Below are 45,784 nucleotides of genomic sequence, written 5' to 3'. Positions count from 1 at the left end.
CCCTTCCGTCTGAATCTCATACTTCGATTCATCCACCTTCGCTCAGAGCGGGAAGGAGCTTTTGTTTTCGTTTTTAAAGCAAGAGTAAGAGTTCCCCCTTCGGGGGTTAGGGGGCTGGGCTCCCTTCCGTCTGAATCTCATACTTCGATTCATCCACCTTCCCTCAGAGCGGGAAGGAGCTTTTGTTTTCGTTTTTAAAGCAAGAGTAAGAGTTCCCCCTTCGGGGGTTAGGGGGCTGGGCTCCCTTCCGTCTGAATCTCATACTTCGATTCATCCACCTTCGCTCAGAGAGGGAAGGAGCCTTTTGTTCTTAGTTTCAAAGTGTGTTAAGACTTCACAAAGGGAAATGGTTGTTTTTTATGTCACTTAGATATTAAAGTTAAAAATAGAGTAATACTCTATTTTTTAAAGTTTTTAGTCTTTTTATATTATTGTGTATGTTTTCGCGAAAGCGTGTAAAAGAATAAAGCATATGAGTTTCCCCTCTAAGAAGAGGGGACTAAGGGGAGTGTTTTTAAAGTCTATATTCTATCAGCGAAGCGGTCTATATTCTCTTCTCTTTTTTCCAAAAACGATTACACAATCGCTCCCAAAATCGTATCCAAACCACAGCGTTCTATGAATTTATTAGTGAATACCTTGGCAACATCATTTGATAATAGGGTATTACGCGCATCAATCCAAGCATTTACGTTGGCGGTACCATACATATTTTTGATGCGGGTTTTGTTGAGGTTAAAGTTGATTTTCCCCCAGTGTAATGTGTACGGGATGTTTTTGTCTTCCAATCGATTCCAAACGGCTTCATAAAAATCACGGGCTGCTTTGCTGTCAACACCATCCATTTCTAGGACACAGGTATGGGTAAATTTGGTAAAACCTAACGTGGCTTTGGTGCCTTTTACATATCGTAAGGAAAGTCCGCCAGGAAAAGGCTTATTTTCGTTTACATTTATAATTTCTTCTACAACGCGAGCGGCATCGGCAATGTCAATACCTATGGCAGCACTGGCGACTTTCCCTCTAAATTTAGTATAGTTAAAGAGTTCGCGAATGGTTCCTGTTTGTGGGGGTTGCGGTGCAAAAGCGAGACCAAACATGGTGTTCACCATCGGTGGAATCAATAGGTCTGATACCACGCCTAGTCGGTCTAAGGTTGAAGACATAATACCGAGTAAGTCATCTCCATATGTAAAGTTATTGTCGCGTACCACTGGGGTATAAGGCAATTGGTAGGGTTTCTTATACATGTATTTCAAAAAAGCTCCTTTGTCAGGATTGTTTTTCTCAAATTTGTGTAGGTTAAAAAGAACTTCAAAGTGATATAACTCTTTGTTAGGGCCTGCGCCAGGCAAGTTAAGACCTGAAAAGTCTAGTTGTGTCATGGCTTTTCTCAAAACATCATTATAGGGAATATCTCCTTTACGATGTTCTTCGAGAAGGAAAACAGGTTCGGTTTCGATCATGACGCCATGTATGAATCCAAAACTCCCAAAACTGACCAAAGCTGCTTCAAAGAGGGCGTCGTCTTTTATGATTTTGGCATCTAACCAATCCACAAATGCGGGTGCAGCCACTGGGTAGGAGGCTCGCTCCAGCCAAACATGTTCGTTAGGTCCTGTGATAATATGTAAACCCACTACAAAATCTTGAATGGCGCCGACTTCAAAAGCGGCACCGTGGGTGCCTGTCGATAAGGCGCCTGCAATGGTTTGTCCGTTACTGGCGCCAGAGGCTTTGATGGATCGTGCAGGTGTTTTATTGGCGAGCCGGTTGTTGATTTCGTAAATAATGCTTCCGCATTGTAAGAAGTAAAGGTCTTCTACTTGTTTCGGGTAGTTAGTGGCTACATACTTTCGCGTAAGCGGAAAAGAAAAATTTAATGAAGCTGTGTCTATGAGTCCGCCTTCGGTAACGCCTACTTTGGTAAAGGACCATCCGCTTCCCATCGCGCGCAGTCGGATATTATGATCAATACCGTGTTTAATAAGCCACTGGAAGTTTTTGGTGGTTTTATGATAGCGCTCTCGTCTCTTGCCACCAGAGGGATTATACACTTTAAAGGAGGTGTCGGGCACAAGGTCATGGGTGAAGTTTTCGTGCTTATTGGTCCATTGCTGGATGGGTAGTTTTTCTAATCCTTCTGGTATCATACTCAGTTGTATTAATGTATTTTTTAGCTCTTTTAGTTCTTAACCGTTGGCTGTTAGATCGTTAAAAAAGATGTTTTTAAGTCATTTTTATCGTTGTTCTAGAAGAAGCTCTCAATGATTGATTGTTTAATCGTCCAATCCTCCGTCGCCATCGTGTGGTCTTGCACACCCGTAGGTAACGGTTCTGTGATTTACAGCACCTAGAGTGACGAGGCTTAGTACAAAGTCTCCCAAAGAAGTTTTGGTTTCTACCCAAGTCATGGCTTTTTCGCGACATGGGCAAACAGCATTTTCAACTTCAGGGTTGGCATTGACCCGTTTTTGTTTTAATCCCCACCAGTAGCTCCAGCTGCTTTTTTTCTGGCATTCTATATTGACAGCACTGTCTTGATACGGATTGGCTTCTACGCGGGTACTTACGCAAGAAGCGGTGATACTAAGTGTCAATAAGATGACCAAAATGTGTGCGTACAGCTGTATATGTCTTTGTGGTTTCATAAAAAATGACTTTACCTATAAAGGTATAAAAATCAAGATATTGAATCAAGGGGTGAATGCCCCTATTTGAGTCTTGATTTTCTGGGTTAATTCTATGTGAAACCTATGATTATGGCTTTTAACTTTGTTAGCTTTCTCGTACCTTAGCGAGCATGAATAGAGACTTACATGCTTTTAGGCAAACATATGCAAAAGGAGAATTGCTCATTGAAAATGTGAGTGATCATCCTATGGCACAATTTACGACTTGGTTTAAAGAAATCGAGGAAGATGGTGGCGTAAAAGAACCCAATGCGATGACGCTTGCGACGCTAGGAGAAGATGGTTTTCCAAAATCGAGAATTGTTTTACTCAAAGAATATGATCAGAAGGGATTTGTGTTTTACACGAATTATGAGAGTGAAAAAGGAATGAGTATCGCCAACTATCCACAGGTGGGGATTTCTTTTTTTTGGCCGAGTATGGAGCGTCAGGTAATTATTAAGGGGACTGTGAGCAAAGTAGCTGCTGAGCGATCTGATCGCTATTTTAATGCACGCCCCAAGGATAGTCAACTAGGAGCATTGGTTTCTGATCAAAGTCGTGTGATTAAAGGACGTGAGGTATTGGAGGAAAAAATGAGTGCGCTTAAAGCGAAATATGATTCTGAGGTAATTAAAAGACCGTCTCATTGGGGAGGTTATTTGGTAAAACCCGTTTCTGTCGAATTTTGGCAAGGAAGACCTAGTAGATTACATGATCGAATCCGATATAGATTGGAAGATTCCTCATGGATAAAAGAACGTTTAGCACCTTGATATGAAAACACTATACCTAGTACGACATGCAAAATCCAGTTGGAAGTTTGATGTCATTGATCATGCACGCCCCCTTAATGATAGAGGATTGCGAGATGCACCTTTAGTGGCTGCTCACGTAGCCGATGCCATGCCAAAACCAGACCTGATCATGAGTAGTGATGCGATGCGTGCGAAGACGACTGCGTTTTTTTTCGCGAAAGCGTATAACATTTCAGAAAAAGACATTGTATTAGACTACAAATTATATGATTTTGATGGAAGGGATCTCGTAGAAGTGATACGGAGTTGTGATGACAGCATAGATTGTTTAATGGTGTTTGGGCATAATAACGCGATGACCAATGTGGTAAATACGTACGGGGATAAACGAATTGATAACGTCCCTACCTGCGGATTTACAGCGATTGAATTTTCTGTAAATCATTGGAGGGATATAAGTCAAGGAAAGACTATTTTTACGAGCATACCTAAAGAATTATAAAGCATGAACGAACAACAAAGTAGCAGATATATAAATAGAGAATTAAGTTGGTTACAGTTTAATGGTCGTGTGTTACAAGAAGCTGCTGATGAGACAGTACCTCTTATAGAACGATTACGTTTTTTAGGTATTTTTTCTAATAATCTAGATGAGTTTTTTAAGGTGCGTTATGCCACAGTTCGTCGTATTGTACGTGCAGGGCGTAAGGGTAGAAAAGCATTAGGGGTGTACACAGCAGAAGAATTACTGCCTATGATTACCGATATTGTGATAGAACAGCAGGCAGAGAGTTTAAATATCTTGGATGATATTTATAAAAAACTTGAAGATGAAGGGATTCATATTCTTGATGAAACTCAGATTACACACGAAAAACATCAGAAATTTATCAAGGATTTCTTTACTGAAGAGGTAAGTCCGGCGATAGAGACCATCATTTTAAGAGAAGATGTAGAGTTGCCTCGCATACAGGATTTAGATGCATACCTAACTATAAAAATGGTTATGAAAGGAGAAAAGCCTCCTATTTATGCATTGCTTGAAATACCAAGCAGTATCGATCGTTTTATTGTACTGCCTAAAATAGATGATCATGATTGTATCATGATGATTGATGATTTGATACGTTACAATTTAGATAGCTTCTTTAGTATTTTTGATTATGAGTCTATCTCTGCACACATGATTAAAATTACACGAGATGCAGAGCTTGACATAGAGTCTGATCTAGGTAAGAGTTTTATTGAGAAACTTTCCCAGTCTGTACAAGGGAGAGAAGATGGGGCTCCTGTACGTTTTGTATTTGACAAAACTATAGAGGAAGAGACTTTAGCTTTTTTACTTAAGAAGCTGGATATAGAAAATGATGATAGTATCATTCCTGGAGGGAGATATCATAATCGTAAAGATTATATGGGCTTCCCGAGTTTGGGTCGTAAGGATTTGTTGTATCCAAAGCAAAAACCGCTTCCTATTAAAGGTATTACATTGGATTGTAGCATGTTTGAAAAAATAGCTAAAAAAGACTATTTGCAATATGCACCTTATCACACCTTTGCATACACGATTAAGTTTTTAAGAGAGGCAGCACTCGATCCAAAGGTGAAGTCAGTAAAAATTACCATATACAGACTTGCTAAAATGTCACATATTGCAAGTGCATTGATTAATGCAGCTCAAAATGGGAAAGAGGTTACAGTGCAGATAGAACTTCGTGCTCGTTTTGATGAGGAGTCCAATATGATGTATGCTAAGCAGATGGAAAATCAAGGGGTCAAACTTATTTTTGGGGTACCTGGATTAAAAGTGCATAGTAAAGTGTGTGTGATAGAGCGAGAGGAAAATGATAAAATAAAGAGGTATGGTTTTATAAGTACAGGAAACTTTAATCATAAAACGGCTGCGATATACACAGATTATACACTCTTTACAGCAGATCAAAATATACTAAAGGACTTGTCAAAACTCTTTGTGTTTTTTGATACGAATTATATTGTTAATAAGTACAAGCATTTAATAGTGTCTCCTCATTACAGTAGGAATACATTTTATAAGCTTATAGATGAGCAGATAGCAATCTCAGAAGAGGGAGGGCAAGGCTATATACTACTTAAACTTAATAGTATTTCTAACTATGCAATTATTGACAAGCTCTATGAGGCTAGTCAGGCGGGTGTTCAAGTAGATTTAATGATAAGAGGGATTTGTTGTTTGATTCCTGGAGTTCCAGGATTAAGTGAAAATATTCGTGCTATTAGTATCATAGATAAATTCTTAGAACATCCAAGAGTATATGTTTTTGGAAAAGGAGATACGTCTAAGGTGTATATATCTTCTTCAGACTGGATGTCACGTAATCTTGATAACAGAGTGGAGGTAAGTTGTCCTATATATGACAAAGATATAAAGAGGGAAATTCTAGAAACATTAGATATTTGTTGGAATGATAATGTAAAAGCACGACTACTCAATTCAAAACAGGATAACGCTTATGTTAAAAATGACAAGCCAAAAGTACGATCCCAATTTGCTACCTATGATTATTATCTAAATGCTTTGAAAGAATAATGCTAACCATTGAGAAATATGCGGCGATTGACATAGGGTCTAATGCTATTAGACTTCTAGTGGCCAATGTTATTGAGCAAGAGAATAGTCCGACGCTTTTTAGAAAGAATGAATTAATAAGAGTCCCAATTCGATTAGGGGAGGATGTTTTTACCAAAGGAGCAATTTCAGAAAAAAATACGCAGCGAATGCTAGACGCTATGCAGGCGTTTCGATTACTCATGAATGCGCATCAAGTAAAGTATTATAGAGCTTGTGCTACGTCTGCGATGCGAGAGGCGATAAATGGGGATGCAGTTGTGAAAATGGTAAAAGAAAAAACGAGTATAGAAATCGAAATCATCGATGGGAAAGAAGAAGCAGCTATTATTGCGGCTACAGATTTACATAGTATTATTCAAAAAAGTAGAGTATATCTCTACGTAGATGTAGGGGGAGGTAGTACAGAATGTACGCTGTATGACCAAGGAAAAGTAAAGACGTCAAGATCTTTTAAAATAGGAACTGTTCGTATTTTGAATCATCTAGTAACTGAATCTGCTTGGAAGCGTATGTTGCGGTGGATTACTGACGAAACAAGCTCTTATTCAAAAATAACAGTGATTGGTTCAGGAGGAAATATTAATAAGATTATGAAGATGAGTGGACGAAAATCCAGCAAATCACTTTCATACATTCATCTTTTAAATTTTCATGAAAAGTTAAACAACCTAAGTTATGATGATCGTGTGATTAAATTAGGTCTAAATCCTGATAGGGCAGACGTCATAATTCCTGCGCTTCAAATCTATTTACGTACCATGAAATGGTCAGGTGCAGAGCAGATTATTGTGCCTAGCATAGGATTATCTGACGGTATTATTAAATCCCTATATAAATCAAAATAGAAGCTTTTATCTTAAGCTTCGCATGAATTATGGTCATTAGTCGATGTTTTTTTAACATTCAAAGATTAATAGGGTTCCTTCTTTTATTTTTTTTTATAATACCCGTAAAAGAGTGTATCTTTCACTCGGAAGATTAATACTTTAGTTGTAAATACGTGTGAATTATATCTAAAATTAGCGCTGTATACGACAATTACAATACTTGAAAATTATGAAGAAAATTACATTATTATTTAGCATTTGTGTGATGCTTTGTTGTTCATTATCACAGGCACAGGGTATAGGCTATGGTTTTAAATTAGGAGCCAATATAAGCCAGATTAATAGCTTTTCTTTTGATATTGTCAATACCGCAGGTGATACACCTAGAGAAGGTTTTGATACACTAGAGAGCAGTAATCTTGGATTTGCTATTACTTTTTTTGCTGAAATTCCGCTTAGTGAGCGTCTTGCTTTTCAGCCAGAATTTATGTTTTCTTCTCAAGGAAATAAATTTGAAGGATTGCGATATGAATACCTTCAATTGCCATTAGCTCTTAAAATTAATTTAAATAAACTATTTATTAATCTAGGGCCTCAGGCGGGATTAAAGGTTTCTGCTTTTGAGCAATCTGAAGATTTTTCAAGTTTTGAATTTTCTGGATTTGGAGGGCTTGGATATCAATTTACAGACAATTTCTTTGCAGAAGTCCGTTATACCATAGGATTTTCAGAAGTGTTTGAAGATGATGCTGCTATTGAATTACCTACCTTTATAGCGGGTAGTAATGAGACCAATGTAGATAATGTTCTTACAAATGCTTCAGGAAAGAACAGTTATTTTACGATAAGCATTGGATACCGATTATAAGAAATATACACAGTATAAAATAAAAGCCTCATCGTTATGATGAGGCTTTTGTTATTTTTATCATTGTTTGTTCTACCCGTGAATAGTCTCTGTGGTACTAAGGTCTTTCATGACTTGCGCTTCAAATTCAAGTAATTCTTGCCATTTTGCATCTACTACTTTACGATCTCCATATTGACGTGCAAATCGTAAAAACATGGCATAATGCCCTGCTTCACTGATCATTAATTTTTTGTAAAAGCGTGCTAGTTTTTTGTCTTCCAACTCTTCAGAGAGTAAGCGGAAGCGTTCGCAACTTCTTGCTTCAATCAGACCTGCAACCAGTAATCTATTGACAAGACTTTCTACACGATTTCCCCCTTTCGGGAAATAAAAACGCAGTTTATGTACGTAAGGATCTTTACGCTCACGTCCTAGTGAAAGACCACGTTCTCTCATGATATCATGAACCATTTTGAAATGGCTCATTTCTTCTTGCGCAAGATCACTCATTTCTGATACTAACTCTGAATATTCTGGAAAACCAATAATAAAAGAAATTGCAGAAGACGCTGCTTTTTGTTCGCAATACGCATGGTCTGTAAGTATTTCTTCAATATTTTTTTCTACAATATTTACCCATCTTGGATCTGTGGGTAATTTGAGATGTAGCATTTGTATGGGTTCTTTTTCTTCCATAGATTATAATTCTAAATCAAAAACTCGTTTGAGAATTTCTAAATCAGGGTTTTGCTCTTTTAGCTTGTCATATTTTTCTTGAGGCGTATAGGCATACTTACGTTGCACCTCTTCATTTACAATAATCTCTAAAGTGATATCATAATTCTTAAGCTTGCGTTTAAGAAATTCCAATAAAGGTCCTTGTGCTCGCTCAACTTCCACCTTCATCGTGGCATTTGGATATTCTAATGTAATAACCGTTCCATTTAGTTTGGGAGTATCTGCTTCTAGATTGGAAGCAATGATTTTTTCTCCTCGATGGGATAATCTAGCTACATATTCTTTCCAGACAGCTTGCATTGCTATTTCTGTAAAAGGCTCTTTAGGTAAATTAGTGACATCTACTTTTTGATGTTTCCGTTTTTCTTCTAACTCCTTTTTACGCTGCAATCCTTTTAGAGATAATCCAGAAATTCGCTCTTTAGAAATCGAGATGTTGGGTTGTGGAGTCGTAACTGTGTTCTCTAGTTTTGGAGTTTGAGTAATTGGTTGAGTGGCTATCTGAGTGGGTTGTTCCTGAGTTATAGGTTGTGACTGAGCAGATTGTTTTACCGTTTCGGTTGTGGGTGCTGTATTTTTGTCTTGAGTTTGGTTTTGTACAACTGTAGGAGATTCTTTCTCGATAGTCGCCGTAGCTTTTAATGTTCTATCTACTTTTTGAGCGCTTTCTGAGGATAATTTATAAAATGACGGAGGGATTATGAAAGGTGTGTCATTTTTTTTTTCTCCATCATACGTGATAGAGGCAAGCTGCATAAGGCAAAGTTCGACAAGTAATCGTTGGTTACGGCTTGTTTTATAGGTGAGGTCACAGCTATTTGCCATTTCAATGGCTTTTAGCAAGAAAGGCATTTCTGTTTTTTGTGATTGCTCGTAGTATTTCTTTTTGGTTTCGTTTCCAACTTCTAGAAGATGAATGGTAGGTGGGTTTTTACAAACCATTAAGTCTCTAAAGTGCGAGGCAAGTCCTGCGATAAAATGATGTCCATCAAACCCTCTAGAGAGAATATCATTGAATTGTAATAATAATTGTGGGATATCATTTTTTAAAATAAAACTGGTGGCTGTAAAGTAGGTTTCGTAATCTAAAACATTTAAGTTTTCTGTGACCGCTTTTCGCGAAAGCGTTTTACCACTAAAACTCACGACTCTATCAAAGATAGACAGCGCATCTCGCATGGCTCCATCAGCCTTTTGGGCAATAATATGCAATGCCTCCTCATCTGCTTCGATGCCCTCTTCTTGTGCAATTTGTACCAAGTGCTTTCTCGCATCGGTGACGGTGATTCTTTTAAAATCAAAAATCTGACAGCGAGATAAGATAGTGGGTATGATTTTATGCTTTTCTGTCGTGGCGAGTATAAAAATTGCATGCTTAGGAGGCTCTTCTAATGTCTTTAAGAACGCATTAAAAGCTGCTTGTGATAGCATGTGTACCTCATCTATGATATATACTTTATAGGTACCTACTTGTGGCGGGATTCTAACTTGATCGATTAGATTTCTAATATCATCTACCGAGTTATTGGAGGCTGCATCTAATTCAAAAATATTAAAGGCAAAATCTTCATCGAGACGCGTGTTTTCGTCTTGATTAATTCGTTTTGCAAGAATTCGAGCGCAGCTTGTTTTACCAACTCCACGCGGACCACAAAAAAGGAGTGCTTGTGCGAGGTGATCATTAGCAATGGCGTTTTCAAGCGTATTGGTAATAGCCTGCTGACCCACAACGTCTTTAAACGTTTGAGGGCGGTATTTTCTAGCAGATACGATGAAATGTTCCATAGTGGCAAATATAAAATAGGGATTTCAAAAACAGCCTACTACTGAAAAGATTTCTTATTTATTTATTAACAGAAAGTGCCGCGATCTCTTTTTCTAGTTCGGCAGCCTTTGCGTACAAAGCATCGCTTTCGGAGCGATTTGTTTTTGAGAGCTTGAAAGCGTCTTCTAACACTTTTTTGTGTTGTTTTTGTAATTTTTCTAAGGGTGATTTTTTTCCAAAAAGTCCAAACATAATTTTTTATTTAAAAATACATCATAGATGTGTATTATCCTATAAAACTTCTACCTTATATAGAGATACTTTTGTATTTTGCAGAGATGTTAAAATTCGTTTATAAAATCAGGCATTATTTTGAGAAGCATGGATTTTATGTTTCTTCTCGACTAGCAGATAGGTTAGGGATGCGAGCAAAGAATGTGCGGTTATTCTTTATATACATATCTTTTGCAACACTAGGTGCTGGTTTTGCATTATATCTCACCTCTGCTTTTTTGTTAAAACTTAAGGATTTGGTATATACAAAACGAACTTCTGTCTTTGATTTATGAAAGGTATATTTGATTTTTTCAGAAGTAAAATATACGCTGCAGTCACGCTTGTAGTATGCACACTTCTTGTAGGTGTGCTCGGCTATAAATTCATTGCCGGATATGGATGGGTAGATGCTTTGTACATGACGGTGATTACGGTCACAACTGTGGGCTTTGGAGAAGTAAACCCTCTTACACCTGAAGCCAAGTTATTTACGGTGATTCTTATATTGTGTAGTGTTGTTATCGTGGGTTTTGCTATTTCGGTCATTACAGAATACATTATAAGTAGAAATACATATGATACTTTAAAACTTAAAAAAGTGCAAAAACAAATAGATGAATTATCAAATCATATTATTGTCTGTGGCTATGGACGTAATGGTCAACAGGCGGTTGAAAAGCTGAGAGCGTACAATAAAGCTTTTATTGTGATAGATATGGATGATGAGGTGATAGAGCGTTACGCAGATTCTCAGACGCTATTTATTAAGGGGAACGCTAATGAAGATGAGATACTCATCAATGCGGGAGTAGAGCGCGCAAGCACCCTTATTTCTGCATTACCAGATGATGCAGATAATCTCTTTGTGGTTTTGAGTGCAAGACAACTTAATAAAAATCTTAAAATTATAAGTCGGGCGGAGTATGAAACCTCTCAGAAAAAATTAAAACTAGCAGGAGCAGATAATGTGATTATGCCTAATCGAATAGGAGGCGATCACATGGCGTCCTTGGTTGTCGTGCCTGATTTGATAGAATTTCTAGACAATCTTTCTGTAGTAGGCGAAGAAGATTCAATTAATGTAGAAGAAATTGGTTTTGAGAAAGTATGTCCAAACGGGCAAGAAGTGAGTATTAAAGAAATAGATTTTCGTTATAAAACAGGATGTACCATTATAGGGTACAAATCGCCAGAGGGTAAGTATATCGTAAATCCAGGTGCTGATTTAATTTTAAGAAAAGATTCAAAACTTATTGTGATTGGACGTCCAGAACAAATCATAAACCTACATCAGGTTTTTGGAATTTCATAATCACTATCGATTTTTAAGAATCATTTCTTTGATTAAGGTGCTTTTTTTCGCATATTGCTACTCGATTTAATAATAACCTAACATATATTAAATGATGAAGAAATATCTTCTTTCACTTGCAACTATTTTAATGCCTTTCTTATCTTTTGCTCAAGAAGTAACAGAAAAAGGAATAGATCAAAAAATAGACGAAGCTTTTGGCGACGCTACAGGTTGGTTTGTTAACTTTATTTTCTATCAAATTCCATTTAGTGAAGATGTCAGAATATTTTGGGTTTTATTCCCCCTAATATTGGGAGCATTGTTTTTTACAATTTATTTTAAGTTTATAAATTTTACAGGATTTTGGACCTCGATTAATATTGTAAGGGGAAAGTATGATGATTTAGATCATCATGAATCCATGGTGATGGCAGGAGACTCTACACCAGGAGGTGATGCTATAGAGACTATTGCAGTCGAAGGGCATGAAGGAGAGGTAAGTCACTTTCAGGCACTTACTGCTGCATTATCTGCGACCGTAGGTTTGGGTAATATTGCTGGAGTTGCCATCGCAGTATCTATTGGAGGTGCAGGAGCGACTTTTTGGATGATTATAGCAGGGTTACTTGGTATGGCTTCTAAGTTTGTAGAATGTACGCTAGGTGTTAAGTATAGAGATATTGAGGCAGACGGTACTGTGTATGGAGGGCCGATGTATTACTTAACTAAAGGATTGAAATTAAAAGGATTGGGAGGGTTAGGTAAAGTCTTAGCAGCCCTTTTTGCTATTTTTGTTATTGGAGGTTCTTTTGGGGGTGGAAATATGTTCCAGGTAAATCAAGCTTTCCAACTGGTAGAAAACATTACAGGCGGAAGCGAGTCTTTTATTCATGGAAAAGGATGGTTATTTGGTCTTGTGATGGCTATACTTGTAGGGATCGTTATTATAGGGGGTATCAAAAAGATTGCTAAGGTAACAGATAAGATTGTTCCTTTTATGGTGGTAATATATGTTGCCGCTTCTCTCTTTGTTATTTTTGTAAACTTTAATATGGTAGGTGATGCGTTTATGCAAATTTTTAATGGTGCTTTTAGTCCAGTAGGAATTGCAGGTGGAGCGGTTGGAGTTCTTGTACAAGGTTTCAGAAGAGCAGCTTTCTCAAATGAGGCAGGTGTTGGTTCTGCTTCTATTGCGCATTCTGCGGTAAAAACAAAGTATGCTGCTAGTGAAGGATTAGTTGCCTTGTTAGAGCCATTTATTGATACAGTTGTTGTATGTACAATGACTGCTTTAGTATTAATCATTACGGGTAATGTAGCGGCTGAGAATTCTACTTTAAATGATGCACAAGCAATTTTACTAACTTCAGGAGCCTTTGAATCTGCTATTTCTTGGTTCCCTTATGTTCTTACTGTAGCCGTAGTATTATTTGCATTCTCTACGATGATCTCTTGGTCTTATTATGGATTCCAAGGATGGGCATACCTTTTTGGACGTTCAAAAAAGATGGAATACTTATATAAATTTATCTTCTGTATTTTTGTTATCATTGGAGCAGCAGCAAGTTTAGGATCAGTTATTGGGTTCTCAGACGCTATGATTTTTGCGATGATGGTTCCAAATATGGTCGGTATCGTGATTTTAGCTCCGAAAGTAAAAGAAGAATTTAATAAATACATGGCTGCAATAAAAGCACGTAAAGCCGCATAGTAATTTTATATATGAAAAATTTAAAATCCCACTTCTTTTATGACAGACAAAAAAGAAGTGGGATTTTGGTATTTATAGGTCTCATTATTTTTCTGATCAGTATCTCCGTTTGGTATGAGCCGCCATATGATGTAGCCATCTCCAAAGAAGAGCAGCACGAAGTTAAGATGTTTCAAAAGCAGATAGACTCTTTAAAACGTGTTGCCACAGAAAACAGGAAACCCAAACGATATCCATTCAACCCCAATTACATTACAGATCATAAAGGATATACCTTAGGAATGAGTGTTGAAGAGGTGGATCGCTTGCACCGCTTTCGCGAAAGCGGACAATGGATTAACTCCACGTCAGATTTTAAGAAAGTGACTCACGTCTCTGACTCTTTACTAGCAATCATTTCTCCTTATTTTAAATTCCCAGATTGGGTGACCAATCCCAAGCCTAAGAAAAAATATTCGTCTAAGCCAACTTGGAAAACTTACGATCAAAAACGAGACCTCAATAAAATTACAGTAAACGCTTTGCTTGCTGTCGAAGGAATCGATGAAGTGGCTGCAGATAAGATCATGCGGCATCTTAAAAAAGTAGGCGGGTATCAGGTAGATAATCAATTGTATGATGTGTATGGGGTGACTACAAAACAAAAACGTGCGGTTCTTAATGACTATACCGTAAAAGAAAAGCCAGTAATTACTTTTATAAATGTAAATAAAGCATCTGCTTCCGATTTATCCACAATACCTCTTCTAAATTTTGATCTTGCCAAAGAGATTGTAGATTATAGAATCCTTCATGAGGGGATACAATCGCTTGATGAATTGTCCCAACTAGATGGGATGACCGACTATAAATTAGCTAGAATTAAGTTATATTTGTCTGTTGATTAGAACAGGCAACAATCTGTTTAACAAATCAGCAATTTTAGGTCTAAATTTACGTATAAAGATGAACGAATTATATTTTACAGAAGAGCATAATCTATTTAGAGAAAGTTTGCAGGATTTTCTTCAAAAAGAAGTAGTGCCTCACGTAGAAACATGGGAAGAAACAGGAAAGATTGATCGATTTATCTGGAAGAAATTCGGAGATATGGGATTTTTTGGAATCGCGTATCCTGAAGAATATGGAGGGATGGGATTGGACTTTTTTTACACGGTTATCCTTCTTGAAGAACTTCAAAAAATAAACTCAGGCGGATTTGCAGCGGCGATTTGGGCACATGCCTATTTAGCAATGACACATCTTAATGCCGAAGGAGATACGCGCATTAAATCAGAATATCTAGCACCAAGTATTGCTGGCGATAAAATAGGATGTCTTTGTATTACAGAACCTTTTGGAGGGAGTGATGTTGCGGGGATGAGAACTACGGCTGTAAAAGAGGGTGATCATTATATCATAAACGGATCTAAAACATTTATCACAAACGGGGTTTACTCAGATTATCTAGTGGTGGCAGCAAAGACGGCACCCGAGTTAGGAGGAAAAGGAATGAGTATTTTTGTGATAGATCGTGACACCCCTGGTGTATCGGCTACAAAACTGGATAAGTTAGGTTGGCGAGCTTCAGATACTGGAGAGATTGCTTTTGATAACGTAAAAATTCCTGTGGCAAATCTCATGGGAGAAGAAAATAAAGGTTTTGGATACATCATGCAGCACTTTGCGTCAGAGCGATTAATTATGGGAATCAATGCCCATGCACGCGCAGAGTTTGCTATTGAGTATGCACTAGGGTATATGAAAGAACGTACGGCTTTTGGACAATCAATAGATCGTTTTCAAGCGTTACGACATAAAATTGCGGAGCGAAAAGCAGAGGTAGAGATGTCAAAAGCGTTTAACTATGCGATTGCCTATCGCCTTAATAAAGGAGAATATGTAGTAAAAGAAGCGACCATGTCAAAACTTACAGCTACAAAAATAGCCGATGAGGTCATTTATGACTGTCTTCAGATGCTAGGAGGATATGGTTATATGGAAGAATATCCAATGGCAAGACTCTTAAGAGATAGCAGATTAGGTCCTATTGGAGGTGGTACTTCAGAGATTTTAAGAGAGATTATTGCAAAAATGATCATCGATAAAAAAGAGTACAAGCCACAAACAGAAACAAAAGCTTAAAATAATTGAATAGGAAGTTGCAGAAATAACTAATAGTAGTATATTTGCACCCTGAAAACCGAATAAGAATTTAAAGAAAGGAGGTCCCACTATGTTAATTATACCAGTAAAAGACGGAGAAAATATAGATAGAGCGCTAAAACGTTTCAAGCGTAAATTTGATCGTACTAAGACTATGCGTAACCTAAGGGAGCGTAAGCAGTTCACAAAGCCTTCTGTAAACAGAAGACGTGAAATCCAAAAGGCTGCCTACATTCAAGGTCTTAGAGATAAAGAAAATATCTAGCAATACAGTATCCGTCACTCATACGTGTATGAGATGTCTGGATTAACAGAAAGAGAACTTCTCTTTCCAGATACATAACCGTTACTTTATAAAGTATATCTTTGTGAAGTAACGGTTTTTTAGTGAAACGCTGTTTTGAAAAGTCCAAAGGGCGAATTCAAAATAGCTAGTTATACCAGTTATTAATTGAATTTACCGGAAAAGAAAACGATGATTTTTTTCTTTATATGAGAGAGAAAACTAAAGCATAGCCTAAGCTACGGTTTCTTTTTTCTTGTGAAATAGAAAGGAAAAAAGGGTGTTTTATTACAGTAAATTCAATTGGTAAATGGTATTAATCTAATCCCGCTTTTTCAGCGGGATCTGTGATTTAATACCTCCCTGTTGGATCAATTTTTTGATTCTAAAGTCAGTTTTGGGGTGTATTATTTTTTAGTTAACTAATGTTTTTCGGTAAATTATGTATCTCAATGCTTTCACAGAATATCTTGCGCTAGAAAAGAACTACAGTTCTCATACGGTTCTTGCATATAAAAGAGATATTGAGGCTTTTTCCGCTTTCGCGAAAGCGAACTATGATCAAACAAATTTAGAGGCCATTCACTATGCTCAGATCAGGAGTTGGATTGTGACGCTTGTAGATTCGGGAATTTCTAATAGAACTGTGAATAGGAAAGTGTCTTCACTTAAGGCGTTTTATAAATTCTTAGTAAAAATAGAAGTGATAGATGTGACGCCTTTGGTAAAGCACAAAGCGCTTAAAACTGCTAAAAAACTCCAAATCCCTTTTTCAGAAAATGAAGTTTCAGAGACGTTTGATCTGATTTCTTTTTCTGATGATTTTGAATCCCTCAGGGATCTTTTGATTTTGGAATTATTATATGGAACTGGAATGCGGCGTGCAGAGCTTATTAATCTTACGATAGGAAGTGTGGATCTGTCTCAAAAAACAATACGGGTCATAGGGAAGCGTAATAAAGAGCGTATCATGCCTTTGTTGCCAAATATTTGTGAAACGATAAGTAAATATTTGGTTAAGAGAGATGAGGTTGCGCTACGATCTGCGGGATCTCCTTTATTGATTACCAAGAAAGGGATTAAATTATATGATACGCTTGTTTATAGAATAATAAATCAGTATTTTAGTAAGACGTCAAACAAAATCAAAAAGAGTCCACATATTATTAGACATTCTTTTGCAACACATTTGCTTAATCAAGGAGCAGATTTGAATACCGTAAAAGATTTATTAGGTCATGCAAGTCTTGCTTCTACGCAAGTCTATACACATAATAGTATTAAAACATTACGTAATGTCTATACCAGTGCACATCCTCGTAATAAAAAATGATGATTGTTTGCCGAAATAATGGTGGTAATTCCATCAGAGTTCTAACCCTTAAAATATAGTGGCATATGAAAGTAATTATTGAAGCCCCACAATTTGATCCAGATGTAAAGTTGATTGAGTTTATCCAAAAGAAGTTAAATAAGTTAGAGCAGTTTTATGATAAAATAATACATGCTGATGTGTTTTTAAAGTTGGAGCCTAATAATAAACCTCAAAATAAAATTGTAGAAATACTAATAAGTGTACCAGGAGATGAGTTTATTATAAAAAAGAACTCAAAATCATTTGAAGAAGGAGTTGACCTCTGTGTGCAATCCCTAGAAAGAGTGCTTTTGAAAAGAAAAGAAAAAATAAGAGCACATACAGCGTAAAAAAAATAAATAAAAAGTTTTGTTAGATATTAAAATTGTCTACATTTGCAGTCCGTTAGAAATAACGGACTTTTTTTATGTCTTTCGAAAGGCGTCAATGAAGTAAAAAGCCGATGTAGCTCAGCTGGCTAGAGCAGCTGATTTGTAATCAGCAGGTCGTGGGTTCGAGTCCCTCCATCGGCTCTTTAAAATTGAAATGTTGGATTGTGTTAATTTATGTCCTTAAATAAGGATATTCAATTAGTACTGGGGCGAGAAGTTTATGCTGAGCGTAGTCGAAGTAAGTCCCTCCATCGGCTCTTTAAATTTTGAAATAAAGTGTTAGAATTTGGATGTTGTTTCTTTATGAAGCAAAATTCATTTGGGGCGAGAAGTTTATGCTGAGCGTAGTCGAAGTAAGTCCCTCCATCGGCTCTTTAAATTAAAAAGAAAAGTTCTTTAAAATTATTGTTTATAATCGATTTTAAATGCATACTTTTGCATCCGAAAAAATTGATAAAAGGGGAGATACTCAAGCGGCCAACGAGGACGGACTGTAACTCCGTTGTTTTTAACTTCGCAGGTTCGAATCCTGCTCTCCCCACAACATTATTTTCAAGTAAAAATTGATACAGTTTTTACTTGAAATTTTTTATATCACTAGATGGTGATATGTTTTGAAATATTGTTAAATACCTTTTGATACTATATATAGTATTAATAAATGCGGGAGTAGCTCAGTTGGTAGAGCGTCAGCCTTCCAAGCTGAATGTCGCCGGTTCGAACCCGGTCTCCCGCTCTTAGGTACCTTTGGGTATTGAGCTTTCGCGAAAGCGTAAACCAGCCGACGTAGCTCAGGGGTAGAGCGTTTCCTTGGTAAGGAAGAGGCCACGGGTTCAAATCCCGTCGTTGGCTCAATTAAAGAAAAATAAGAGTGCTGGTCATACTCTCTTTTGTGTTTAATCAAAAGACAAAAAAGATCAAAAAGAATAAACACTAATAATAACTAAGATTAAATATTAAATCATGGCAAAGGAAACTTTTGACCGCTCGAAGCCGCACTTAAATATCGGTACAATTGGGCACGTAGATCACGGTAAAACTACACTTACTGCTGCGATCACTACAGTACTTGCAAACGCAGGTTTATCAGAAATGAGATCATTCGATTCTATCGATAACGCTCCTGAAGAAAAAGAAAGAGGTATTACTATTAATACTTCACACGTTGAGTATTCAACTGCAAACCGTCACTACGCACACGTTGACTGTCCAGGTCACGCCGATTACGTAAAGAACATGGTAACAGGAGCTGCTCAAATGGATGGAGCTATTCTTGTGGTTGCTGCTACAGATGGTCCTATGCCACAAACACGTGAGCATATCCTTCTTGGACGTCAGGTAGGTATTCCTCGTATTGTTGTATTCATGAATAAAGTGGATATGGTAGATGACGAAGAATTACTTGAATTAGTAGAGATGGAAATCAGAGAACTTCTTTCTTTCTACGAGTATGATGGAGATAATGGTCCAGTTATAGCTGGTTCAGCTCTTGGGGCTCTTAATGGAGAGCAGAAGTGGGTTGATACAGTTATGGAGCTTATGAATGCTGTAGATGAGTGGATTGAAGAGCCACTTCGTGATACTGACAAAGATTTCTTAATGCCTATCGAAGATGTATTCTCTATTACTGGTCGTGGTACTGTTGCTACAGGTCGTATTGAGACTGGAGTTGCAAAAACTGGAGATCCTGTTGAGATCATCGGAATGGGAGCTGAGAAATTGACTTCTACGATTACTGGTATTGAGATGTTCCGTAAAATATTAGATAGAGGTGAAGCTGGAGATAATGCAGGTATTTTATTAAGAGGTATTGAGAAGACTCAAATTTCTCGTGGTATGGTAATCACTAAGCCAGGATCTGTAACTCCACATAAAAACTTCAAAGCAGAGGTTTATATCCTTAAAAAAGAAGAAGGTGGGCGTCACACTCCATTCCATAACAACTACCGTCCGCAGTTTTACGTACGTACAACTGATGTAACTGGTAACATTGCACTTCCAGAAGGAGTTGAAATGGTTATGCCTGGAGATAACTTAACAATTACTGTTGAGCTTATTCAGCCTATCGCATTAAACTTAGGTCTTCGTTTTGCTATCCGTGAAGGAGGTAGAACAGTAGGAGCAGGTCAGGTAACTGAGATCCTAGACTAAGTCTATAAATGAATTTATAAAAGTAAAGGTGTTCCGATTATTCGGGACGCCTTGACTTTTGTTTAAAAGACCTCTTAGTTAATGTCTTTTGAATATTTACGGGTTTAGCTCAGTTGGTAGAGCACTGGTCTCCAAAACCAGGTGTCGGGAGTTCGAGTCTCTCAACCCGTGCATAAACAAGTAGGATGTTGTTGTAACATATTGCTTATTTGATTACAAAAAAATAAGATGCTTCAATGTGAGTTGGGGTATTCTTCAAAATCATAAGAATAAAAAATTATGGCTGGATTTATAAATTACGTACAAGAATCGTACAACGAGTTAAAGAATCATGTGACGTGGACTCCGTTAGCGGAAGCGCAACGTCTTATGGTAGTAGTTGCTGTTTTTTCAATTATATTCTCTTTAGCAGTTTGGGGTGTTGATTCTGTTTTTAGTAACGTGATTAAGCTGTATTTTGAAAAAATAGTAGGTGCTTAATTTTATAACTATGGCTAAGACAAACAACACCAAAGATTGGTATGTAGTAAGGGCCGTTAGTGGTCAAGAAAATAAAATTAAAGCTTATATAGAACAAGAAATCGGAAGATTAAACCTTGAAGACTATATAGAAGAAGTTTTAGTTCCTACTGAAAAAGTAATACAAATCCGTAATGGTAAGAAAATAAATAAAGAAAGAGTTTATTTTCCTGGTTACATTATGGTAAAAGCTCATTTAGGAGGAGAGATTCCTCACATTATCAAATCGATAAATGGTGTGATTGGGTTTTTAGGAGAGGTAAAAGGTGGAGATCCTGTGCCACTCCGTAAGTCAGAGGTAAATCGTATGCTTGGTAAAGTAGATGAATTATCAGTAAAACAAGACAACGTTGCGATTCCTTTCACTGTTGGTGAAACGATTAAGGTGATAGACGGTCCATTTAATGGATTTAATGGAACTGTAGAAAAAGTGAATGAGGAAAAACGTAAGCTAGAGGTAATGGTAAAGATTTTCGGAAGAAAGACACCATTAGAGTTGAGCTACATGCAAGTTGAAAAAGTATAAATAAATAAGTGTTACATTAATATATTTTGGATTTTGTTCTATTGCTTCCAACTCTCAGAACAAGTCAAAGTTAAATTTTGAAAAATGGCAAAAGAAGTAAGTAAGGTTGTAAAGTTACAAGTACGAGGAGGCGCTGCAAACCCTTCTCCACCAGTAGGACCTGCTTTAGGTGCAGCCGGCGTTAACATCATGGAGTTCTGTAAGCAATTTAATGCTAGAACACAAGATAAAGCTGGTAAAGTGCTTCCTGTTGTTATTACTGTTTATGGAGACAAGTCTTTTGACTTTGTGATTAAAACTCCACCAGCAGCAGTTCAATTAATGGAAGCAGCTAAAGTAAAAGGTGGTTCAGGTGAGCCTAACCGTAAAAAAGTTGCAAAAGTTACTTGGGATCAAGTAAAAGCTATTGCAGAAGATAAAATGCCCGATTTAAATGCATTTACTATAGAAAGCGCTATGAAAATGGTAGCTGGTACTGCAAGATCAATGGGTATCACGGTTAAAGGTGGAGATGCTCCAGCTTAACATCCAAAAAGAAAATTAAAATGGCAAAATTAACAAAAAAGCAAAAAGAAAATCAAGCTAAGATTGAGGCTGGTAAAGCGTATACTCTTGCTGATGCTTCTGCTTTAATAAAAGAAGTAAGCAACGTAAATTTCGATGCTTCCGTAGATATTGCTGTACGTCTTAATGTAGACCCTCGTAAAGCAAACCAGATGGTTCGTGGTGTAGTTACACTACCACACGGTACTGGGAAGGATGTAAAAGTGCTCGCACTTGTTACTCCAGATAAAGAGGCAGAAGCAAAAGAGGCAGGTGCAGATTATGTGGGTCTTGATGAATACCTTGACAAAATCAAAGGTGGATGGACTGATGTAGATGTAATTATTACAATGCCAAGTGTTATGGGTAAATTAGGACCATTAGGACGTGTCTTAGGACCACGTGGTTTAATGCCTAACCCAAAGACAGGTACAGTAACAATGGATATCGCAAAAGCAGTTTCAGACGTGAAAGCGGGTAAAATCGACTTTAAAGTTGACAAAACTGGTATTGTTCACGCATCTGTTGGAAAGGCATCTTTTGATGCAGATAAAATTGCAGGTAATGCAAAAGAATTACTGACTACATTAGTAAAATTGAAGCCTACAACAGCAAAAGGGGTGTACATAAAGAGTATCTTTTTATCAAGTACAATGAGCCCTGGTGTTGAAGTAGATTCTAAATCTTACGCTAGTTAAATTAGAAATTATGACAAGAGAAGAAAAATCAGTAGTAATAGAAGATTTAACTACGCAGTTAGCAAGCAGTGCTCATATTTATTTAGCTGATATATCTGGATTAAATGCAGATAACACATCTAAATTGCGTCGCGCTTGTTTTAAAGCAGGAATTAAATTAGCAGTAGTTAAGAACACATTGCTTTCTAAAGCAATGGATGCATCAGATAAAGACTTTGCAGAACTTCCAGAAGTATTAAAAGGAAACACTGCAATCATGTTATCTGAGACGGGTAATGCCCCAGCGAAAGTGATCAAAGAATTTCGTAAGAAAGCTGATCGCCCAATATTAAAAGGAGCATTTATAGAAGAAGCAATCTATGTTGGAGATGACCAACTAGATGCACTGGTAGATATCAAGTCGAAAGAAGAGCTTATTGGAGAAATCGTTGGATTACTTCAGTCGCCTGCTAAGAACGTTATTAGCGCTCTTAAATCAGGAGGAAGCACCATCGCTGGTATTATCAAAACCCTTTCTGAAAAGGAAGGTTAAGCAGTACGCACTATTAACAATTATATAATTAAGATTATTTTTTAAAAACGATAGAAAATGGCAGATTTAAAAGAATTCGCAGAACAATTAGTTAACCTTACGGTAAAAGAAGTAAATGAGTTAGCTGGTATATTAAAAGATGAGTATGGTATTGAGCCTGCTGCTGCTGCTGCAGTAATGCAAGCTGGTCCTGCTGCTGATGCAGACGGAGGTGATGCTCAAACAGAATTTGATGTAATCCTTAAAGCAGCTGGTGCTTCTAAATTAGCAGTAGTAAAACTAGTTAAAGAATTAACTGGTGCTGGTCTTAAAGATGCAAAAGAATTAGTTGACAACGCTCCATCTCCAATCAAAGAAGGTGTAGCTAAAGATGAAGCTGAAGCACTTAAAGCACAATTAGAAGAGGCAGGAGCTGAAGTTGAGCTTAAGTAAGCTCTTATAATAAAGACATATAGGGTTTAGGTTAGTTATGCTTTCGCGAAAGCGTAATTTGACCTAAACCATTTGTCGTATATAAAGGTTACGATATTGTAACAAAGACATTTTCTTGGTTTTAATGTCTTAAAATTAAAATCAAAAATCGATTTACCCAACAGTAAATCTAGTTTCTAATCAAATTCCGTTCGTTGATGATGCAAGATGCAAAACAAGCAGAAAGAATTAGTTTCTCATCAGTAAAGAATAGACCTGACTATCCAGACTTTTTGGATATTCAAGTTAAATCCTTTCAAGATTTCTTCCAGCTGGAAACAAAACCAGATGAAAGAGGTGATGAAGGGCTTTATAATACTTTCCTTGAGAACTTCCCTATTACAGATACCCGTAATAACTTTGTACTAGAATTTCTAGACTATTTCGTAGATCCTCCAAGATATTCAATACAGGAATGTATTGAAAGAGGTCTTACCTACAGTGTGCCTTTAAAAGCACGTCTAAAATTATATTGTACAGATGAAGAGCATGAAGACTTTGAAACCATAGTACAAGATGTGTATTTAGGTACGATTCCTTACATGACTCCTAGTGGTACATTTGTTATTAATGGAGCAGAGCGTGTTGTAGTTTCTCAATTACACCGTTCACCAGGCGTATTTTTTGGACAATCTTTCCATGCTAATGGAACAAAGCTTTATTCTGCCAGAGTAATTCCTTTTAAAGGGTCTTGGATTGAGTTTGCTACAGATATCAATAGTGTAATGTATGCATATATTGATCGTAAGAAAAAATTACCTGTAACAACACTCTTCCGTGCTATTGGTTTTGAAAGAGATAAAGATATCCTTGAAATTTTTGATCTTGCAGAAGAGGTTAAAGTTTCTAAAACAGGCCTCAAAAAATATTTAGGACGAAAGCTTGCTGCACGTGTATTAAATACATGGCATGAAGATTTTGTTGATGAAGATACAGGAGAGGTTGTTTCTATAGAGCGTAATGAGATCGTTTTAGATCGTGATACGATTTTAGAGAAAGAGCACGTAGAAGAAATTGTAGAAGCAGGAGCAAAAACAATCCTTTTACATAAAGAAGACAATCAGCAAGCAGATTATGCGATCATACATAATACGCTTCAAAAAGACCCTACAAACTCAGAGAAAGAGGCTGTAGAACACATATACCGTCAATTACGTAACGCAGAGCCGCCAGATGAGGAAACTGCACGAGGTATCATTGACAAATTATTCTTCTCAGATCAACGTTATAACTTAGGTGAAGTTGGTCGTTACAGAATGAACAAAAAGTTAGGACTTGATATCGATATGGATAAGCAAGTGCTTACAAAAGAAGATATCATTACTATCATCAAGTATCTTATTGAGTTAATTAACTCAAAAGCAGAAATTGATGATATTGATCACCTTTCTAACAGACGTGTACGTACCGTAGGAGAGCAATTATCTGCACAATTTGGTGTAGGTCTTGCGCGTATGGCTCGTACCATTAGAGAGCGTATGAACGTTCGTGATAATGAAGTGTTTACTCCTATAGATTTGATTAACGCAAAGACCTTGTCTTCTGTGATTAATTCATTCTTTGGAACCAACCAATTATCACAGTTTATGGATCAAACCAATCCACTAGCTGAGATTACACACAAACGTCGTTTATCTGCATTAGGACCAGGAGGTTTATCTCGTGAGCGTGCAGGATTTGAGGTGCGTGATGTACATTATACACACTACGGACGTTTATGTCCTATTGAAACACCAGAAGGACCAAACATTGGTCTGATTTCTTCACTTTCTGTATATGCAAAAGTGAACAGTATGGGATTCATCGAGACGCCATATCGTAAAGTAGAAAATGGAAAAATAGATTTAGTTTCTGAACCAAGATACTTAAGTGCTGAGGAAGAAGAGGGAATGTTGATTGCGCAAGCAAACAATCCTATGACAGATGACGGTACTATTGAATTAGATAAAGTAATTGCCCGTATGGAAGGGGATTTCCCAGTAGTGGAAAAAACCGAAGTACATTATGCAGATGTATCTCCTAATCAAATTGCATCTATTTCAGCATCGTTAATTCCATTCTTGGAGCATGATGATGCAAACCGTGCATTGATGGGATCAAACATGATGCGTCAGGCAGTACCTTTATTAAGAGCATCTGCTCCTATTGTAGGAACAGGACTAGAAAGACAAGTAGCTACAGACTCTCGTGTATTAATTAACGCAGAAGGAGCAGGTACTGTTGAGTATGTGGATGCTAATAGAATTGACATTAAATATGATCGTACAGATGATGAGCGTCTTGTAAGTTTTGATGATGATATCAAATCATACAATCTCATTAAATTCCGTAAGACTAACCAAAGTACAAGTATCAACTTGAAGCCAATTGTGCGTAAAGGAGATCGTGTATATAAAGGTCAAGTATTATCTCAAGGATATGCTACAGAAAACGGAGAGCTTGCTTTAGGACGTAACATGAAAGTAGCCTTTATGCCTTGGAAAGGGTATAACTTTGAGGATGCGATTGTGATCTCAGAAAAAGTAGTACGTAATGATATTTTTACATCGATTCACATTGATGAATATTCTCTTGACGTGCGTGATACAAAATTAGGTAATGAAGAGTTAACTAATGATATTCCTAATGTTTCTGAAGAGGCTACAAAAGACCTTGATGAAAACGGAATGATCCGTATTGGAGCCGAAGTAAAACCTGGAGATATATTAATAGGTAAGATTACACCAAAAGGAGAATCTGACCCTACACCAGAAGAAAAGTTACTTCGTGCCATCTTTGGAGATAAAGCAGGTGATGTAAAAGATGCATCTCTAAAAGCGTCTCCTTCTTTACATGGAGTTGTAATTAACAAAAAGTTATTTGCAAGAGCTATAAAAGATAAACGTAAGAGAGCAAAAGATAAAGAAGATATTGCGAAGCTTGAAGATCAGTACGATGTGAAGTTTGACGAATTACAAGCTACATTAATCGAAAAATTATTTAAGCTTGTCAACGGTAAAACTGCACAAGGTGTTATGAACGACCTAGGGGAAGAAGTCCTTCCAAAAGGTAAAAAATACACCCTAAAGATGTTAAATTCTGTAGAAGATTACACGCACCTTACCCAAGGTGTTTGGACTACAGATGATGCAACCAATGCACTTATCGCAGATTTACTTCACAATTATAAGATTAAAGAAAATGATCTTCAAGGAAATCTTCGTCGTGAGAAATTTACGATCTCAGTAGGAGATGAGCTTCCTTCAGGAATTATCAAACTTGCTAAAGTATACATTGCTAAAAAGCGTAAACTTAAAGTAGGAGATAAGATGGCGGGACGTCACGGTAACAAAGGTATTGTTGCTCGTATCGTACGTCAGGAAGATATGCCGTTCTTAGAAGATGGAACACCGGTAGATATCGTATTGAATCCACTTGGGGTACCTTCTCGTATGAACATCGGACAAATCTACGAGACCGTACTTGGATGGGCAGGTCAGAAATTAGGAAAAACGTATGCAACACCAATTTTTGATGGAGCTACCCTAGATGAGATCAATGCCTTAACAGATGAAGCTGGAATTCCACGTTTTGGACATACGTATTTATATGACGGTGGTACTGGAGATCGTTTTGATCAGCCAGCAACTGTAGGTGTGATTTATATGTTAAAGCTAGGACACATGGTAGATGATAAGATGGACGCGCGTTCTATCGGACCATACTCTCTTATTACGCAACAACCTCTTGGAGGTAAGGCGCAGTTTGGAGGGCAACGTTTTGGAGAGATGGAAGTTTGGGCATTAGAGGCTTATGGAGCTTCTGCTACTTTACGTGAAATCTTAACCGTGAAGTCTGATGATGTAATAGGAAGAGCAAAAACATACGAAAGTATCGTAAAAGGAGAGCCTATGCCAGAGCCAGGTTTACCAGAATCGTTCAACGTATTGATGCACGAGCTTAAAGGACTAGGACTAGACATTCGTCTAGAAGAGTAGTTTGATATACCCTAAGCGAAAGTGTATTCTTATGGAGTACGCTTTCGCGAAAGCGGACCATCAAACAACACAATTTTAATTAATTCGACATACATTGAATTATGGCAAGAAATAATGATAATGCAACTCAAAAAAGCTTTAACAAGATCTCAATTGGTCTTGCTTCTCCAGAGTCTATCTTGGGAGCTTCAAAAGGTGAAGTTTTAAAGCCAGAAACTATCAACTATCGTACGCACAAACCAGAGCGTGACGGGTTGTTCTGTGAGCGTATTTTTGGTCCTGTAAAGGATTACGAGTGTGCCTGTGGAAAATATAAAAGAATACGCTACAAAGGAATCGTATGTGACCGTTGTGGGGTAGAGGTAACTGAGAAAAAAGTACGTCGTGATCGTGTAGGACACATTAGTCTTGTGGTTCCTGTAGCTCACATCTGGTATTTTAGAAGTTTACCAAACAAAATCGGATATTTATTAGGGCTTCCTTCTAAGAAGCTTGATATGATTATCTATTATGAGCGTTATGTAGTTATTCAAGCAGGTATTGCTACTAATGAAGAAGGAGAACCATTGCAAAAAATGGACTTCCTTACAGAAGAAGAATACCTTAACATATTAGACACCTTACCACAAGAGAATTTATATCTTGATGATACAGACCCTAACAAATTCATCGCAAAGATGGGGGCAGAGTGTCTTATTGAGTTATTAAGACGTATAGATTTAGATAGTTTATCTTATGACTTACGTCACAAAGCTAATAACGAAACGTCAAAACAACGTAAAACAGAAGCTCTTAAGCGTCTTCAAGTTGTTGAGGCTTTACGTGATGCAAATAAAAACCGCGAGAATCTTCCAGAGTGGATGATCATGAAAGTAGTTCCGGTGATTCCACCAGAATTGCGTCCATTGGTGCCACTAGATGGAGGGCGTTTTGCGACTTCAGATTTAAATGACCTTTACCGTCGTGTGATTATACGTAACAACCGTTTGAAGCGTTTGATGGAAATCAAAGCTCCTGAGGTTATCTTACGTAATGAAAAGCGTATGCTACAGGAATCTGTAGATTCCCTTTTTGATAACACGCGTAAGTCATCTGCAGTAAAAACAGATAGTAATAGACCATTAAAATCTCTTTCTGATTCTTTAAAAGGAAAGCAAGGACGTTTCCGCCAAAACTTACTAGGTAAGCGTGTTGATTACTCTGCACGTTCGGTAATTGTTGTAGGACCTGAGCTTAAATTATTTGAATGTGGTCTTCCTAAAGGAATGGCTGCTGAGCTTTACAAGCCTTTTGTAATTCGTAAATTAATTGAAAGAGGAATTGTAAAGACGGTTAAATCTGCAAAGAAAATAATAGACAAAAAAGAGCCTGTTGTTTGGGATATTCTGGAAAATGTTCTTAAAGGACATCCAGTACTCTTGAACCGTGCTCCTACACTTCACCGTTTAGGGATACAAGCATTTCAACCTAAACTTATTGAAGGAAAAGCAATACAGTTACACCCATTGGTTTGTACAGCATTTAACGCCGATTTTGACGGAGATCAAATGGCGGTACATTTACCATTAGGGCCAGAAGCGATTCTTGAGGCACAGTTATTAATGCTTGCTTCACATAATATCTTAAACCCTGCAAACGGTGCACCAGTAACAGTACCGTCTCAGGATATGGTATTAGGTCTTTACTATATGACAAAGGCCAGAAAATCGACTCCTGAGTTTCATGTAAAAGGAGAAGGAATAACCTTCTACTCTGCAGAAGAAGTAACAATAGCTTATAATGAGAAGCGTGTTGACATTAACGCGATGATCAAAGTACGCGCTTTAGATTATAATGATCAGGGAGAACTTTCATATCAAGTGATAGACACTACTGTAGGTCGTGTTTTATTTAATGAGGCAGTGCCAGAAGTGGCAGGTTTTATTAATGAAGTATTGACTAAAAAGTCATTGCGTGATATTATCGGAAAGATATTAAAAGTAACGAGTGTACCACAAACGGCAGAGTTCCTTGACCTTATCAAGACGATGGGATATGGATATGCATTCCGTGGAGGGTTATCATTCTCATTAGGAGATATTATTATTCCAGCAGAGAAACAAGGAATGATTGATGAGGCAAACGATCAAGTAGATGTGATTACAGGATCTTATAATATGGGTCTTATTACAAATACAGAGCGTTACAACCAAGTTATTGATGTTTGGACTTCAACAAACGCTACGCTTACAGAACTATCTATGAAGCGTATCCGTGAAGATCAACAAGGATTTAACTCGGTGTATATGATGCTTGACTCTGGAGCTCGTGGATCTAAAGAACAGATTCGTCAGCTTACAGGGATGCGTGGATTAATGGCAAAACCTAAGAAATCGAATGATGGAGGAGGAGCTATTATTGAAAACCCGATTTTATCTAACTTTAAAGAAGGACTTTCAATTCTTGAATACTTTATCTCTACTCACGGTGCTCGTAAAGGTCTTGCAGATACCGCTCTTAAAACAGCAGATGCAGGATACTTAACACGTCGTCTTGTAGATGTATCACAAGATGTTATTATTAACAGTGATGATTGTGGTACTTTACGAGGAGTAGAAGTTTCTGCACTTAAGAAAAATGAAGAGGTTATAGAGAAACTTTCAGACCGTATAGAAGGTAGAACATCTTTAAATGATGTTATTAACCCGCTTACAAATGAAATTCTCGCACATGCAGGAGAAGAAATTACACATGACATTGCAAACGCGATTGGAGCTGCTCCTATTGAAAGCGTAGAAGTAAGATCTGCTCTTACTTGTGAAGCTTTAAAAGGAATCTGTGTGAAGTGTTATGGTCGTAACCTAGCTACTGGTAAGACAGTACAAATGGGAGAGGCTGTAGGTGTTGTTGCAGCACAATCTATTGGAGAACCAGGTACACAGCTTACACTACGTACATTCCACGTTGGAGGGGTAGCAGGAGGTGTTTCTGAAGATAGTAATGTTATTGTAAAATTCCCTGGTAAATTAGAAATAGAAGATCTTAAGACTGTTAATGGAACAGATAATGAAGGTAATGATGCCATCATTGTAATTTCTCGTACATCAGAGGCTAAAGTAACAGATCCTAAAACAGGAATCACATTAAGTACAAATACCATCCCTTATGGTTCTCAACTCTTTATAGAGTCTGGATCAACTGTCAAGGCAGGTGAAGTGATTTGTAAATGGGATCCGTTTAATGGAGTTGTTATTTCTGAATTCTCTGGAAAAATTAAATTCGAAAGTATCGAGCAGGGTATCACATACCGTGTAGAAACTGATGAACAGACAGGTTTCCAAGAAAAAGTGATTTCAGAATCTAGAGATAAGAAAAAGATACCTACCTTAATTATCGAAGATAAAGATGGTACGGCACTTCGTTCTTACAACTTACCTGTGGGAGCTCACTTAATGATTGATGATGGTGAAAAAGTAAAAGAAGGAAAGATTCTTGTTAAGATTCCTCGTAAGTCTGCAAAAGCAGGGGATATTACAGGAGGTCTTCCACGTGTAACAGAATTATTTGAAGCACGTAACCCTTCTAATCCAGCCGTAGTATCAGCGATAGATGGTGTTGTTTCTTTTGGTAAGATCAAACGTGGTAACCGCGAGATTATCGTTGAGTCAAAATTAGGAGAAGTAAAGAAATACTTAGTGAAGTTATCTAATCAGATTCTTGTACAAGAAAATGATTATGTACGTGCTGGTATGCCACTTTCTGACGGTTCGGTGACACCAAACGATATCTTAAACATAAAAGGTCCATCGGCTGTACAACAATACTTAGTAAATGAAGTACAAGAAGTATATCGTTTACAAGGGGTGAAGATCAATGATAAACACTTCGAAGTAGTTGTACGTCAGATGATGCGTAAAGTACGTATTGAAGATCCGGGAGATACGATTTTCCTAGAAAATCAATTAGTGCATAAAGCAGATTTTATTGAAGAAAATGATGCTATTTTCGGTATGAAAGTAGTAGAGGATGCAGGAGAATCAGAAAACCTTAAACCAGGTCAGATTGTATCTCCACGTGAACTTAGAGATGAAAACTCCATACTAAGAAGAGAAGATAAAAACCTTGTTGTTGCTAGAGATGTATCTCCAGCGACTGCATCGCCAATCCTTCAAGGTATCACGAGAGCATCACTTCAAACAAAATCATTTATTTCTGCGGCTTCTTTCCAAGAGACAACCAAAGTATTAAACGAAGCTGCTGTAAGCGGTAAAATTGATACCTTAGAAGGTCTTAAGGAGAATGTAATTGTTGGACATAAAATACCAGCAGGAACAGGAATGCGTCGCTATGATAAGATTATCGTAGGAAGCAAAGAAGATTTACAGAATATGATGGCTGAAAAGCAAGAAGTAAATTATAACTAGTACGCTTTCGCGAAAGCGCACTAATTCATAATAACAATCCCATCTTGCATACTGTAAGATGGGATTTTTTAATAAAACACTTCCGTAAAGACGGGAGTCTATATATTTAGTAATCGCGATTGACAAAAAAGCGTGAATTAATACTAGTTATTAATTGAATTTACTGGAAAAGAAAACGATGATTTTTTTCTTTATATGAGAAAGAAAACTAAAGCATAGCCTAAGCTACGGTTTCTTTTTTCTTGTGAAATAGAAAGGAAAAAAGGGTGTTTTATTACAGTAAATTCAATTGGTAAATGGTATAAGTAATGATCACTCTAGACTGAATACGATTTCCACCTTGAAGTTTCAAAAGATTTTAGGGTAATCGTTAAATCAAATTTGTAAAATAATAACAGAGCGATAGGTAGGATGAGATTTCCGCCTTCGCGAAAATACATATAGGATGGCAGACGAAAAAAAACCTCAGAATAAAAAAGGACAAATCAACATAGAATTGGATGAAGCTATTGCTCAAGGAACCTATTCTAATCTTGCTATTATCAATCACTCGGTATCAGAATTTGTGGTTGATTTTGTAAATATTATGCCGGGAACGCCAAAAAGTAAAGTGAAATCTAGAATTATCCTGACGCCCCAGCATGCAAAAAGATTGACCAAAGCATTAGCAGAAAATATCAAACGTTTTGAAAATGCACATGGTGAAATCAAAGATTATGAGAAGCAACCCATTCCTCTAAACTTTGGGCCAACCGGACAAGCATAAATAAAATACGGAGTAAACTTTCTCTTTCATAAATACAAAAGCCTGAAATACGCTGTTATTTCAGGCTCTTGTGTTTTTTATGATGTCATCTTGTCATATTCAGTAAGTTGGTATTTTTTTTGTCTAGTCTCTACCCAAACAACTAATTGTCAAAAAATAAAAATATGTCAACAGGAAAAATTAATGTGTCGGTAGAGAATATCTTCCCACTAATTAAGAAATTCTTATACAGTGATCACGAGATATTCCTTAGAGAATTAATCTCAAACGCAACAGATGCTACACTTAAATTAAAGCATCTTTCTAGTATAGGAGAATCTAAGGTCGAGTATGGAAATCCTATTATTGAAGTAAAAGTAGATAAAGAAGGAAAAAAACTTCATATCATAGATCAAGGTCTTGGGATGACGGCAGAAGAGGTTGAGAAGTATATCAATCAAGTGGCGTTTTCTGGAGCAGAAGAATTCTTAAACAAATATGAAGATGGAGCAAAAGATGCAGGAATCATTGGTCATTTTGGACTAGGATTCTATTCTGCATTTATGGTAGCAGAAAAAGTAGAGATTATTACAAAGTCTCATAAAGACGAACCTGCAGCTCATTGGACATGTGATGGATCTCCAGAATTTACACTAGAAGCATCAGATAAGTCAGAAAGAGGAACTGAAATCATTCTTCACATCGCAGAAGACAGCACAGAGTTTCTTGAAGAAAAACGTATTACTGAGCTTTTAACCAAGTACAACAAATTCATGCCTGTACCTATTAAGTTTGGTACAAAAACAGAAACACTTCCAAAGCCAGAAGGGGCAAAAGAAGAAGACCCTGCACCAACACAAGAAGTAGATAATATTATTAATAACCCTACGCCAGCGTGGACAAAACAACCTGCAGATCTTGAAGAGGCAGATTATAAGAGCTTCTACCGGGAGTTATACCCGATGCAGTTTGAAGAGCCTCTCTTTAATATACACCTTAATGTAGATTACCCATTCAATCTTACGGGGATTTTATATTTCCCTAAGCTTGGGCAGGATATGAATGTGCAAAAAGATCGCATCCAGTTATATCAAAACCAAGTATTTGTAACAGACAATGTAGAAGGAATTGTACCTGATTTCTTAACCATGCTTCGAGGGGTGATTGACTCACCAGACATTCCGTTGAATGTATCTCGTAGTTATTTACAAGCAGACGGTGCCGTAAAGAAAATCTCTGGGTACATTACGCGTAAAGTTGCAGATAAACTGAAATCTCTATTCACCAATGATCGCGAAGATTTTGAAAAGAAGTGGAACGATATCAAAGTAGTGATTGAATACGGAATGCTTTCTGAAGAGAAGTTCTTTGAAAAAGCAGACAAGTTTGCACTATATCCCACAGTAGATGATACGTATCTTACTTGGGAAGAGCTAGAAACAAAAATAAAAGACTCACAAACGGATAAAGACGATAAGTTAGTTGTTTTGTACGCAAGTGACAAAGATGCGCAACACGCCTATATTCAAAGTGCAAAAGATAAAGGATATGAGGTGCTTTTATTAGACTCTCCGATTGTAAGTCACTTGATCCAGAAAATTGAAACGACTAAAGAAAATGTTTCTTTTGTACGTGTAGATGGGGATCATATAGATAACCTAATCAAAAAAGAAGAGACACAGATCAGTAAACTTTCTGACGAGGACAAAGAAACGCTGAAAACAGTAATTACAGAAGCAATTGCAGATAGCTCATATACTGTACAGATGGAAGCGATGGATAGTAATGCAGCTCCATTTATCATCACGCAGCCTGAGTTTATGCGTCGTATGAAAGAGATGCAGAAAAGCGGCGGTGGCGGTGGTATGTTTGGTATGGGAGCTATGCCAGACATGTACAACCTCGTAGTCAATGCGAATCATGAGTTAGTTTCAGAAATTTTAAATACCAAAACTGCTAAAAAGAAAGAACGTTTAATCAAACAATCTTTTGACCTAGCGAAGCTTTCTCAAAACCTTTTAAAGGGTGAGGAACTTACTAATTTCATCAACCGTTCGTACGGAATGATTAAATAGTACCCGTGAAGACGGGTATCTTATAAAAATGATATACTAGTTAAGGGCCACTTCCTACTTTTGGGAAGTGGCTTTTTTACGCTTTCGCGAAAGCGTATACAGCAAGAATAGAAGTTAGATAGTTGAGTTTATACAAAAATAAAAAGGTGATCACAAACGTAACAATACTGCTAATTTTGCGTCAAATCATTGTGTATCTTTAAGACACAAATAGACAACCATTTAATTTATACGACATCCTATGGCACTGACCCCTTCTAATATGATTGAGCTAGGTACAAAAGCTCCCGATTTTAAACTAATAGATGCGATTACAAATAATGTGTTTAGTTATGAGGATATTAAGGGAGAACGTGGTACCGTAGTGATGTTTATTTGTAATCACTGCCCGTTCGTTGTTCATGTAATTGATGAGATTGTGCGTGTTGCAAATGATTATCGAGTATTAGGGTTTGGTTTTGTAGCTATAAGTAGTAATGATATTGTAGCCTATCCACAAGATGGCCCAGCGGCTATGTGGGAAAATGCCCGTAAAAACTATTTTACATTTCCGTATCTATTTGACGAAACCCAAGAAGTTGCAAAGGCTTATGATGCTGCCTGTACGCCTGATTTTTATCTCTTTGGTCCTGATGATCGATTGGTGTATCGAGGGCAGTTAGACGCATCAAGACCTGGGAATGGAATTCCAGTGAATGGTCGTGATTTGAGAGAGGCATTAGATAATGTATTTAATAGTAGACCTCAAACAATGATCCAGAAACCGAGTATGGGTTGTGGGATAAAATGGAAATCATAAAATACAAGTCGTAACGCAAACCACTTCTATGGAGAAATACAATAAGATCCGCTTTTAGTCCACTAAAAACGGTTTTTTTTTGCCCTGAGTTTTGGGATGTCATTTTTTCCTTTACTTTTACTACAAAGCATTTTTCTTGGAAATATTTGAAAATTTTAGAGTTTTTGACATTATAGACATTGTCTTAGTCGCCACGCTGCTTTACTATGTTTATAAACTAGTCAAAGGAACTGTGGCGATCAATATATTTATTGGGATTGTGGTGATCTATTTGATATGGCAACTTACCGTGTTATTAAAAATGGAGATGCTCAGTACCATTCTTGGACAATTTATAGGGGTAGGAATGTTTGCGTTGATTGTTGTTTTTCAACAAGAAATCCGTAAGTTTTTATTAATGATTGGAAGTGCTAATTTAGCGAGAGGTAAAGGCGTTTTTAAAAGCTTCCAGTTTTCTAAAAATGATCAAATTTTAGAGATAGATGTCAATGCGATATTAGATGCGTGTGTCAATATGGGAAAAATCCGCTCGGGAGCCCTTATTATTATTAGAAGAACCACAAGTCTAGAGTTTGTAAAAGCAACTGGAGATGCGATGTCCATTGCTGTGAATAGACCTATTATTGAAAGTATTTTTTATAAAAACTCTACACTTCACGATGGCGCTATGATTATAGAAGATAATACCATAACAGCTACGCGAGTTATCTTACCAGTTACACAAGAAAAAATCCCACTACGCTTTGGACTGAGGCATAGAGCTGCGATTGGTATTACAGAGAAAACAGATGCACTAGCATTAGTCGTAAGTGAGGAGTCTGGAGAGATCAGTTATGTGAAAAATGGAGAGTTTGTACACTACAAAACAATCGATGAGTTGCGTGAATTAATTACGTCAGATTTAAGTTAAGTATATGGAAGAAGAACTACTCCCAGAAGAAACAGTATCTGAAAAACCAAAGAAGAAGAAAAAAGAAAAGAAGAAAGAACAGCTTCCTACCATTTCTGATCGGTGTAAAAACTGTGACACTCCATTGAATTTAGATCAAGCCTTTTGCTCAAGTTGTGGCGCAAAGCGTATGTACAATCGGTTAAACTGGAGTAATCTTACTGAAGATTTTGCAGATCGTTTTCTAAATATTGAAAATAACTTTCTAAGAACATTTTTCGCTCTTTTTACAAAACCTGAAGATGTTATTGGGGGCTATATAGATGGTGTGCGTAAACGCTATCTATCTGCCTTTAGTTATTTTGCAATTTCTCTTACTGTTACAAGTTTATTTACCTTTGTTTTTAGAAAATGGTTTCTTGATGATGCCTTGCTTAAAGAGTCTGCGAAAGCTAACAATACCCCAGATCTAGATGCTGTGATGGATGTGGTTAATTGGATATTTGAGTATCAATCCATCGTTACATTCACTACAATCCCATTATTTGCTTTGATTTCAATAGTTGTGTTTTGGAATTATAAAAAGTATAATTTTATAGAGCATGTGGTGATTTATTTATATGTGTACTCGCACACACAAATTATTGCCTCTGTCGCATCCATAGTCTTTATCTGGTCAGATGTTCTACAAGTCATGGTTAGTTTTGTATTATCATTTTTATATGTGGGATATACCGCTTATGTATTAATGCGCCTTTTTGATTTAACCATAAAAAAAATAGTATTAAAAACATTGCTTTTTCTTGTTGTGTCTGGTGTAATTGGCACAATTTTTTTCGGTTTAAGTAGCTTTATACTCTTTAAAATAGGTGCTTTTGATACATTTATAGAAAAATTGGAAGCGTTGAAAGAAAGCCAAAAAGCTGTAAAAGAAGCTGCCAAGGCAGCAAAAGACAGTATTCGTATGGATAGTATTAGACAATTAACAAAAAGTGTCAAGGATACCCTTTTACTTTTTGGAAGCTAAACACATTATCTTACCTTGTCATCACTAACGGATCAAATCATATCCCTATGGGAAACGTAGCAAAACGTAAACAAGAACTTCTTGAAGTAAGTGATACTTGTATTAATTGTAATGAACCACTTGCATTAGATCAACGGTTTTGTCCTAATTGCGGAGGAAAGCGTGTATACAATCGTATTACATGGCGTAATCTTTTTGAAGATTTTGTTGATCGCTTTTTGAATATTGAAAACGCCTTTTTGAGAACTTTTTTAACGCTTTTCAGAAAGCCGGAAGATGTCATAGGAGGCTACATGAAGGGAATGCGCAAAAAATACCTTACTGCCTTTAGCTACTTTGCAATCGCTATTGCATTTGCAGGAGTCTTTGCTTTTATAGTAAAAAACTGGTTTTTGGAAGACATGATTCAAGCGCAGACAAGTTTTTATACCGGAGATGCTGCAGAGCTTCAAAAATCGTTTACTTCTAAAATGTTGACAAAAGTAATAGAATACCAGTCTGTAGTCTATTTTACCATGATTCCAGTGCTTGCTATATTTTCTAGAATTGTCTTTTGGAATTATAAAAAATATAATCTTGTAGAACATTTTGTAATTTACCTGTATGGATATTCACATATCTCATTAATCACAACGACATTATCACTACTCACTATATGGAATCAGACGTTATATCAAATATTTAGTTTTGTATCAATATTCATTCTTATAGGGTATATGACCTTTGTGCTAAAGCGTTTGTTTGAGTTGGATGCTGGAAATACCATTTTAAAATTAGGGCTCTTTTGCTTGTTGATTGGTTCGATATTCTTTGTGTTTTTTATTGTTGTAGTGATTCTAAGTTTTGTTGCAATGAAGACAGGTGCTGGTACAGATATAGAATTTATAAAATTTATGAAAGAACAAGCTGAGGCACAAAAAGCAGTAAGAGAAGCTGCCCAAGTTGCCAAAGATTCTATTAATGGAGACACTATTAAAGGAGCTATCAAAGTTGTAAAAGATAGTATACGGTAATACTATTTTCGCTCCTACCTGACGGCAGGTAGTAGCGAAAGCAATAAAAATAAGAATGACTACATTTTCTAAAGAAGAATTCTGGTACTACGCAAAACGAGCTTTTTGGGTGCTCTTTGCTTGGGTCCTTATTTCTAATGCGATTTTTTTTTATGAATACTTAACATTACTTGACAACAATGCCTTAGCATCAGATTTTGATTTTACGCTAGCTTTTACAGCAAATCTTGTAGTTTCCATTATTGCAGGATTTATAGGAGGCACGTTCACACTTAACCTGATGGAGTGGAGTCTTAGAAAGTATGCCTTTGGGAAAGCGCTTATTATTATAGCATTGACTTACATAGTGGTAGCAGCTATTGTCAGCTTGATAGGAAGCGCCTTTTTTTATAGTGATTATATTGGTAAACCTTTTCATAGCAAAGAAGTAATAGCCGAGATTAAGTTGTTTTTTGTAGGCTGGCTATTCATAAAAAACATTATTATCTGGCTATTTATCGTGTTAGGAACCGTGATTGTTTTTATGATTAACGATAAGTATGGTCCTGGTGTTTTTCCAGATTATCTAAAAGGGAAATATTTTAGCCCTAAGCGTGAACGTCGTATTTTTATGTTTGCTGATATTAGAAATGCTACAGGAATTGCTGAAGCCATAGGCGAAGAAAAATATTTCCATTTCCTCAAAGATTTTTTTAATGATATTGCGTCTCCCATACAAAAGAGTAAAGGAGAAGTCTATCAATATGTGGGCGATGAAGTAGTGATTACTTGGAAAATGAAAAACGGACTTCGAAAAGCAAACGCGCTACGCTGTTTCTATAGAATGCGTGATGCTATAGTAAAAAAAGAAGCCTATTATCTGAAAAAATATGGTTTTGTACCCACATTTAAAGTGGGGTTACATTATGGAGCTGTCATGGTAGGAGAGTTAGGAAAAATCAAACGCGATATTGCTTTTTCTGGGGATGTACTTAATACCACAGCACGTATTCAAGCATGTTGTAATGAAAATAGTGTTGATATACTTACCTCAAGTGAATTTGCCGATATTGTTTATAAATTACCAAATGGACTTGAAAAAGAGATCATAGGAAAAGTCCACTTACGTGGAAAATCCGAAGAGATTACTCTTGTTACCTATCGTGAACAATAAGTACGTGTTGGCTGGCTCATGGAGAAGTGGCTATCTCAGTAAACTGTGCTTCGTAAAGCGCCTGATAATGCCCCCCTTCATTTTTAAGAAGTTCTTTATGAGTTCCTTTTTCAACCACTCTTCCTTTATCCATGACCATAATTAGATCTGCTTTCTTAATCGTAGCCAGACGGTGTGCAATAACAATAGAAGTACGCCCTTTTGTGATTTTACCAATCGCTTTTTGAATAAGTTGCTCGCTATGTGAATCTACAGAAGAGGTAGCTTCATCTAGAATTAATATGGAAGGATTACTTACATAGGCACGTAAAAAAGCAATCAGCTGTCGCTGACCGCTAGAAAGCATCGCACCACGTTCTTTTACGTTATAATGATACCCATCAGGCAGACTAGAAATAAATTTATGCACTCCTATCGCTTTTGCAGAGGCAATCACTGTTTCTTCTGAAATAGAAGGATCATTAAGAGTAATGTTATTTAGAATAGAATCTGCAAACAAAAATACATCTTGCAATACGACAGCTATTTCTTTTCTTAATTCTTTTAATTTGATATCGGCGATAGAAGTGCCATCTATAGTGATACGCCCACTATCTATCTCATAAAAACGACTTAATAAATTAATAATAGTCGATTTCCCAGCTCCTGTAGACCCGACAATCGCTATGGTTTGTCCTGGTTCTGCGGTGAAAGAAACTCCTTTTAATACTTCCTCACCTGCAACATAACTAAAACGTACATTATCAAATGTAATTTTACCAGTGACGTTTTTAAGTTCTTTGGTTCCTACATCTATAATTTGAGAGTTGGTATCAAGAATTTTAAAGACGCGATTTGCAGCGACCATACCCATTTGAAGCGTATTAAACTTGTCTGCTATCTGGCGCAGAGGTGTAAATAGCATTTGAATATAGCTTATAAAAGCGGTAATAACACCTAACGTAATAGCTTCAGATTCTGCTACGTGCAGTCCTCCATACCAAACCACAAGTCCAATAGTGATAGAGGTACACATTTCGGCAATAGGAAAAAAGAAAGAGTTATACCATACGGTTTTATTCCAAGCATCCATGTGCTTTTTATTAATGGCTTTAAACTTTTCATGCTCTATCTTCTCTCTATTAAAAATCTGTACGATTTTCATCCCTGTCACGCGTTCCTGAACAAATGTGTTCAAATTAGATACCTGTGTGCGGACTTCTTCAAAGGCGACTTTCATAGCGCGTTGAAAAACTCTAGTCGCATAAAGGATTACTGGAAAAACAGCAAGAACGATAAGGGTTAATTGCCAGCTCTCCCAAAACATGAATCCCAAAACAACACCCATTTTGAGTAAATCTGCTATGATCATAAAGAGTCCTTGACTAAAAATACTCGCAATAGTTTCTATATCTCCCACAGCACGTGTCACAAGTCTCCCCACGGCAGAAGTATCATAATACTGCATTTTAAATTGAAGCATATGCTCAAACAGTTTCACACGAATATCGCGTATCACCTGTTGTCCGATCCAATTAGAAAAATAAATAAATAACAGTTGAAAAATCACTTGTCCCAAAAGGACTAATCCCATCATGGTGATAAAGAAAATAAGGCTTTCAGGTTTTTTTTGCGTAATCCCTATATCGATAGCATCCTTCATAAAAAAAGGATTTAGGGCCGCAAATACAGAGAGTAGGATAGCAGCAATAGCAGCTACATACAATTGCCACTTATATGGTATTGCAAATCGCAATAATCTCTTAAAGAGTTTTGTGTCAAATGCTTTTCCTTTACTATCTGCCATTAGTCAATAAATATATGTTTAGGGTATCCAATATCGATAAGGTATAACCCGTATGCTGGTACTGAAGCGCCAGCGAGACTTCTATTTTTTCCTTTAATCACTTCATGCATCCAAGAAACTGGTTTTTTACCTTGTCCTATTGCTACCAAGGTACCCACAATGGCTCTTACCATATTACGCAAAAACCGATCTGCGGTAATGGTAAAATGGTACTCATTATCCACCTGTGACCACTTAGCTTCTTTGATCGCACAAAGATAGGTGTTGACATCTGTATTTGACTTGCTAAAACACTCAAAATCGGTATAGGTTTTTAAGATCTCTGATGCTTCTTGCATACGTTCCAGATCTAGCGGAATTTTATAATAAAAAGCCCGCTCTTGTGTAAACGGATTTTTGTGTGAATGTATTCTGTATACATAAGATCTGTACGTCGCATCAAACCGTGCATGCGCATCTTCTTTTACAGGCAAAATGTCTTGAATAGCAATGCTGGGTGGTAAAAAATTATTTAGTTTGTAGGTGAGTGTTGTTAGGTCCGCTTTCGCGAAAGCGGGTACAGCGCCCTCCAAAGTTTCGTTAGGATTTTTAGGATCACTTTCGTGCGGTATATCTACATGCGCATACATCATTTGAGCGTGTACTCCCGTATCCGTCCTGCCAGCTCCCATAATGGTTATAGGCGTTCGCAAAAGCGTAGACAGGGCTTCTTCAATGGTTTGTTGCACGGTAACCGCATTGGGTTGACGTTGCCATCCGTGATAGGGAGTTCCATTGTAAGATAGTTGTATAAAATACCGCAAAGTGTCTTATTTTTGAACAAATATACGCTTTCGCGAAAGCGTATAAAAAACAAATTAATTGGTTAGGATATTTTGAATAGCTAACCGTGACATCTTACACATCTATCTTTTGAAAAAAATACTTCTTCTCAGCGATACACATAGTTATATTGACGATCATATGTTAGGTCATGCACAGTGGGCAGATGAGGTGTGGCATGCGGGTGATATTGGGGATTTAAAAGTAACCGATGCGCTTAAAAAAGTAAAGCCTTTACGGGCGGTTTTTGGAAATATAGATGATACTGATGCACGTCAGGAATTTCCATTAAACAACCGTTTTGTGTGTGAAGGAGTGGATGTGTGGATTACGCATATTGGGGGCTATCCAGGACGTTATTCGCCAGCCATTCGAGAAGCGATTCGTGCCAATCCGCCTAAACTGTTTATTTGCGGACATAGTCATATTTTGAAAGTAGTACCTGACAAAAAACTAGGCCTCCTCCACATGAACCCAGGTGCGATTGGGAAGCACGGTTTTCATAAAGTTCGCACCATGTTACGGTTTACTGTAGATGCTGGGAAAATCGATAATTTGGAGGTGATTCAAGTAGACCGGTGATTTTTACTCTTTCTGTGTCATTAAGTATACAAAATCAAGCACCTAGAAGAGGTGGTTGTTTTAAATTTTGCATGATTTAGTCAATTGCAGTATTCAGATACTATTGTTTAATAATCTCAATTACTTTTTTATTAAACAGCTCGACTCCATGTTGGTTTAAATGATATGGATCATAAAAGTGCAAAGAATCCTGTAGCTTTAAAACGGTATTAAAATCAATATAATCTGCATACGAACTCATGAGATCATCAAATTGTTTTTTTTGTTTTAGGGTATAGCTGTTGTAAGCATAGGACGTCACCGGGGCATTTATAAGTATCAATTCAATATCTCTTGCTTGGATAAGGTTGATGATGTCTTCAAACGCTTTTAATTGGTCTTTCCTGTAGTTTACAGTGATATCTTTTGTTTTCAGTTTTTTTTCTGTTTTTGGGTCAAAATATTTCATTTCTCTTTCCACAAACCCTCCTGATATATAGGTGTCAATCCCTTTTGAACTCTTTTTTTGATAGCTCATGTGTTGACCAAATACTTGTTGTAGCGAAGCAAAAATGAATGTGTTATACACCTTAACATGGTGTATGGTCATTGCCATTTTTGCAGAATTAGCATCTGACGTATCGTTTGCGATGAGATCCAACGCAGATTCAACACCGTCCATAGAAAGCACTTCTGGATTCATAGCATATATAATACGTTTTGGATTGGTGCTTTCTAAATATCTTTTAAGCAGTACTTTTGTTTGAATAGGGGTTTGAGCACTAGAGCCAAGGTTGAATGATGAAAATCCATTGGCTTCAAATAGTCTAGGATCAAATCCTCTATATGTACTCGATGATCCTAAGAAAAGAAGATCTACGTTTTTAATATCCTTTACTTCTTTAAGGCGTGAGTTGAGATGGCCTGTTGTTCCTTTTTGATATATTACATTTGATTTTAATAATGGGTGCGAGTTATTTCCCCATAGATATAAGGCAACTACAAAAAAGAGAATTGCAAATATTCCAAAGGATAGTAATGTCTTGATAAACCTCTTCATAGCACTTTAGAATTGGGAATAAATAAAAGGGGTCTCTTCGGTTTGCATGAATACGATAACTACAAAAATAATAAAAGAATACAGCGACCACCTTAGAGGTCTAACCCACTTTATTCCAAAACGAGTAAGAGGATAAGAGGTGTCCCTATAAAACCATTCTATGACAAACATCAGTAAAGCGAAACTTAAAGGAGTTATGGTTTTTATAATAACATCTTGAACAACATCTAACGAAAGTAGGGAAGTGTTAAAAACACCCCTCAGGTATAGCCACGCATCTGGAAGATGCTCTGCTCTAAAAAAAATGAGCCCCAAGGTGATAAGCAGGAACGTGCGTATCATTTTAAAAAAATCACCAAGAGTGGGTAAACCGAATTTAGTGCGTTTATTTTTTTTTCTTTTTAAAAATGCACCCGATAAAATGATTGGAATAAAAATGAGCCCGTTGTACAAACCAAAAATAACAAATGTCCAATTTGCTCCGTGCCATATACCAACAACCAACATGTTGACCATGATCGCTAGAATGATTCCTAGTGTTCCAAGATCTCTAAACTTGATGTTTAAAGGAATGAATATATAGTTTGTCAACCAAGATGTTAGTGAGATATGCCACTTACGCCAAAATTCTGAAATATTCCTTGAGAAGAAGGGGTAATCAAAGTTTTTAGTAATGTGAAACCCTAAGGTTTTTCCTAAGCCAATGGCAATATTTGAATACCCTGAAAAATCAGTGTACAATTGTACACTAAAGAGCATAGCAGTGAACATTAAAGTGCTGCCACTTTGGTTGGGTATATCTGACCAAATCTCATGTATGACAAGGGATAAATTATCTGCGATCACCAATTTTTGAAATAACCCCCAGAGAATTTGCCGACAACCATCTACGACCAGTGAATAATCGAAAGATCGTTTCTTTTGTAATTGGGGAATAAAAAAAGAAGGGTTGTCTATAGGACCTGACAATAAGGTAGGAAAAAAAGCGATGTATGTCGAGAAGGTAATAAAATCAGTACTAGGTTCTATTTTTTTGCGGTGTATTTCAATGATATAGCTTATTAATTTAAACGAAAAATAGCTAATCCCTAGAGGGACAATAATCGTGTATGTCCAACTTTCTGTTTTTAGACCTATATGGTTTAAGAAAGATGTAAACGAATCAATAAAGAAATTAACGTATTTAAAATACACTAAAAGCCCTACGGCAAATAAAACACCTAGGGTAGTGTAAAAAGAAGACTTTTTATAATCGGTAGTTTTATGTATGAGTTTCCCTAAGAAAAAAATGATGATCGTTACACTCAATAGCAACGGAACCATTTTCCAGTTTACATACCCATAAAAAGCGTAACTCGAAATGAATAGTAGTAGATTCTGAGCTTTAACGTTCCCTTTTAATACTACATAATACATCAAAAATATGATGATAAAGAAGCTTAAAAAAGGAAGTGAATTAAAAATCATGCGCCTTTTTCTTCTAGACTATTGAGGACATCATGTATACTATTCCATTCTCGAATTTCTCTTGACGTAAACCGTACTTTAAAATGTTTTTCAATTTCTACGACGATTAAGACGTGGCTTAGAGAATCCCACTCATCAATATCATTTGCATTGGTAGTTTCTTCAATGACTAATGTTTCATTATCTAACGTATTTTTAAAAATGACATTAATTTGTTCTAATAATTCACTTCTTGTCATTACAAACTATCTTTTTTTGTCACAAAACTATCTTTAAATGGATAGTTTGCTAGATGGATTACCCAATATTCACCTTGTTTTTTAAAGCCTAAATCTTGGTAATGATCTTTTACAATTTCATTTTTGAGCGTAGGGATATATTCCCCCTTTATGGTAGTAAAATTACTCTTTATTGCAGAATTGACAATAGTATTCAATACAAAACATTCCATTCCTCGTTTGAGAACTCTACAACTCATAAACCAAGAATCTATAAATAATGTCTGATCATTTTCCTTTTTTAAAATCACAACACACACGAGTCCACTGTCTCCAAATGTATCCTCTAAGGTAAATGTGAATGTAAGGTGCTCTTTTGAAGTGCTGAGTTTCGTGATCTCAGCGTGCGTATAACGTACCGTTCTAAGGTTAAACTGATTTGAACGCTGTGAGAGTTGCGCGACTCTAGGGGCATTAAATTCATTAAAAGGCTCCACCTTAGAAAGCATGTTTAAGCTTAGTAAGAAGTCATCTTCATTCGTGAACTTTTGTTGACTACGGGCTCTTTTTGCACTTATTTGATATTGTTTTGTTCGCTCTTTATCTTCATTTGAAAATGAATTCGTTTCAAAGAGATGCTGACTATATAGGTATTCTAAATAATCTGCGGGAT

Annotated in this window: 41 protein-coding genes and 5 tRNA genes (1 of these 46 cut by a window edge); 35 read left to right on the top strand and 11 right to left on the bottom strand. The window is 36.8% G+C overall.

The features are described 5' to 3' along the window. Window positions 1-575: 575 nt before the first annotated feature. Window positions 576-2,153, bottom strand: a complete 1,578-nt coding sequence (locus ACFO3O_RS01550) for an FAD-binding oxidoreductase (RefSeq protein ID WP_379976770.1) — start codon at window positions 2,151-2,153, stop codon at window positions 576-578. Between the two features lie 126 nt (window positions 2,154-2,279). Continuing rightward, complete coding sequence (locus ACFO3O_RS01545) at window positions 2,280-2,651, bottom strand: hypothetical protein (protein WP_379976769.1); 372 nt, start codon at window positions 2,649-2,651, stop codon at window positions 2,280-2,282. Between the two features lie 152 nt (window positions 2,652-2,803). On the opposite strand from ACFO3O_RS01545, the gene pdxH reads away from it, so the two are divergent. From pdxH to ACFO3O_RS01520, 5 genes are all read left to right on the top strand, one after another. Then, complete coding sequence (gene pdxH, locus ACFO3O_RS01540) at window positions 2,804-3,448, top strand: pyridoxamine 5'-phosphate oxidase (protein ID WP_379976768.1); 645 nt, start codon at window positions 2,804-2,806, stop codon at window positions 3,446-3,448. Window position 3,449: 1 nt separating this feature from the next. After that, window positions 3,450-3,932, top strand: coding sequence for a SixA phosphatase family protein (locus ACFO3O_RS01535; protein WP_379976767.1), 483 nt, complete (start codon window positions 3,450-3,452; stop codon window positions 3,930-3,932). Window positions 3,933-3,935: 3 nt separating this feature from the next. Next, window positions 3,936-5,999: a polyphosphate kinase 1 gene (gene ppk1 / locus ACFO3O_RS01530; RefSeq protein ID WP_379976766.1), complete on the top strand. Its 2,064-nt coding sequence runs from the start codon at window positions 3,936-3,938 to the stop codon at window positions 5,997-5,999. Then, entirely contained in the window at window positions 5,999-6,886 is an 888-nt protein-coding gene (locus ACFO3O_RS01525; RefSeq protein ID WP_379976765.1) for a Ppx/GppA phosphatase family protein, read from the top strand. The genes ppk1 and ACFO3O_RS01525 overlap by 1 nt, the downstream gene beginning before the upstream one ends. A 211-nt stretch (window positions 6,887-7,097) precedes the next feature. Then, a complete protein-coding gene (locus ACFO3O_RS01520) occupies window positions 7,098-7,736 on the top strand; it encodes a porin family protein (protein WP_379976764.1) in 639 nt (212 codons plus the stop codon). A gap of 72 nt (window positions 7,737-7,808) precedes the next feature. Here ACFO3O_RS01520 and ACFO3O_RS01515 read toward each other — a convergent pair whose 3' ends face one another. Genes ACFO3O_RS01515 through ACFO3O_RS01505 form a run of 3 tightly spaced genes read right to left on the bottom strand, consistent with a single transcriptional unit; the run spans window position 7,809 to window position 10,473 of the window. After that, complete coding sequence (locus ACFO3O_RS01515) at window positions 7,809-8,390, bottom strand: MiaE family protein (RefSeq protein WP_379977231.1); 582 nt, start codon at window positions 8,388-8,390, stop codon at window positions 7,809-7,811. Window positions 8,391-8,417: 27 nt separating this feature from the next. Beyond that, window positions 8,418-10,241, bottom strand: coding sequence for a DNA polymerase III subunit gamma/tau (locus ACFO3O_RS01510; protein ID WP_379976763.1), 1,824 nt, complete (start codon window positions 10,239-10,241; stop codon window positions 8,418-8,420). 58 nt (window positions 10,242-10,299) lie between these two features. Then, window positions 10,300-10,473, bottom strand: coding sequence for a Lacal_2735 family protein (locus ACFO3O_RS01505; RefSeq protein ID WP_379976762.1), 174 nt, complete (start codon window positions 10,471-10,473; stop codon window positions 10,300-10,302). Window positions 10,474-10,559: 86 nt separating this feature from the next. Here ACFO3O_RS01505 and ACFO3O_RS01500 point away from each other — a divergent pair, with 86 nt between their 5' ends. From ACFO3O_RS01500 to ACFO3O_RS01360, 29 genes are all read left to right on the top strand, one after another. Beyond that, window positions 10,560-10,790 (top strand): PspC domain-containing protein, encoded by a 231-nt coding sequence (locus ACFO3O_RS01500; protein ID WP_379976761.1) that lies wholly within the window; start codon window positions 10,560-10,562, stop codon window positions 10,788-10,790. Next, entirely contained in the window at window positions 10,787-11,809 is a 1,023-nt protein-coding gene (locus tag ACFO3O_RS01495; protein WP_379976760.1) for a potassium channel family protein, read from the top strand. The genes ACFO3O_RS01500 and ACFO3O_RS01495 overlap by 4 nt, the downstream gene beginning before the upstream one ends. 94 nt (window positions 11,810-11,903) lie before the next feature. After that, the gene (locus ACFO3O_RS01490) at window positions 11,904-13,502 is read left to right on the top strand and encodes an alanine/glycine:cation symporter family protein (protein ID WP_379977230.1); all 1,599 of its coding nucleotides are present in this window, start codon (window positions 11,904-11,906) and stop codon (window positions 13,500-13,502) included. Window positions 13,503-13,513: 11 nt separating this feature from the next. After that, window positions 13,514-14,389 (top strand): ComEA family DNA-binding protein, encoded by an 876-nt coding sequence (locus tag ACFO3O_RS01485; RefSeq protein WP_379976759.1) that lies wholly within the window; start codon window positions 13,514-13,516, stop codon window positions 14,387-14,389. Between the two features lie 58 nt (window positions 14,390-14,447). Next, window positions 14,448-15,626, top strand: a complete 1,179-nt coding sequence (locus tag ACFO3O_RS01480; RefSeq protein WP_379976758.1) for an acyl-CoA dehydrogenase family protein — start codon at window positions 14,448-14,450, stop codon at window positions 15,624-15,626. Window positions 15,627-15,717: 91 nt separating this feature from the next. Further along, the gene (rpsU, locus tag ACFO3O_RS01475; RefSeq protein ID WP_379976757.1) at window positions 15,718-15,912 is read left to right on the top strand and encodes a 30S ribosomal protein S21; all 195 of its coding nucleotides are present in this window, start codon (window positions 15,718-15,720) and stop codon (window positions 15,910-15,912) included. Between the two features lie 460 nt (window positions 15,913-16,372). Continuing rightward, on the top strand, window positions 16,373-17,263 hold the full coding sequence (locus ACFO3O_RS01470) for a tyrosine-type recombinase/integrase (protein ID WP_379976756.1): 891 nt from the start codon (window positions 16,373-16,375) through the stop codon (window positions 17,261-17,263). A gap of 65 nt (window positions 17,264-17,328) precedes the next feature. Next, window positions 17,329-17,634, top strand: coding sequence for a ribosome hibernation-promoting factor, HPF/YfiA family (gene hpf / locus ACFO3O_RS01465; protein WP_379976755.1), 306 nt, complete (start codon window positions 17,329-17,331; stop codon window positions 17,632-17,634). 109 nt (window positions 17,635-17,743) lie between these two features. Continuing rightward, window positions 17,744-17,817: transfer RNA gene (locus ACFO3O_RS01460), tRNA-Thr, on the top strand. Between the two features lie 318 nt (window positions 17,818-18,135). After that, a tRNA-Tyr gene (locus ACFO3O_RS01455) sits at window positions 18,136-18,217 on the top strand. A 122-nt stretch (window positions 18,218-18,339) separates the two neighbouring features. Beyond that, a tRNA-Gly gene (locus tag ACFO3O_RS01450) sits at window positions 18,340-18,412 on the top strand. 44 nt (window positions 18,413-18,456) lie between these two features. Next, a tRNA-Thr gene (locus ACFO3O_RS01445) sits at window positions 18,457-18,528 on the top strand. Between the two features lie 111 nt (window positions 18,529-18,639). Further along, complete coding sequence (tuf, locus tag ACFO3O_RS01440; RefSeq protein WP_379976754.1) at window positions 18,640-19,827, top strand: elongation factor Tu; 1,188 nt, start codon at window positions 18,640-18,642, stop codon at window positions 19,825-19,827. 98 nt (window positions 19,828-19,925) lie between these two features. Then, window positions 19,926-19,998, top strand: a tRNA-Trp gene (locus ACFO3O_RS01435). A gap of 108 nt (window positions 19,999-20,106) precedes the next feature. After that, window positions 20,107-20,307 (top strand): preprotein translocase subunit SecE, encoded by a 201-nt coding sequence (secE, locus tag ACFO3O_RS01430; protein WP_379976753.1) that lies wholly within the window; start codon window positions 20,107-20,109, stop codon window positions 20,305-20,307. A gap of 10 nt (window positions 20,308-20,317) precedes the next feature. Then, window positions 20,318-20,872 (top strand): transcription termination/antitermination protein NusG, encoded by a 555-nt coding sequence (gene nusG / locus ACFO3O_RS01425; RefSeq protein WP_379976752.1) that lies wholly within the window; start codon window positions 20,318-20,320, stop codon window positions 20,870-20,872. An 84-nt stretch (window positions 20,873-20,956) separates the two neighbouring features. Further along, entirely contained in the window at window positions 20,957-21,397 is a 441-nt protein-coding gene (gene rplK / locus ACFO3O_RS01420) for a 50S ribosomal protein L11 (protein ID WP_379976751.1), read from the top strand. A gap of 20 nt (window positions 21,398-21,417) precedes the next feature. After that, the gene (gene rplA / locus ACFO3O_RS01415) at window positions 21,418-22,113 is read left to right on the top strand and encodes a 50S ribosomal protein L1 (protein WP_379976750.1); all 696 of its coding nucleotides are present in this window, start codon (window positions 21,418-21,420) and stop codon (window positions 22,111-22,113) included. Between the two features lie 10 nt (window positions 22,114-22,123). Beyond that, window positions 22,124-22,645 carry a 50S ribosomal protein L10 gene (gene rplJ / locus ACFO3O_RS01410; RefSeq protein ID WP_379976749.1) on the top strand — a complete coding sequence of 174 codons (522 nt, stop codon included), beginning with the start codon at window positions 22,124-22,126 and terminating at the stop codon, window positions 22,643-22,645. Between the two features lie 57 nt (window positions 22,646-22,702). Beyond that, window positions 22,703-23,077 (top strand): 50S ribosomal protein L7/L12, encoded by a 375-nt coding sequence (rplL, locus tag ACFO3O_RS01405; RefSeq protein ID WP_299213053.1) that lies wholly within the window; start codon window positions 22,703-22,705, stop codon window positions 23,075-23,077. Between the two features lie 197 nt (window positions 23,078-23,274). After that, a complete protein-coding gene (gene rpoB / locus ACFO3O_RS01400; RefSeq protein ID WP_379976748.1) occupies window positions 23,275-27,093 on the top strand; it encodes a DNA-directed RNA polymerase subunit beta in 3,819 nt (1,272 codons plus the stop codon). Between the two features lie 101 nt (window positions 27,094-27,194). Continuing rightward, the gene (gene rpoC / locus ACFO3O_RS01395) at window positions 27,195-31,496 is read left to right on the top strand and encodes a DNA-directed RNA polymerase subunit beta' (protein WP_379976747.1); all 4,302 of its coding nucleotides are present in this window, start codon (window positions 27,195-27,197) and stop codon (window positions 31,494-31,496) included. A gap of 445 nt (window positions 31,497-31,941) precedes the next feature. Then, entirely contained in the window at window positions 31,942-32,262 is a 321-nt protein-coding gene (locus ACFO3O_RS01390; RefSeq protein WP_379976746.1) for a DUF3467 domain-containing protein, read from the top strand. A 164-nt stretch (window positions 32,263-32,426) separates the two neighbouring features. Beyond that, entirely contained in the window at window positions 32,427-34,316 is a 1,890-nt protein-coding gene (gene htpG / locus ACFO3O_RS01385) for a molecular chaperone HtpG (RefSeq protein WP_379976744.1), read from the top strand. Between the two features lie 241 nt (window positions 34,317-34,557). Then, window positions 34,558-35,115: a thioredoxin family protein gene (locus tag ACFO3O_RS01380; RefSeq protein WP_379976743.1), complete on the top strand. Its 558-nt coding sequence runs from the start codon at window positions 34,558-34,560 to the stop codon at window positions 35,113-35,115. A gap of 136 nt (window positions 35,116-35,251) precedes the next feature. Further along, the gene (locus ACFO3O_RS01375; RefSeq protein ID WP_379976742.1) at window positions 35,252-36,025 is read left to right on the top strand and encodes a diadenylate cyclase; all 774 of its coding nucleotides are present in this window, start codon (window positions 35,252-35,254) and stop codon (window positions 36,023-36,025) included. 4 nt (window positions 36,026-36,029) lie between these two features. Beyond that, window positions 36,030-37,031 (top strand): DUF3667 domain-containing protein, encoded by a 1,002-nt coding sequence (locus ACFO3O_RS01370; RefSeq protein ID WP_379976741.1) that lies wholly within the window; start codon window positions 36,030-36,032, stop codon window positions 37,029-37,031. A gap of 47 nt (window positions 37,032-37,078) precedes the next feature. Further along, window positions 37,079-38,044 (top strand): DUF3667 domain-containing protein, encoded by a 966-nt coding sequence (locus ACFO3O_RS01365; RefSeq protein ID WP_379976740.1) that lies wholly within the window; start codon window positions 37,079-37,081, stop codon window positions 38,042-38,044. A 55-nt stretch (window positions 38,045-38,099) separates the two neighbouring features. After that, window positions 38,100-39,197, top strand: coding sequence for an adenylate/guanylate cyclase domain-containing protein (locus ACFO3O_RS01360; protein ID WP_379976739.1), 1,098 nt, complete (start codon window positions 38,100-38,102; stop codon window positions 39,195-39,197). 16 nt (window positions 39,198-39,213) lie between these two features. Here ACFO3O_RS01360 and ACFO3O_RS01355 read toward each other — a convergent pair whose 3' ends face one another. Together ACFO3O_RS01355 and truA are read right to left on the bottom strand one after the other, a co-directional pair. After that, window positions 39,214-40,983 (bottom strand): ABC transporter ATP-binding protein, encoded by a 1,770-nt coding sequence (locus ACFO3O_RS01355; protein WP_379976738.1) that lies wholly within the window; start codon window positions 40,981-40,983, stop codon window positions 39,214-39,216. Further along, the gene (gene truA, locus ACFO3O_RS01350) at window positions 40,983-41,786 is read right to left on the bottom strand and encodes a tRNA pseudouridine(38-40) synthase TruA (RefSeq protein ID WP_379976737.1); all 804 of its coding nucleotides are present in this window, start codon (window positions 41,784-41,786) and stop codon (window positions 40,983-40,985) included. Before truA ends, ACFO3O_RS01355 begins: the two co-directional genes overlap by 1 nt. 109 nt (window positions 41,787-41,895) lie before the next feature. On the opposite strand from truA, the gene ACFO3O_RS01345 reads away from it, so the two are divergent. Continuing rightward, on the top strand, window positions 41,896-42,387 hold the full coding sequence (locus ACFO3O_RS01345) for a metallophosphoesterase family protein (protein ID WP_379976736.1): 492 nt from the start codon (window positions 41,896-41,898) through the stop codon (window positions 42,385-42,387). 100 nt (window positions 42,388-42,487) lie between these two features. Here the strand turns inward: ACFO3O_RS01345 and ACFO3O_RS01340 are convergent, their stop codons facing one another. The 4 genes in view from ACFO3O_RS01340 to ACFO3O_RS01325 are tightly spaced (at most 6 nt apart) and all read right to left on the bottom strand, a layout consistent with a single transcriptional unit that may run on beyond the window. After that, window positions 42,488-43,426 (bottom strand): hypothetical protein, encoded by a 939-nt coding sequence (locus ACFO3O_RS01340; protein WP_379976735.1) that lies wholly within the window; start codon window positions 43,424-43,426, stop codon window positions 42,488-42,490. A 6-nt stretch (window positions 43,427-43,432) separates the two neighbouring features. Further along, complete coding sequence (locus ACFO3O_RS01335; protein ID WP_379976734.1) at window positions 43,433-44,893, bottom strand: MBOAT family O-acyltransferase; 1,461 nt, start codon at window positions 44,891-44,893, stop codon at window positions 43,433-43,435. Next, window positions 44,890-45,132 carry an acyl carrier protein gene (locus ACFO3O_RS01330; RefSeq protein WP_379976732.1) on the bottom strand — a complete coding sequence of 81 codons (243 nt, stop codon included), beginning with the start codon at window positions 45,130-45,132 and terminating at the stop codon, window positions 44,890-44,892. Before ACFO3O_RS01330 ends, ACFO3O_RS01335 begins: the two co-directional genes overlap by 4 nt. After that, window positions 45,132-45,784, bottom strand: the 3' portion of a protein-coding gene (locus ACFO3O_RS01325) for an HAD-IIIC family phosphatase (RefSeq protein WP_379976731.1). Its footprint extends 1,078 nt past the window's final position; only the last 653 of its 1,731 coding nucleotides appear in the window; its start codon lies off the right edge, out of view — the gene reads right to left on this strand; the stop codon is at window positions 45,132-45,134. The genes ACFO3O_RS01330 and ACFO3O_RS01325 overlap by 1 nt, the downstream gene beginning before the upstream one ends.

Origin of the sequence: Dokdonia ponticola (assembly GCF_042653865.1) — a bacterium.
GTDB lineage: Bacteria > Bacteroidota > Bacteroidia > Flavobacteriales > Flavobacteriaceae > Dokdonia > Dokdonia ponticola.
This window is presented reverse-complemented; position numbering and strand designations above follow the sequence as displayed.

What these genes read in the sequence shown, in the direction of transcription:
- ACFO3O_RS01550 (WP_379976770.1), bottom strand. Translation starts at nt 2,153, where the DNA reads ATGATACCAGAAGGATTAGAAAAACTACCCATCCAGCAATGGACCAAT.
- ACFO3O_RS01545 (WP_379976769.1), bottom strand. Translation starts at nt 2,651, where the DNA reads ATGAAACCACAAAGACATATACAGCTGTACGCACACATTTTGGTCATC.
- pdxH (WP_379976768.1), top strand. Translation starts at nt 2,804, where the DNA reads ATGAATAGAGACTTACATGCTTTTAGGCAAACATATGCAAAAGGAGAA.
- ACFO3O_RS01535 (WP_379976767.1), top strand. Translation starts at nt 3,450, where the DNA reads ATGAAAACACTATACCTAGTACGACATGCAAAATCCAGTTGGAAGTTT.
- ppk1 (WP_379976766.1), top strand. Translation starts at nt 3,936, where the DNA reads ATGAACGAACAACAAAGTAGCAGATATATAAATAGAGAATTAAGTTGG.
- ACFO3O_RS01525 (WP_379976765.1), top strand. Translation starts at nt 5,999, where the DNA reads ATGCTAACCATTGAGAAATATGCGGCGATTGACATAGGGTCTAATGCT.
- ACFO3O_RS01520 (WP_379976764.1), top strand. Translation starts at nt 7,098, where the DNA reads ATGAAGAAAATTACATTATTATTTAGCATTTGTGTGATGCTTTGTTGT.
- ACFO3O_RS01515 (WP_379977231.1), bottom strand. Translation starts at nt 8,390, where the DNA reads ATGCTACATCTCAAATTACCCACAGATCCAAGATGGGTAAATATTGTA.
- ACFO3O_RS01510 (WP_379976763.1), bottom strand. Translation starts at nt 10,241, where the DNA reads ATGGAACATTTCATCGTATCTGCTAGAAAATACCGCCCTCAAACGTTT.
- ACFO3O_RS01505 (WP_379976762.1), bottom strand. Translation starts at nt 10,473, where the DNA reads ATGTTTGGACTTTTTGGAAAAAAATCACCCTTAGAAAAATTACAAAAA.
- ACFO3O_RS01500 (WP_379976761.1), top strand. Translation starts at nt 10,560, where the DNA reads ATGTTAAAATTCGTTTATAAAATCAGGCATTATTTTGAGAAGCATGGA.
- ACFO3O_RS01495 (WP_379976760.1), top strand. Translation starts at nt 10,787, where the DNA reads ATGAAAGGTATATTTGATTTTTTCAGAAGTAAAATATACGCTGCAGTC.
- ACFO3O_RS01490 (WP_379977230.1), top strand. Translation starts at nt 11,904, where the DNA reads ATGAAGAAATATCTTCTTTCACTTGCAACTATTTTAATGCCTTTCTTA.
- ACFO3O_RS01485 (WP_379976759.1), top strand. Translation starts at nt 13,514, where the DNA reads ATGAAAAATTTAAAATCCCACTTCTTTTATGACAGACAAAAAAGAAGT.
- ACFO3O_RS01480 (WP_379976758.1), top strand. Translation starts at nt 14,448, where the DNA reads ATGAACGAATTATATTTTACAGAAGAGCATAATCTATTTAGAGAAAGT.
- rpsU (WP_379976757.1), top strand. Translation starts at nt 15,718, where the DNA reads ATGTTAATTATACCAGTAAAAGACGGAGAAAATATAGATAGAGCGCTA.
- ACFO3O_RS01470 (WP_379976756.1), top strand. Translation starts at nt 16,373, where the DNA reads ATGTATCTCAATGCTTTCACAGAATATCTTGCGCTAGAAAAGAACTAC.
- hpf (WP_379976755.1), top strand. Translation starts at nt 17,329, where the DNA reads ATGAAAGTAATTATTGAAGCCCCACAATTTGATCCAGATGTAAAGTTG.
- tuf (WP_379976754.1), top strand. Translation starts at nt 18,640, where the DNA reads ATGGCAAAGGAAACTTTTGACCGCTCGAAGCCGCACTTAAATATCGGT.
- secE (WP_379976753.1), top strand. Translation starts at nt 20,107, where the DNA reads ATGGCTGGATTTATAAATTACGTACAAGAATCGTACAACGAGTTAAAG.
- nusG (WP_379976752.1), top strand. Translation starts at nt 20,318, where the DNA reads ATGGCTAAGACAAACAACACCAAAGATTGGTATGTAGTAAGGGCCGTT.
- rplK (WP_379976751.1), top strand. Translation starts at nt 20,957, where the DNA reads ATGGCAAAAGAAGTAAGTAAGGTTGTAAAGTTACAAGTACGAGGAGGC.
- rplA (WP_379976750.1), top strand. Translation starts at nt 21,418, where the DNA reads ATGGCAAAATTAACAAAAAAGCAAAAAGAAAATCAAGCTAAGATTGAG.
- rplJ (WP_379976749.1), top strand. Translation starts at nt 22,124, where the DNA reads ATGACAAGAGAAGAAAAATCAGTAGTAATAGAAGATTTAACTACGCAG.
- rplL (WP_299213053.1), top strand. Translation starts at nt 22,703, where the DNA reads ATGGCAGATTTAAAAGAATTCGCAGAACAATTAGTTAACCTTACGGTA.
- rpoB (WP_379976748.1), top strand. Translation starts at nt 23,275, where the DNA reads ATGATGCAAGATGCAAAACAAGCAGAAAGAATTAGTTTCTCATCAGTA.
- rpoC (WP_379976747.1), top strand. Translation starts at nt 27,195, where the DNA reads ATGGCAAGAAATAATGATAATGCAACTCAAAAAAGCTTTAACAAGATC.
- ACFO3O_RS01390 (WP_379976746.1), top strand. Translation starts at nt 31,942, where the DNA reads ATGGCAGACGAAAAAAAACCTCAGAATAAAAAAGGACAAATCAACATA.
- htpG (WP_379976744.1), top strand. Translation starts at nt 32,427, where the DNA reads ATGTCAACAGGAAAAATTAATGTGTCGGTAGAGAATATCTTCCCACTA.
- ACFO3O_RS01380 (WP_379976743.1), top strand. Translation starts at nt 34,558, where the DNA reads ATGGCACTGACCCCTTCTAATATGATTGAGCTAGGTACAAAAGCTCCC.
- ACFO3O_RS01370 (WP_379976741.1), top strand. Translation starts at nt 36,030, where the DNA reads ATGGAAGAAGAACTACTCCCAGAAGAAACAGTATCTGAAAAACCAAAG.
- ACFO3O_RS01365 (WP_379976740.1), top strand. Translation starts at nt 37,079, where the DNA reads ATGGGAAACGTAGCAAAACGTAAACAAGAACTTCTTGAAGTAAGTGAT.
- ACFO3O_RS01360 (WP_379976739.1), top strand. Translation starts at nt 38,100, where the DNA reads ATGACTACATTTTCTAAAGAAGAATTCTGGTACTACGCAAAACGAGCT.
- ACFO3O_RS01355 (WP_379976738.1), bottom strand. Translation starts at nt 40,983, where the DNA reads ATGGCAGATAGTAAAGGAAAAGCATTTGACACAAAACTCTTTAAGAGA.
- ACFO3O_RS01340 (WP_379976735.1), bottom strand. Translation starts at nt 43,426, where the DNA reads ATGAAGAGGTTTATCAAGACATTACTATCCTTTGGAATATTTGCAATT.
- ACFO3O_RS01335 (WP_379976734.1), bottom strand. Translation starts at nt 44,893, where the DNA reads ATGATTTTTAATTCACTTCCTTTTTTAAGCTTCTTTATCATCATATTT.
- ACFO3O_RS01330 (WP_379976732.1), bottom strand. Translation starts at nt 45,132, where the DNA reads ATGACAAGAAGTGAATTATTAGAACAAATTAATGTCATTTTTAAAAAT.